The 57,140-nt window shown below is 66.0% G+C and carries 49 protein-coding genes, 1 pseudogene and 1 riboswitch (1 of these 51 running past the window's edge); of the genes and pseudogenes, 38 read left to right on the forward strand and 12 right to left on the reverse strand.

Going from position 1 to position 57,140, the window contains the following annotated elements; translation table 11 throughout:
- Positions 1 to 424 carry the start of a putative bifunctional diguanylate cyclase/phosphodiesterase gene (locus DVS29_RS07680; protein ID WP_118179837.1) on the reverse strand. 1,421 nt of this gene lie to the left of the window's left edge, so only the first 424 of its 1,845 coding nucleotides appear in the window; it begins with the start codon at positions 422 to 424; its stop codon lies beyond the left edge, outside the window.
- A 364-nt stretch (positions 425 to 788) separates the two neighbouring features.
- Between DVS29_RS07680 and DVS29_RS07685 the strand changes: the two genes are divergently transcribed.
- From DVS29_RS07685 to DVS29_RS07695, 3 genes are all read left to right on the forward strand, one after another.
- Positions 789 to 2,141, forward strand: a complete 1,353-nt coding sequence (locus tag DVS29_RS07685; protein ID WP_118179838.1) for an EAL and HDOD domain-containing protein — start codon at positions 789 to 791, stop codon at positions 2,139 to 2,141.
- A 182-nt stretch (positions 2,142 to 2,323) separates the two neighbouring features.
- A complete protein-coding gene (locus DVS29_RS07690; RefSeq protein WP_240655511.1) occupies positions 2,324 to 2,830 on the forward strand; it encodes a peroxiredoxin in 507 nt (168 codons plus the stop codon).
- A 115-nt stretch (positions 2,831 to 2,945) separates the two neighbouring features.
- Positions 2,946 to 3,410: a hypothetical protein gene (locus DVS29_RS07695; RefSeq protein ID WP_118179840.1), complete on the forward strand. Its 465-nt coding sequence runs from the start codon at positions 2,946 to 2,948 to the stop codon at positions 3,408 to 3,410.
- Between the two features lie 247 nt (positions 3,411 to 3,657).
- Here the strand turns inward: DVS29_RS07695 and DVS29_RS07700 are convergent, their stop codons facing one another.
- The 4 genes from DVS29_RS07700 to DVS29_RS07715 all read right to left on the reverse strand — a co-directional run bounded on the left by DVS29_RS07700 (position 3,658) and on the right by DVS29_RS07715 (position 12,977).
- Positions 3,658 to 6,978, reverse strand: coding sequence for an efflux RND transporter permease subunit (locus tag DVS29_RS07700; protein WP_118179841.1), 3,321 nt, complete (start codon positions 6,976 to 6,978; stop codon positions 3,658 to 3,660).
- Positions 6,979 to 6,981: 3 nt separating this feature from the next.
- A complete protein-coding gene (locus DVS29_RS07705; RefSeq protein ID WP_118179842.1) occupies positions 6,982 to 10,131 on the reverse strand; it encodes an MdtB/MuxB family multidrug efflux RND transporter permease subunit in 3,150 nt (1,049 codons plus the stop codon).
- A 16-nt stretch (positions 10,132 to 10,147) separates the two neighbouring features.
- Complete coding sequence (locus tag DVS29_RS07710) at positions 10,148 to 11,575, reverse strand: MdtA/MuxA family multidrug efflux RND transporter periplasmic adaptor subunit (RefSeq protein WP_118179843.1); 1,428 nt, start codon at positions 11,573 to 11,575, stop codon at positions 10,148 to 10,150.
- A 544-nt stretch (positions 11,576 to 12,119) separates the two neighbouring features.
- Positions 12,120 to 12,977 carry an IclR family transcriptional regulator gene (locus DVS29_RS07715; protein WP_118179844.1) on the reverse strand — a complete coding sequence of 286 codons (858 nt, stop codon included), beginning with the start codon at positions 12,975 to 12,977 and terminating at the stop codon, positions 12,120 to 12,122.
- Positions 12,978 to 13,864: 887 nt separating this feature from the next.
- Between DVS29_RS07715 and DVS29_RS37785 the strand changes: the two are divergent.
- From DVS29_RS37785 to DVS29_RS07790, 15 genes and pseudogenes are all read left to right on the forward strand, one after another.
- Positions 13,865 to 13,999 (forward strand): annotated as a pseudogene (locus DVS29_RS37785) (DSD1 family PLP-dependent enzyme); the annotation flags it as partial.
- Positions 14,000 to 14,785: 786 nt separating this feature from the next.
- Positions 14,786 to 16,507 carry a methyl-accepting chemotaxis protein gene (locus tag DVS29_RS07725; RefSeq protein WP_420816078.1) on the forward strand — a complete coding sequence of 574 codons (1,722 nt, stop codon included), beginning with the start codon at positions 14,786 to 14,788 and terminating at the stop codon, positions 16,505 to 16,507.
- A gap of 187 nt (positions 16,508 to 16,694) precedes the next feature.
- The gene (locus tag DVS29_RS07730; RefSeq protein WP_118179846.1) at positions 16,695 to 17,609 is read left to right on the forward strand and encodes a LysR substrate-binding domain-containing protein; all 915 of its coding nucleotides are present in this window, start codon (positions 16,695 to 16,697) and stop codon (positions 17,607 to 17,609) included.
- 154 nt (positions 17,610 to 17,763) lie between these two features.
- The gene (locus tag DVS29_RS07735) at positions 17,764 to 19,041 is read left to right on the forward strand and encodes a dicarboxylate/amino acid:cation symporter (protein ID WP_118179847.1); all 1,278 of its coding nucleotides are present in this window, start codon (positions 17,764 to 17,766) and stop codon (positions 19,039 to 19,041) included.
- The gene (gene cuyB / locus DVS29_RS07740; protein WP_118179848.1) at positions 19,038 to 20,522 is read left to right on the forward strand and encodes a cysteate racemase; all 1,485 of its coding nucleotides are present in this window, start codon (positions 19,038 to 19,040) and stop codon (positions 20,520 to 20,522) included. The genes DVS29_RS07735 and cuyB overlap by 4 nt, the downstream gene beginning before the upstream one ends.
- An 849-nt stretch (positions 20,523 to 21,371) precedes the next feature.
- A complete protein-coding gene (atzF, locus tag DVS29_RS07745) occupies positions 21,372 to 23,228 on the forward strand; it encodes an allophanate hydrolase (protein ID WP_118179849.1) in 1,857 nt (618 codons plus the stop codon).
- 32 nt (positions 23,229 to 23,260) lie between these two features.
- Positions 23,261 to 24,358, forward strand: a complete 1,098-nt coding sequence (locus DVS29_RS07750; RefSeq protein ID WP_118179850.1) for a BMP family ABC transporter substrate-binding protein — start codon at positions 23,261 to 23,263, stop codon at positions 24,356 to 24,358.
- Positions 24,359 to 24,413: 55 nt separating this feature from the next.
- Positions 24,414 to 25,553 carry an ABC transporter permease gene (locus DVS29_RS07755; RefSeq protein ID WP_118179851.1) on the forward strand — a complete coding sequence of 380 codons (1,140 nt, stop codon included), beginning with the start codon at positions 24,414 to 24,416 and terminating at the stop codon, positions 25,551 to 25,553.
- Positions 25,546 to 26,472 (forward strand): ABC transporter permease, encoded by a 927-nt coding sequence (locus DVS29_RS07760; RefSeq protein WP_118179852.1) that lies wholly within the window; start codon positions 25,546 to 25,548, stop codon positions 26,470 to 26,472. The genes DVS29_RS07755 and DVS29_RS07760 overlap by 8 nt, the downstream gene beginning before the upstream one ends.
- 74 nt (positions 26,473 to 26,546) lie before the next feature.
- On the forward strand, positions 26,547 to 27,239 hold the full coding sequence (gene biuH, locus DVS29_RS07765) for a biuret amidohydrolase (RefSeq protein WP_118179853.1): 693 nt from the start codon (positions 26,547 to 26,549) through the stop codon (positions 27,237 to 27,239).
- 2 nt (positions 27,240 to 27,241) lie between these two features.
- Positions 27,242 to 28,852, forward strand: coding sequence for an ABC transporter ATP-binding protein (locus DVS29_RS07770; protein WP_118179854.1), 1,611 nt, complete (start codon positions 27,242 to 27,244; stop codon positions 28,850 to 28,852).
- Between the two features lie 71 nt (positions 28,853 to 28,923).
- Complete coding sequence (locus DVS29_RS07775) at positions 28,924 to 29,595, forward strand: cysteine hydrolase family protein (RefSeq protein ID WP_118179855.1); 672 nt, start codon at positions 28,924 to 28,926, stop codon at positions 29,593 to 29,595.
- A gap of 2 nt (positions 29,596 to 29,597) precedes the next feature.
- Positions 29,598 to 29,993: an oxalurate catabolism protein HpxZ gene (hpxZ, locus tag DVS29_RS07780; protein ID WP_118179917.1), complete on the forward strand. Its 396-nt coding sequence runs from the start codon at positions 29,598 to 29,600 to the stop codon at positions 29,991 to 29,993.
- 61 nt (positions 29,994 to 30,054) lie between these two features.
- The gene (locus tag DVS29_RS07785; protein WP_118179856.1) at positions 30,055 to 30,777 is read left to right on the forward strand and encodes a GntR family transcriptional regulator; all 723 of its coding nucleotides are present in this window, start codon (positions 30,055 to 30,057) and stop codon (positions 30,775 to 30,777) included.
- A gap of 173 nt (positions 30,778 to 30,950) precedes the next feature.
- Positions 30,951 to 31,301: an RcnB family protein gene (locus DVS29_RS07790; RefSeq protein WP_118179857.1), complete on the forward strand. Its 351-nt coding sequence runs from the start codon at positions 30,951 to 30,953 to the stop codon at positions 31,299 to 31,301.
- Between the two features lie 77 nt (positions 31,302 to 31,378).
- On the opposite strand, the gene DVS29_RS07795 is transcribed toward DVS29_RS07790, so the two are convergent.
- Positions 31,379 to 31,699 carry a DUF1634 domain-containing protein gene (locus DVS29_RS07795; RefSeq protein ID WP_118179858.1) on the reverse strand — a complete coding sequence of 107 codons (321 nt, stop codon included), beginning with the start codon at positions 31,697 to 31,699 and terminating at the stop codon, positions 31,379 to 31,381.
- Complete coding sequence (locus DVS29_RS07800) at positions 31,696 to 32,574, reverse strand: sulfite exporter TauE/SafE family protein (RefSeq protein WP_118179859.1); 879 nt, start codon at positions 32,572 to 32,574, stop codon at positions 31,696 to 31,698. Before DVS29_RS07800 ends, DVS29_RS07795 begins: the two co-directional genes overlap by 4 nt.
- Before the next feature lie 254 nt (positions 32,575 to 32,828).
- Here DVS29_RS07800 and DVS29_RS07805 point away from each other — a divergent pair, with 254 nt between their 5' ends.
- The 13 genes from DVS29_RS07805 to DVS29_RS07865 all read left to right on the forward strand — a co-directional run bounded on the left by DVS29_RS07805 (position 32,829) and on the right by DVS29_RS07865 (position 44,218).
- Positions 32,829 to 33,590 (forward strand): GntR family transcriptional regulator, encoded by a 762-nt coding sequence (locus DVS29_RS07805; RefSeq protein ID WP_240655503.1) that lies wholly within the window; start codon positions 32,829 to 32,831, stop codon positions 33,588 to 33,590.
- A gap of 276 nt (positions 33,591 to 33,866) precedes the next feature.
- The gene (locus DVS29_RS07810; protein WP_118179860.1) at positions 33,867 to 34,655 is read left to right on the forward strand and encodes a ferredoxin--NADP reductase; all 789 of its coding nucleotides are present in this window, start codon (positions 33,867 to 33,869) and stop codon (positions 34,653 to 34,655) included.
- 211 nt (positions 34,656 to 34,866) lie between these two features.
- Entirely contained in the window at positions 34,867 to 36,597 is a 1,731-nt protein-coding gene (locus DVS29_RS07815) for a fumarate reductase/succinate dehydrogenase flavoprotein subunit (RefSeq protein WP_118179861.1), read from the forward strand.
- A gap of 29 nt (positions 36,598 to 36,626) precedes the next feature.
- Positions 36,627 to 36,860 carry a 4Fe-4S dicluster domain-containing protein gene (locus tag DVS29_RS07820; protein ID WP_118179862.1) on the forward strand — a complete coding sequence of 78 codons (234 nt, stop codon included), beginning with the start codon at positions 36,627 to 36,629 and terminating at the stop codon, positions 36,858 to 36,860.
- A gap of 13 nt (positions 36,861 to 36,873) precedes the next feature.
- Entirely contained in the window at positions 36,874 to 37,827 is a 954-nt protein-coding gene (locus tag DVS29_RS07825) for a HEAT repeat domain-containing protein (RefSeq protein WP_118179863.1), read from the forward strand.
- On the forward strand, positions 37,824 to 38,153 hold the full coding sequence (gene fdxA / locus DVS29_RS07830) for a ferredoxin FdxA (protein ID WP_118179864.1): 330 nt from the start codon (positions 37,824 to 37,826) through the stop codon (positions 38,151 to 38,153). Before DVS29_RS07825 ends, fdxA begins: the two co-directional genes overlap by 4 nt.
- A gap of 144 nt (positions 38,154 to 38,297) precedes the next feature.
- The gene (locus DVS29_RS07835) at positions 38,298 to 39,785 is read left to right on the forward strand and encodes an ABC transporter substrate-binding protein (protein WP_240655504.1); all 1,488 of its coding nucleotides are present in this window, start codon (positions 38,298 to 38,300) and stop codon (positions 39,783 to 39,785) included.
- Position 39,786: 1 nt separating this feature from the next.
- A complete protein-coding gene (locus tag DVS29_RS07840; protein WP_118179865.1) occupies positions 39,787 to 40,740 on the forward strand; it encodes an ABC transporter permease in 954 nt (317 codons plus the stop codon).
- Entirely contained in the window at positions 40,707 to 41,603 is an 897-nt protein-coding gene (locus DVS29_RS07845) for an ABC transporter ATP-binding protein (RefSeq protein WP_240655505.1), read from the forward strand. The genes DVS29_RS07840 and DVS29_RS07845 overlap by 34 nt, the downstream gene beginning before the upstream one ends.
- Complete coding sequence (locus DVS29_RS07850) at positions 41,603 to 41,962, forward strand: DUF971 domain-containing protein (RefSeq protein WP_118179866.1); 360 nt, start codon at positions 41,603 to 41,605, stop codon at positions 41,960 to 41,962. Before DVS29_RS07845 ends, DVS29_RS07850 begins: the two co-directional genes overlap by 1 nt.
- Positions 41,963 to 41,972: 10 nt before the next feature.
- Positions 41,973 to 42,722, forward strand: coding sequence for an electron transfer flavoprotein subunit beta/FixA family protein (locus tag DVS29_RS07855; protein WP_118179867.1), 750 nt, complete (start codon positions 41,973 to 41,975; stop codon positions 42,720 to 42,722).
- A gap of 14 nt (positions 42,723 to 42,736) precedes the next feature.
- Positions 42,737 to 43,672 carry an electron transfer flavoprotein subunit alpha/FixB family protein gene (locus tag DVS29_RS07860; RefSeq protein ID WP_118179868.1) on the forward strand — a complete coding sequence of 312 codons (936 nt, stop codon included), beginning with the start codon at positions 42,737 to 42,739 and terminating at the stop codon, positions 43,670 to 43,672.
- A gap of 228 nt (positions 43,673 to 43,900) precedes the next feature.
- The gene (locus tag DVS29_RS07865) at positions 43,901 to 44,218 is read left to right on the forward strand and encodes a hypothetical protein (RefSeq protein ID WP_124800614.1); all 318 of its coding nucleotides are present in this window, start codon (positions 43,901 to 43,903) and stop codon (positions 44,216 to 44,218) included.
- Positions 44,219 to 44,436: 218 nt separating this feature from the next.
- Here the strand turns inward: DVS29_RS07865 and crcB are convergent, their stop codons facing one another.
- On the reverse strand, positions 44,437 to 44,817 hold the full coding sequence (crcB, locus tag DVS29_RS07870; RefSeq protein WP_118179870.1) for a fluoride efflux transporter CrcB: 381 nt from the start codon (positions 44,815 to 44,817) through the stop codon (positions 44,437 to 44,439).
- Positions 44,818 to 44,895: 78 nt separating this feature from the next.
- A riboswitch (Fluoride riboswitch) is annotated at positions 44,896 to 44,957 on the reverse strand.
- A gap of 201 nt (positions 44,958 to 45,158) precedes the next feature.
- Between crcB and DVS29_RS07875 the strand changes: the two genes are divergently transcribed.
- Complete coding sequence (locus DVS29_RS07875) at positions 45,159 to 46,829, forward strand: sensor histidine kinase (protein ID WP_118179871.1); 1,671 nt, start codon at positions 45,159 to 45,161, stop codon at positions 46,827 to 46,829.
- 131 nt (positions 46,830 to 46,960) lie between these two features.
- On the opposite strand, the gene DVS29_RS07880 is transcribed toward DVS29_RS07875, so the two are convergent.
- Positions 46,961 to 47,281: a hypothetical protein gene (locus DVS29_RS07880; protein WP_118179872.1), complete on the reverse strand. Its 321-nt coding sequence runs from the start codon at positions 47,279 to 47,281 to the stop codon at positions 46,961 to 46,963.
- Between the two features lie 128 nt (positions 47,282 to 47,409).
- Positions 47,410 to 47,991, reverse strand: a complete 582-nt coding sequence (locus DVS29_RS07885; protein ID WP_118179873.1) for a DJ-1/PfpI family protein — start codon at positions 47,989 to 47,991, stop codon at positions 47,410 to 47,412.
- A gap of 257 nt (positions 47,992 to 48,248) precedes the next feature.
- Here DVS29_RS07885 and DVS29_RS07890 point away from each other — a divergent pair, with 257 nt between their 5' ends.
- From DVS29_RS07890 to DVS29_RS07905, 4 genes are all read left to right on the forward strand, one after another.
- Positions 48,249 to 48,722, forward strand: coding sequence for a BCAL1086 family glycoprotein (locus DVS29_RS07890; RefSeq protein WP_205962414.1), 474 nt, complete (start codon positions 48,249 to 48,251; stop codon positions 48,720 to 48,722).
- Positions 48,723 to 48,857: 135 nt separating this feature from the next.
- Positions 48,858 to 49,319 (forward strand): Rrf2 family transcriptional regulator, encoded by a 462-nt coding sequence (locus tag DVS29_RS07895; protein ID WP_118179874.1) that lies wholly within the window; start codon positions 48,858 to 48,860, stop codon positions 49,317 to 49,319.
- A gap of 116 nt (positions 49,320 to 49,435) precedes the next feature.
- On the forward strand, positions 49,436 to 50,083 hold the full coding sequence (locus DVS29_RS07900; protein WP_118179875.1) for an NAD(P)-dependent oxidoreductase: 648 nt from the start codon (positions 49,436 to 49,438) through the stop codon (positions 50,081 to 50,083).
- 196 nt (positions 50,084 to 50,279) lie between these two features.
- Positions 50,280 to 52,769: a mechanosensitive ion channel family protein gene (locus tag DVS29_RS07905; protein ID WP_118179876.1), complete on the forward strand. Its 2,490-nt coding sequence runs from the start codon at positions 50,280 to 50,282 to the stop codon at positions 52,767 to 52,769.
- A gap of 31 nt (positions 52,770 to 52,800) precedes the next feature.
- On the opposite strand, the gene DVS29_RS07910 is transcribed toward DVS29_RS07905, so the two are convergent.
- Entirely contained in the window at positions 52,801 to 53,496 is a 696-nt protein-coding gene (locus tag DVS29_RS07910; protein ID WP_118179877.1) for a cysteine dioxygenase family protein, read from the reverse strand.
- A gap of 125 nt (positions 53,497 to 53,621) precedes the next feature.
- Between DVS29_RS07910 and DVS29_RS07915 the strand changes: the two genes are divergently transcribed.
- A complete protein-coding gene (locus tag DVS29_RS07915; RefSeq protein WP_118179878.1) occupies positions 53,622 to 54,104 on the forward strand; it encodes an Lrp/AsnC family transcriptional regulator in 483 nt (160 codons plus the stop codon).
- Between the two features lie 161 nt (positions 54,105 to 54,265).
- Positions 54,266 to 54,472: a hypothetical protein gene (locus DVS29_RS07920; protein ID WP_118179879.1), complete on the forward strand. Its 207-nt coding sequence runs from the start codon at positions 54,266 to 54,268 to the stop codon at positions 54,470 to 54,472.
- A 24-nt stretch (positions 54,473 to 54,496) separates the two neighbouring features.
- On the opposite strand, the gene DVS29_RS07925 is transcribed toward DVS29_RS07920, so the two are convergent.
- Complete coding sequence (locus tag DVS29_RS07925) at positions 54,497 to 57,052, reverse strand: FUSC family protein (protein WP_118179880.1); 2,556 nt, start codon at positions 57,050 to 57,052, stop codon at positions 54,497 to 54,499.
- Positions 57,053 to 57,140: the final 88 nt, after the last annotated feature.

Genomic DNA, 57,140 nt, shown 5'->3' on the forward strand with positions numbered 1-57,140 from the left:
GCACCACCCGCAGCTCGACCGCGACCGGATAGGTGAGCGACTTGACGACTTCGAGCGTTGCCTTCTCGACGGTGCCCGTCATCGACGCGCGCGCGAGCAGCGCGTCGAGCCGCGCGACGTCGTGCGGGGCGACGAGTTCGTGCAGCGTCACCGTCTGCAGGTACTCGCGGTGGTAACCGATGAAGCGCAGACTCGAGTCGGACACGTACAGGAAGCGCAGGTTGACGTCGACGTGCGCGAGGAAGTCGACGGCGCCGACCGTTTCCTCGAGCGCCGCGCGCACGGAGCGCGACGGCGCCGCGGCGGCGTCGTCCGGCAGCGCTTCGGGTGTGGCATCGACATCGCGCCGGCTCAAGCCCCACAGGCGGCCGAAGACCGTGCGCAGGGGACTGCGGCGAGGCGCGCTGATCGTATCTGCATCCATGTTCACTGGCATTCCGTATTCGTCTGCTGGCGGCAGCGCTGATCCCCCGGTTCGGCCGTGTCCGGGGGGAAAGAGACCGCCCATCAGAGCGAGATAACGACCCCTGTAACAAAATCTTTAGCCGCTGCCGCAAAAAAGCGACGCATGACGCATGGCATGACTGCAAGCGTTTCCATCGCCGTTCTTTTCCAGTTACAGTGGCGCCAATCAAGGCTTCGGACCGCAACCGGTCCGGTGTCGCGGCACCCGCGGAGAGCCTGTGTAAGGTTTTCGACGCACGCCGTGCCCCGGGCCGTGCCGCTTCGTCCGGTTTTTCCCGGTCCCGCCCGGTCGCTTTCGTCCCGCACCCGTCTCTGGTTCGTTCATGGCAAGGTCGTCCTCCTCGAAGGCCAAGGCTTCGCAAGCCGCCGTCGTCCGCCCGGACGCCGGCGCGCCGCCTGCCGAGGGCGACGGTCTCGCGTATGCGGAGCCGCGCTTCGCGTACCTGGGGCGCCAGCCGATCCTCGATCGCAACGGGGCGCTCGCCGCCTACGAGCTGCTGTTTCGCAGCAACGCGCAGAATTTCGCCAACGTCGAAGACGACTCCCAGGCGACCGCGCACGTGGTAGCCCGCACGATCGGCGGCATCGGCGTGTCGACGGTGCTCGGCGAGCACCGCGGTTACGTGAACATCGGCGGTGCGCTGCTGTTCGACGACATCGTCCATCTGATGGACCCGACGCGCTTCGTGCTCGAGATTCTCGAGACGGTGTCGATGGAAGCGCCGGTGCTCGAACGGCTTGCGGAGCTGCGCCGCTCGGGCTTCCAGATCGCGCTCGACGACGTCTGCGAGCTGACGCCAGGCTTTCTTGCGGCGCTGCCGCACGTCGACTTCGTGAAGATCGATTTCGTGCTGACGCCGCAGGACCGGCTGATGGAGCTCGCGGCGACGGTCAAACAGCACCGCAAGACGCTGATCGCCGAGAAGATCGAGACGCGCGACGAGTTCGAGCTCGCGTGCGACCTCGGCTTCGATCTGTTCCAGGGGTATTTCTTCGCGCGGCCGCAACTGCTGACCTCACCGCGCAACCGCGCGTCGCGCCAGGCGCTGGTGCGTGTGCTCGCGCTGCTGGCGCGCGATGCCGGCATCGTAGAGCTTGAGGCGGAGCTGAAGCACAACCCGAGTCTCGTCGTGCAGCTGCTGCGGCTCGTCAATTCGAGCGCGTTCGGGCTGGGGCGCAACATCGGTTCGCTGCGCGAAGCGATCATCGCGGCCGGCACGCGGCAGATCGCGCGCTGGGCGCAACTGCTGCTCTACGCCGACGGCAATCTGCCGTGGCGATCGGACCCGCTCGTGCAGCTCGCCGGCACCCGCTCGCGCTTCATGGAACTGACGGCACGGTGGTTGCGGCCATGGGACGAGGAGTTGCCCGATGCCGCGTTCATGACCGGTATCTTCTCGCTCGTGCACGTCGTGCTCGGCACGACCCTCGCGGACGTGATCGACCAGCTGAAGCTGGCGCGGCCGATCCGCGAAGCGATCGTCGATGGCGCGGGCCTGCTCGGCGCGCTGTTGCAGGCTGCGCAGGCAGCCGAGCGCGGCGACGCCGTGGCGGCACTCGCGGTGGCGGGCCTCGACGGCAAGCACGCGGATCATCGCGAAGGGCTCACGCCCGAGGTGCTGGCGGAGCTGAGCCTTTCCGCGGCCGCGTGGTTCGGCGCGCACGCGGCGGATTGAGCGGCAGCGCCGCGCCGCCCCGCTCGCGTACGCCTTCGTGCGCGATCGGGCACAATCGATATGCGGCGCTCGCGCGCCATCTCTTCTGCACGCGCTGCGTGCATCAATGATTCGAGGTTGCAATGAAGCCAATGCTCACGCGAACCCTGATTGCGACGTCGCTCGTGGCGGCGACGCTCGTGATGGTGGCGCCGGACGCGTCGGCGACGCTCAAGCCCGGCGATACCGCGCCGGACTTCACGACCCAGGCGTCGCTCGGCGGGAAGACGTACACGTACTCGCTCGCCGACGAGCTGAAGAAAGGTCCGGTCGTGCTGTATTTCTACCCGGCCGCGTTCACGAAGGGCTGCACAATCGAGGCGCATGATTTCGCCGACGCCGTCGATCAGTACAAGCAGTACGGCGCGACCGTGATCGGCGTGTCGCACGACAACATCGACACGCTGACGAAGTTCTCGGTTAGCGAGTGCCGCAGCAAGTTCCCGGTGGCCGCGGACGAGAAGGCGACGATCATCAAGGCGTACGATGCCGCGATGCCGATGCGCGATTCGATGGCGAACCGCGTGTCGTACGTGATCGCGCCGGACGGCAAGATCCTCTACGAATACACGGACATGGCGCCCGACAGGCACGTTGAGAACACGATGAAGGCCGTCAAGGAGTGGGCCGCGACCCACAAGCAGCCTTAAGCTGCACGGAGGAAGCCACACCGAGCGCGGCGTCGACGCACGCCGCGCTGAACAATGGGAGCCGCCGGGCCGCATGAGCGGCGCGGCGGCTTCGTCTTTGTCGACGGAGAAACGGATGCCGATTCTGGTCGGTCTGCTGGTCCTGATCGGGCTTGGGTACGGCGCGGTTGTCGCGTTCGACGCGATCGCCGCGCATTTCGGCCAGGGCGTCGCGATTGCCGTGGCGGTGGTGGTTGCGCTGCTGATCGTCGCGGCGCTCGCGCGCTGGTGGCAGCGGCGCCGCGAAGTTGCGCCGAACGTGCGCGACGGCGACTGGACGCATCGTCTTCACGGACCGTGGGGCGAGCTGAAATTCGCCGCCGACAAACGCCTCTGCGACGTCACCGTGGCGGGCGAACACGGCGCGTACATCTTCGCGGACATCAACGGCGCGACGCCGGAACGTAGCGGCGATGCATGTTCGGTCCGTATGACCGTCAAAGACCCGAAGCATTCGCAGTGGAACATACCGGTCGCGGGCGAGCGCGAGGCGAAACGTTGGGCGCGCATCGTCGCGCTCGCGGTCGCGCAGAAGCTGTAGCGGCCGGATTGAACGTTCCCGTCACCGGAGCAGGTTCGAACGTGACCGCACTGGGCAGGAATGGTCGAAAGTTTGCGATCCGGTTCGATGCGCGACAATCGCGCTGGAACGACCGCCAGACGGGAATATTCACGCTTGCTGCAGCGATCTTTTCTGATGTACGGATCGCGCATAAAGGAAATGCCTGCCCGTCAGGTCAGCGCCCATCGATACAGCCAGTGTTGTGATGCTTCGCGCCTGGCCCGGGTCACTCCGCCACGGCCGTGCCGCGCTTGCCGCGCGGGTGCCGGCGTTCCCACTGCACGCGCAGCCGGTCCATGTACAGATAGACGACCGGCGTCGTGTAGAGCGTGAGCATCTGGCTCACGATCAGGCCGCCGACGATCGAGATGCCGAGCGGCGCGCGCAGCTCCGCGCCTTCCCCATTGCCGAACGCGAGCGGCAGCGCGCCGAGTAGCGCCGCGCAGGTGGTCATCATGATCGGCCGGAAGCGCAGCAGGCAGGCCTGGAAAATCGCGTCATACGAAGACATGCCCTTGCGCGACGCATCGATCGCGACGTCAACCATCATGATCGCGTTCTTCTTCACGATGCCGATCAGCAGGATCACGCCGATCAGCGCGATGATGCTGAACTCCGTCTGGAACAGCAGCAGCGCGAGCAGCGCGCCGACGCCCGCGGACGGCAATGTCGAGAGAATGGTCAGCGGGTGGATGTAGCTCTCGTACAGGATGCCGAGCACGATATAGACGGCGGCGAGCGCCGCGAGGATCAGGATCGGCTGGTCCGACAGCGACTGCTGGAACGCCTGCGCCGTGCCCTGAAAACTGCCGTGGATCGTCGCGGGCATGCCGATCTGCGCCATCGTTTCGTAGATAGCCTGGGTGGCGTCGGAGAGCGACTTGCCCGGCGGCAGGTTGAACGAGATCGTCGACGCGACGAACTGGCTCTGGTGATTGACCGACAGCGGCGTGTTGCCTGGCCCGAAGCTCGCGATCGCGGAGAGCGGGATCATCGTCTCCTTCGCGATGGACACCGCGGATCCCGACGACGCGCTCGACTTGCCGCTCGCCGCGATCGAGTTGATCGCCTGGTTGCGCGCAGAATCCGCCGCGATCGCCGCGGCGCTCGATGCCGACGTGCCGCCGGTGCCGCCCGCTTTGGCGCTCGCGCTGGTTGCGGCGGCGGTGGCGGCCGTCACGGTCCCGGCGGCGGCGTTGGTGGTCTGCGCGCCGCTCGCGGTGCCGCCCGACGTGCTGATCCACACTTCGTTCAGGATGTCCGGGCTCTGCCAGTACTTCGGCGCGACTTCCATCACGACGTGATACTGGTTCAGCGGGTTGTAGATCGTCGACACCTGGCGCTGGCCGAACGCGTCGTACAGCGTATTGTCGATCTGCGATGGCGTGATCGACAGGCGGGCGGCCGTTTGCCGGTCGATCGTGACCATCGATTCGAGGCCACCTTGCTGCTGGTCGGAGTTGACGTCCGCGAGCTCGGGCCGCGACTGCAGCGCTTCGGTCAGCTTCGGCCCCCACTTGTAGAGGTCGGAGGTGGTGTCGGAGAGCAGCGTGAACTGGTATTGCGCATTGCTCTGACGGCCGCCTACACGGATGTCCTGCACCGCCTGCAGGAAGGTGCGCGCGCCCGCGACGTTGGAGAGGGCGGGGCGCAGCTGCGCGATCACTTCGTCGGCGGAGGCCTTGCGTTCCTTCTTCGACTTCAGCGACACGAACATGAAGCCCGAGTTGGTCTGCCGGCCGCCGGTGAAGCCCACCACGCTATCCACTGCCGGATTGCGGCCGACGATCGCCATCATCTCCGAGAACTTGCCCTTCATCGCCTGGAACGACGTGCTCTGGTCCGCCTGGATGCCGCCCACGAGGCGCCCGGTGTCCTGCTGCGGGAAGAAGCCCTTCGGCACGATCACGTAGAGCCACACGTTGAGGCCGACCGTGACGAGGAGGATCAGCATCACGAGGCGCGGATGGCGCAGCGACCAGCCGAGCGTGCGCTCATAGAAGCGCTGCATGCGCGTGAACCCGTGTTCGAGCCATTGTCCGAAACGGCCCTCCTGGCGCCGCTGCTGCGGCTCGAACAGCAGGCGCGAGCACATCATCGGCGTGAGCGTGAGCGACACGACGAGCGACACCGCGATCGCGAGCGACAGCGTCAGCGCGAATTCGCGGAACAGCCGCCCGACGATGCCGCCCATCAACAGGATCGGCAGAAACACGGCGACGAGCGACACGCTGATCGACAGCACCGTGAAGCCGACTTCGCGCGCGCCCTGGAACGCGGCCTGCATGCGCGGCATGCCTTCCTCGATGTGGCGCGTGATGTTTTCGAGCACGACGATCGCGTCGTCGACGACGAAGCCGGTCGCGATGGTGAGCGCCATCAGCGACAGGTTGTCGATCGAGAAGCCCATCAGGTACATCGCCGCGAACGTGCCGATGATCGAGATCGGCACCGCAACGCTCGGAATCAGCGTCGCGCGCCAGTTGCGCAGGAACAGGAACACCACCATCACGACGAGCGCGACCGCGATCATCAGCGTGTGCTCGGTGTCGGAGAGCGACGCCCGGATGGTCGTCGAGCGGTCGGACGTGGGTTCGACGTCGACGTCCGCGGGCAGCGACGCCTTCAGCTGCGGCAGCATCGCGCGCACGCGGTCCACCGTATCGATGATGTTCGCGCCCGGCTGCCGGTAGAGGATCACGAGCACCGCGCGCTTGCCGTTGAAGAGGCCGAGGTTGCGCAGGTCTTCGACCGAATCGACTACCTCGCCGACGTCCGACAGCTTCACCGCCGCGCCGTTGCGGTACGCGATGATCAGGTCCTTGTACTGGCTCGCCTTCGACGCCTGATCGTTGGTGTAGATCTGCACGCGGTTCGCGCCGAACTCGATCGAGCCTTTCGGGCTGTTCGCGTTGGCGGACGCGAGCGCGGCGCGCACGTCCTCGAGGCCGATGCCGTAGTGGAACAGGGCATGCGGCTCCAGCTCGACGCGCACGGCGGGGTTGGTCGAGCCGCTGACGTCGACTTCGCCGACGCCGTCCACCTGCGACAGCGACTGCTGCAGCACGGTCGCTGCGCTGTCGTAGAGCTGCCCGGCGCTGAGCGTGTGCGACGTGAGCGCGAGGATCAGGATCGGCGCATCGGCGGGGTTGACCTTGTGATAGGTCGGATTGGACCTGAGGCTCGCGGGCAGGTCGGCGCGTGCCGCGTTGATCGCGGCCTGCACGTCGCGCGCGGCGCCGTCGATGTCGCGGTTCAGCCCGAACTGCAGCGTGATGCGCGCGGAGCCGACCGAGCTCTGCGAGGTCATCTCGGTCACGTCGGCGATCGAGCCCAGGTGCCGTTCGAGCGGGCTCGCCACGCTCGTCGCGACAGTTTCAGGACTCGCGCCAGGCAGGCTCGCCTGCACCGAGATGGTCGGAAAATCGACCTGCGGCAGGGGCGCGACCGGCAGCTTCGTGAACGCGAAGATGCCGGCGAGCGCGATGCCGATCGCGAGCAGCGTGGTGGCGACGGGACGCGAGATGAACGGACGCGACAGGTTCATCGCTTACGTCCTCGTGTCGGTGGCGGGCGGCGGGTTTGTTCCACCCGTCCCATCCGTGCCCGAATCGCCGTGACCGAAGCGCGCGCGCACGCGGCGCGCGAGCGAATCGAAGCCGAGGTAGATCACGGGCGTCGTGAAGAGCGTGAGCAGCTGGCTCACGATCAGGCCGCCGGCGATCGCGATGCCGAGCGGGCGGCGCAGCTCCGAGCCCGCGCCGGAGCCGAGCATCAGCGGCAGCGCGCCGAGGAGCGCCGCCATCGTCGTCATCAGGATCGGCCGGAAGCGCAAGAGGCACGCCTGGTAGATCGCCTCGCGCGCCGGCTTGCCTTCGTTGCGCTCGGCTTCGAGCGCGAAGTCGATCATCATGATCGCGTTCTTCTTCACGATGCCGATCAGCAGCACGATGCCGATGATGCCGATGATGTCGAGGTCGTGCCCGGTGACGAGCAGCGCGAGCAGCGCGCCGACGCCCGCCGACGGCAGCGTCGACAGGATCGTGATCGGGTGCACGAAGCTCTCGTACAGCACGCCGAGCACGATGTACATCGTGACGATCGCGGCGAGGATCAGGAACAGCTCGTTCGCGAGCGACGCCTGGAACGCGAGCGCCGCGCCCTGGAAGCGCGTCTGGAACGACGCGGGCAGGCCGATGTCCTTCTCCGCCTGGTCGATCGCCTTCACCGCGGCGCCAAGCGACGAGCCCGGCGCGAGATTGAACGACACGGTGGTGGCGGGGAACTGGCTCAGGTGCGTGACGAGCAGCGGCGCGGGGCGTTCCTCGAAGCGCGCGATCGCGGACAGCGGCACCTGGCCGCCGCTGGAGGTGGACGACGGCAGATAGATCGCGTTCAGCGAGTCGGTGTAGTGCTGCAGGCTCTGGTCGGCTTCGAGAATCACGCGGTACTGGTTCGACTGCGTGAAGATCGTCGAGATGATGCGCTGGCCGAACGCGTCGTACAGCGCGTTGTCGACGGTGGCCGGCGTGATGCCGTAGCGCGACGCGGTGGCGCGGTCGATGTTGATGAACACCGACTGGCCGTTGCTTTGCAGGTCGGTGGCGACGTCCGCGAGCTCGGGCGACTGCTGCAGCCGTTCGACGAGCTTCGGCACCCACGTCGAGAATTCCTCGATGTTCGGCGACGTCAGCATGAACTGGTACTGCGTCGGGCTCACGGTGGAGTCGATCGTCAGGTCCTGCACCGGCTGCATGTACAGCGACGCGCCCGCAATGTGCGAGGTGGAGCGCTGCAGCTGGCGGATCACGTCGCTCGCGGTGTCGTCGCGATCGTCTCGCGGCTTCAGGTTGATCAGCATCCGGCCGCTGTTCAGCGTGATATTGGTGCCGTCCACGCCGATGAACGACGTGAGGCTGTCCACGTTCGGGTTCTTCAGGATTTCCGCGGCGAGCGCCTGCTGCCGCTCCGCCATCGACTGGTACGATACCGACTGCGGCATCTGCGTGATCGCCTGGATCACGCCCGTGTCCTGCACCGGGAAGAAGCCCTTCGGGATGAACACGTACAGCACGCCGGTCAGCACGAGCGTCAGCAGCGCGACCACCAGCGTGGAGCGATGGCGGTTCAGCACCCAGGTGAGCGCGACCGCGTAACGCGCGATGATCCAGTCGATCGCCGAGTGTGCGCGCGCCTCGAAGCGGTGGCTCTCCTTCGGCGGTGTATGGCGCAGGAGCTTCGCGCACATCATCGGCACGAGCGTCAGCGACACGACCGCCGAAATCACGATCGTCACCGCGAGCGTGATCGCGAACTCGTGGAACAGCCGGCCGACCACGTCGCCCATGAAGAGCAGCGGAATCAGCACTGCGATCAGCGACACCGTCAGCGAGATGATCGTGAAGCCGATCTGCTTCGATCCCTTCAGCGCGGCTTCGAGCGGCGATTCGCCTTCCTCGACGTAGCGCGCGATGTTCTCGATCATTACGATCGCGTCGTCGACGACGAAGCCGGTCGCGATGGTGAGCGCCATCAACGAGAGATTGTCGAGCGAGAAGCCGCACAGGTACATCACCGCGAGCGTGCCGATCAGCGACAGCGGCACGGAGAGACTCGGGATGATGGTCGCGTAGACATTCGCGAGGAACAGGTACATCACCAGCACCACCAGCACGACCGACATCGCGAGCTCGAACTGCACGTCGCGCACGGACGCGCGGATCGTCGTCGTGCGGTCGGTGACCACCTCGACGTTCAGCGCGGTGGGCAGCGCTTCCTGCAGCTGCGGCAGCAGCTTCTTGATGCTGTCCACGACCTGGATCACGTTCGCGCCCGGCTGCCGCTGCACATTCAGGATGATTGCGGGCGTGCCGTCCACCCACGCGCCGAGCTTGGTGTTCTCGGCACCCTGCACGATCTTCGCGACGTCGGTGAGCATCACCGGCCGGCCGTTCTTGTACGCGACGACGGCGCTCTTGTACGCGTCGGCGTCGGTGAGCTGGTCGTTCGCGTTGATCGTGTACGCGCGCGTCGGGCCGTCGAAATTGCCCTTCGGCGTGTTCACGTTCAGGTTCGAGATCGTGGTGCGCAGGTCGTCGAGATTGAGGCCGTACGAGGCGAGCGCGCGCGGATTCGCCTGGATCCGCACCGCGGGGCGCTCGCCGCCCGACAGGCTGACGAGGCCGACGCCCGCGACCTGCGAGATCTTCTGCGCGAGCCGCGTATCAGCGAGGTCCTGAACCTGGGTCAAGGGCAGCGTCTGCGACGTGATCGCGAGCGTGATGATCGGCGCGTCCGCCGGATTCACCTTCGCGTAGATCGGCGGCGCGGGCAGGTCGGACGGCAGCAGGTTGCCCGCTGCGTTGATCGCGGCCTGCACTTCCTGCTCGGCGATGTCGAGCGACAGGTCGAGGCTGAATTGCAGCGTGATCACCGACGAGCCCGCCGAGCTCTGCGACGACATCTGGTTCAACGATGGCATCTGGCCGAACTGCCGCTCGAGCGGCGCGGTCACCGACGACGTCATCACGTCCGGACTCGCGCCCGGATAGAAGGTCTGCACCTGGATGGTCGGGTAGTCGACTTCCGGCAGCGCGGAGAGCGGCAGGAAGCGCAGCGCGACGAGGCCGACCAGCATGATCGCCGCCATCAGCAGCGCGGTGCCGACGGGGCGAAGAATGAAGGGCTGTGAAGGATTCATGCGTTACCGGTCGCGCTCAGTCTGCCTGCGATGCCGCGTGCTGCCGGCGGTGACCATGCGCGCCCGATGCGCCGTGTGCGTGCGACGCACCCGAAGCTGCAGCGGCACTCGATGCACCCGATGCGCCCTGCGGATGCTCGGCGGGGATCGTGACTTTCGCGCCTTCCTTCAGGCGGTCGGAGCCATCGGTGACGACTTTCTCGCCCGCCGCGAGGCCCGACGCGATGCTGGTGCGCTCACCATCCACCGGCCCGATCCTGATCTGCCTCACGGTGACCGTGTTGTCCGGCTTCACGACGTACACGTACTGGCCCATCGAGCCGTTCAGCACCGCCGAGGTCGGCACGATCACCGCGTTCTTCACGACGCTCACGAGCAGGCGCGTGTTGACGAACTGGTTCGGGAAGAGCGCGAGCTTGCGGTTGTCGAAGAGGCCGCGCAGCTTGACGGTGCCGGTGGTGGTGTCGATCTGGTTATCGACCGTTTCGAGGTAGCCGGCATCGAGCGGCGTGGTGTTCGCGCGGTCGTACGCGGTGACGGACATTTTTTCGCCGGCGGCCAGCTGGCTCATGATCGACGGCAGGTTGTCCTCGGAGGTCGTGAAGATCACGCTCATCGGCTGCAGCTGCGTGATCACGACGACGCCGTTGGTATCGCCCGGCGTCACGTAGTTGCCCGGATCGACCTGGCGCAGGCCGACGCGGCCTGTCACCGGCGCGGTGATGCGCGCGTAGGTGAGGTCGAGCTTGTAGGTGTCGATATTCGCCTGGTCCGACTTCACGGTGCCTTCGTACTGCTTGACGAGCGACGCCTGGGTATCCACCTGCTGGCTCGCGATCGAATCCTGCGCGAGCAGCGCCTGGTAGCGTTTCAGGTCGAGCCGTGCGGTCTGCAGCAGCGCGGTGTCGCGCGCGAGCTGGCCCTGCGCGTTGTCGAGCGAGATCTGGTACGGACGCGGGTCGATCTGCGCGAGCACGTCGCCGGCCTTCACCATCTGGCCTTCCTTGAACGCGACGCTCATTAGCGTGCCGCTCAGCTGCGTGCGAACCGTGACGTTCGCGAGCGGCGTGACCGTGCCGAGCGCAGTCAGCACGACAGGCATCTCGCCTTGCGCGGCAGTGGCGACCTGCACCGGCTGAGGCTGGTTCGCGAATGCGCCGCCGCCCCGGCCGCCGCGCCCGCCGCCCGCATGGGCGCCGCTCGCGCCAGCCGGACGTCCCGCGCCGCTGCCTGCCGCCGCCTCGTGCCGGCGCCACAGCAGGAACGCGACGACGGCGATCAGCACGACGACGATGATCGCGATGAGGCGGCCGTGGCCGTTGCGCGGGCCGGTGGGCGGAGGAGGCGGGTTGCCCGGGGCCGGCGAGCCATTCGGCGTGCCGTGCTTCGGTGTGCCCGGTGCGGGAGTGCGTGCTGGTTCCGAATGCTGTTGTTGTTCGTCCATCGGTTCGGTCGGATGTCTGGCGAGGTGTTGGCGTGTGTGGCCTATGTGGCGTTTGCGCGCCGCGCGGCACTGCGGCGTAGTACGAATTCAGTGCGACAAAGTCAATGCAACGAAGACAACGCAGCGAACTGGGTGCCGCGAAGTCATCGTGCTGTGAGGCACACCGCGCGCATCGCGCGATGCTACGCGAGACGCGCGGCGGCGCTGTGAAACTGGATTGAAGCAGGCTGACGCGCCCGACATCCCGGCGAGGTTTCGAAAGCTCGATGCAAGCAACGTCGGGAGATCGGAAAGCATGATGCTACGTCCCGGTGCACGCGAGCGTCCAGTTGGCGATCTTTTCGACAGATTACGATCGTTACGGTCGGGTTTCGTTTCGCGGCATCCGTAATGCGGATGTTGGCCGGGACGGGCATGCTCTGGCGGCGCGTCCGTACGCGTCTTGCGCTGATCTGTGACGCATCCGTTTGCGGGGAGGCGGTTGCGGTGGATCCGGTTGCGGACGCACCGGTTGCGTGCGCGTGGGTGGTGGTCAACCCGGTCGTCAACCGCCGGGGCGTTCCTGAAGGCGTTGCGCCGGTGTGCCGCCGATCTCGCGAACGATCTTCGCGATGCATTCGAGCAGCGCCGGCGCGGCGTCGCTCACCAGCCAGTCGCGCGGACACTGATGCGCCGCGCCGCCGCAGTTCACGGCGTAGCGCTCGCCCGAAGGACCGGTGAAGCCCGCCGCGATCGCGTTGAGGCCGTCGTACCATTCGCCGGTTGCGATCGCGAAACCCAGCGTGCGCGTTTCGTCGAGCGACTCCTTGACCCGCGCGATGATGTGCCCCCAGTCGTGCCCGGCTGCCGACTGCAGGCCCGCGAGCAACTGCTGGCGCTCGGGCGCCTCGAGCGCGCCCAGGTAGGCGCGGCCGACCGCCGTGCGGCACATGTCCATCCGCGAGCCGACTTCGAGCCGCGACACGAGCACCGCGGAGCGCGGCCGGATCGCGTCGATCACGACCATGTCGAGCCGGTCGCGCACCGCGAGGTGCACCGACAGCGACGTGCGCTCGGCGAGCTCGATCAGGAACGGCCGCGAGCGCGCGCGAATGTCGAAGTTGCGCAGAAAGCCGTTGCTCAGTTCGAGCACGGCGGCGGTCAGCACGAACCGTTCGCTGTCCGGCAGCCGGAACAGAAAGCCGGCGTTGACGAGCGTTGAGGTGATGCGCGAGACGGTGGGTTTCGGAATGCCGGTCAGTTCCGTGATCTCGCGATTGCTGAGCGGCGCGGCGGCGGCAGCGACCCGCCGCAATACCGTCAGACCACGGGCGAGGGCGGTAACTTCGTCGCTTGCGCCGTCTTTTTCCTTCTGCTGCTCTCTCGGGTCGGCCCCGCGAGCGGAACTCGTTGGCTCGTTCATTTCATTTTTCTGAAACGCTATTTCAGTTTCGATGCACGGCGGGCCAGGCCACAGGCGCAAAAGCAGCGCCGGAACCTGTCTCGGAGCCCCGCACGAGCGCTCTTTTTTATCTGGCGTTTCATTGTATCGGAATGTAACGCTGAACTTCTGCCCAGCCGGTTAGATTTTGCTTGACTTAGTCAGCATTACCGTAAAAAATGGAATCTAATTTCGAAACAATGGGTTTCGTCCATCTTTCGAGGCTTTTCAAAGGATATTCGGCAATAATTGCCGAATCGATTATCCCCTATCGAAAGCCACGAATGCCGCGATTTGCGTAGCGGTCAAAGTATTGAAGTCCTGCTCCCGTTATTCGCAACACCACCCGCGGGTTTCGAAATGCCGTCTCTCAGGTTCTAGCACGGCCCTCGGAATGGCTAGAACTTTTTAAGGCGCCACGGAAACGTGGCGCCTTTTTTTCGTGCGCTTACTGGTGCTGATGCAAATGAAGCCCAGCGATCACGGCAGTCCAGGGAGCCGGAACTTGCCAACAGGGCATCAAGCACCTGGATCGGGCGCCTATCCTGCGATTGCGCGGCCGTCGCGTCCGACCCAACCGAATGCATGGACACACGCGACGCGCGAAGAGAACGCCGAGCCGGTGCAGAACGCATCGGGCATCGGCAGATCGATGGACTGCCAGGCACCGTCTGCTGTCAGCTAGGTCGGACAGGCGGGAGCGCTGTCACGCCGCTGTTCAGGGGCGGACACGACGATCTGCCTGGCGGCGGCCTGTTCGATGCAGGTTCGCCGTACCTGAGCACGCGCCAGTTCGAGCGTGTGCTGCTGCTCGTGAAGCGATACCGCCCCGCGGCTACCTGCGCTGACGCGGCGGGATCGGATCTGCGGCGTGGTTTCCGACCGGAACGAAGCTGCGCATCCTGTCCAATCATGCCTGTGCGACGGGAGCGCAATTCCCGGAATATCACGCGTTATCCGCCGATGGTGAAACGACTGTATGGAGCCGCTTTCACGGCTGGTAATGAAGAATTGGGCGTGCGGTCACCGCGCATGGAAACCCAGGCGAATCTTGCAACGCCGGGGTTTCACCATAGTCATGTGGCGATCGCAAACGGGCCGGGTATTCGTGTCCAGCCAGTTGCCGATCGACGCGCGCGATCGTACCGCTCCACTTTGACTTCAGGATCGAGAGCGAAGCGACGGCGATGCTGCGATGCAGTTCAGAACTGACCCACCAGAGCCAGTAGCCTGGGGCGCTCAATGTGAATCGCGTGGTGACGTCGCGGCCGCGTGGGCCTGTCGATATCCGTGAGAGATGGCGACAAACGCTGCCGAAAGCGTCGTCCCCTGCGTAGAAAACGTTCCTGCAAACAGTGGCGTGCGGCAACGCTTTCCAGCGCGTGCACTGGGAGTCCTGCCTACATCATTTAAGGAACTGCTTACCGTGAAATCAGCAGTTACCGACTCCAGAGACTCAGTGAGCGACCGATAAACGGACTGTCTTTCGCTTTCCATACGAATCTGACGATACAGTCGGGTTCGTATGTTTGCGATTACATTTTCGCGATTCCTGCTCGTGCGGCTCGACACCAGGTTTGCCGGTTTGCAAGGCATCGAAGCAGGCAGCTTGGGGGATCGGCCGACGTCGAAGGCTTCTGGACATCCATGGGGTACTCGCTGACGAAGATGCCCACATCAGCGAACCGGACGTGCCCGCACAACCACACTGATCGCGACGCAGGTGCTCGACTCACGACGCGCTGGAGCACGCTCGCCTGAACGCATTCAACGAAAGAAGGAGTTTCATCTTGCAGCCGACTGTCCGCAACAAGCTTCTCGCCGTCATCGTCCTTACGGTGCTGGCCATGATAGGTCTGAGCCTGTTTCTTCTCGCCAAGCTTGGCGAGTCCGATGACCGTTCGGCTGCGCTGTTTCAGCAGGACTTCCACGACTCCACGACCATCGGGGAGATTGACGGCTTGCTGACGCGATCGGACATCAACATTCTTCGCATGATCGCGATCGGCGATCCAGCGTCGATCGCCAATTGGAAGCGCGAAAACGAAGAGCGGTTTGCAGCCGTGAACAAGGCACTTGGCTCGCTCGCGGCGAGTGGCGACAGCTCGCAGGCGGCGACTATTGCGAACCTGCAGAACGCCTATCACCGCATGCAGGCGGGCATGAAACACCAGGTCGAACGGATCGAGGCCGGCGACATCAAAGGCGGAGCAGAGGTCAACCGTCTCGAAGTAAAAGACAACGCCAATCAGGTCTTCGGCATCCTGTCGGACATGAAACGCAATGTGCAGGCAGTGGCGCAGGCGCGCGTGAGCGCTAACGAGGATGCCGCGGTCCGCATCCGCTATCTGTCCATCGCGATCGTCTCGATAGTGGCCGCCGCAGCACTCGGATTCGGCATGTATGTGGTTAGCTCGATCATGGCGGCCCTGCGGGACGCGCTGCGTGTGGCGAATTGCATCGCGGACGGCAAGCTTGGCAACGATGTCGCGAGTGTCGCGCGCGACGAAACCGGACAATTGCTGAACGCGCTTGGGAAGATGGACCGGCAACTCTGCAACACGGTCAGCGCAATCAAGACGGGCACCGAATCGGTCACGGTCGCGTCGCGGGAAATCGCCGCCGGCAACACCGACCTGTCGGCCCGCACGGAGCAGCAGGCGAGTTCGCTCGAAGAGACGGCGGCCAGCATGACTGAGCTCACCGAGACCGTAAAACAGAACGCCGACAATGCGCGGCAGGCCAATGTGCTTGCCACTCGCGCCACCGACCTTGCCGATACCGGCAACGACGCCGTGCAGGGCATGGTCGGCACGATCGAACGGATCAGCGGCAGCTCGAGCAAGATCTCGGAGATCACCGGCGTGATCGAAGGCATCGCGTTCCAGACCAACATTCTTGCGCTCAACGCAGCGGTGGAAGCCGCGCGCGCCGGAGAGCAGGGACGCGGCTTCGCAGTGGTGGCGAGCGAAGTGCGGAGTCTCGCGCAGCGCTCGGCCGCGGCGGCCAAAGAGATCAAGGAACTGATCGGCTCGTCGGTGGCGATCATCGAGGACGGCGCGAAGCAGGCCGGCGACGTCGGTGCGACGATGGGGCAGGTCAAGCAGGCGATCAAGCAGGTCTCGGATATCGTCGGCGAGATTGCCGCTGCTTCGGAAGAGCAGAGCCGCGGCATCGAGCAGGTCAATCAGGCCGTCTCGCAGATGGACGAGGTGACCCAGCAGAACGCCGCGCTCGTCGAAGAAGCTGCCGCCGCCGCGCAATCACTTGAGGAGCAGGCTCACAACCTGAAGGAAGCTGTGTCGGTGTTCAAGGTTCCTGGCGCAGCCGATAAGGAATCCTTCGTTTCTGCTGCCACGACGCGCACGGTCCCGCTTCGGAGCAAGCCGCGCACAGTGACGCTCAAGTTGACGGCGCCGCGAACGCCGACAAAGGTGGCGCCGCAGCGCTCGGGCGTGCCCGTCGCCTCGACTTCCGCGCAACGCAAAGACGAAGCGTGGGAAACGTTTTGAGGAATCGCAGGCGACAGGTATCCCGGGGAGCTTTGTTGCACTCGATCGCCAGCGACTTCGTGGTGGCGCTCAGACAGGATCGATTTCAGATGCTGGAAGGAAGATTACGGACGCTGCGTTCGGTGAGACCTGATCGAGTTTTCGCATGCGTAGAATCAGGTCTTCTCCAAGCGACCTGACATCAGCCATGGAAATCAAGTGGATCGAGGATTTCATCGCCCTCGCGCAGTATCAGAGCTTTTCCCGGGCCGCCGAGTTTCGCAACGTCACGCAGTCCGGCTTCAGCCGCCGGATCCAGTCGCTCGAGCAATGGGTCGGCGCCGAACTGATCGATCGCAGCAGCTTCCCGCCGGTGCTGACCGCAGCGGGTCAGCTGTTCCGCGAAGCGGCGGAAAGCGTGCTGGAGCGGCTGTTCGACACGCGCGCGATCATCCGCACCGAACAGCGGATCGCGGGCAAGAGCCTGCAGATCGCGGCGGGCCACACCATCGCACTCAATTTTCTGCCGGGTTGGCTGAAGGCGCTCTCCGCGCATTTCGGCGAGGTAAGAACCCGCGTGATGCCGACGAACGTGCACGACTCCATTCTGATGCTCGTGAACGGCAACTGCGAGCTGATGTTCGCGTATCACCATCCCGAACTGCCTCTGCATCTCGATCCGGCGCGCTATGAGCACGTGACCGTCGGCATCGACACCTTGATGCCCGCCAGCCGGCCGAACCAGCGCTCGGCGCCGGCTTTCCGGCTGCCCGGTACGAAGAAGCAGCCGTTGCCGCTGATCTCCTACACGGACACGAGCTACTTCGGGCGCTGCCTCGCACTGCTGCTCGGCCGCTCCGCTGATGCGCCCGCGCTGCGGCTTCATTTCGAATCCGACATGGCCGAGGTGCTCAAACGGCTCGTGCTGGAAGGCGAGGGTGTCGCCTGGCTGCCGCGCAGCACGATTGCGACGGAGCTTGCCGCCGGCGAACTCGTGCCGGCCGGCCCCGCAGTGTGGAATCTGCAGGTGGAACTGCGCGTCTATCGGGATTCGTCGAACCGGAGCGACTTCATGGAGACGCTCTGGCAGCACCTGCGCGCCGGCTCCGCGACGCTCGGATAGGGTTTTCACGCGCTATGCGAGATTCGCATAGCCGCATGACATAGCCGCATTGCCAGCTTTTTTGCCGCTTCTACCATCCGTCCTCAAGGTGGTCGCGACGTTCTCCGAATGCCGCGCCCGCTATTTTCCCGAGGCGACCCAAGGACGGATAAACATGAAAAATCGACTCACCCTGAGCATCGCGGCCGGGATGATACTCGGCGTCATCGCTGGTTTCATCTGCCACACGCGCATCGCGGACCCGGCTACGCTCACCGCCACCGCGGGCTATTTTTCCATCGTGACCGACATCTTTCTGCGGCTGATCAAGATGATCATCGCGCCGCTGGTGTTCGCCACGCTCGTATCGGGACTGGCCGGCATGGAGAGCGGGCAGGACGTAGGCCGCATCGGTCTGAGGTCGGTCGGCTGGTTCGTCTGCGCTTCGCTCGTCTCGCTGGGTCTGGGCCTTATGCTGGCCAATGTGCTGCAACCGGGCGCGGGTCTGCATCTGACCGACAGCGCTGCCGAAGTCAGCACGGGGCTCAACACCTCGGCGCTGAACGCGAAGGACGTCATCACGCACGCGTTTCCCACGAGCCTCCTTGACGCGATGGCGCGCAACGACATCCTGCAGATCCTGGTGTTCTCGATCTTCCTCGGCCTCGCGCTCAGTGCGCTGAAACGCGACCCGCGCGTCGCGATCGTGGTCCAGACGATCGACGGCATGGTGCCAGTGATGCTGCGCCTGACCAGCTACGTGATGCGCGCCGCGCCGTTCGGCGTGTTCGGCGCGATCGCTTCGGCAGTCACGCTGCGCGGACTCGCCGTGATCTACACCTACGGCAAGCTGATCGGCTCGTTCTATCTGGGGCTGCTGATTCTGTGGGCGATCCTGATCGGCGTGGGCTACGTGTTCCTTGGGCGGCGCGTCGGATCGCTGCTGAAGGCGGTGCGCGAGCCGGCGCTGATCGCATTTTCGACCGCGAGCAGCGAGGCCGCTTATCCGCGTCTGACCGAGCGGCTCGAACAGTTCGGCGTCGACAGGAAGGTGGTCGGCTTCACGCTGCCGCTCGGTTACGCGTTCAATCTGGACGGCTCGATGATGTATCAGGCGTTCGCCGCGATCTTCATCGCCCAGGCCTTTGGCGTGCAGATGCCGTTATCGCAGCAGATCGCGATGCTGTTGATCCTGATGCTGAGCAGCAAGGGCATGGCGAGCGTGCCGCGCGGGTCGGTGGTGGTTGTCGCCGCGGTGGCGCCGATGTTTCATCTGCCGGCGGCGGGCGTTGCGATGGTGCTCGCAATCGACCAGATTCTCGACATGGGACGCACGATGACCAACGTGATCGGCAACAGTGTCGCCACGGCCGTCGTCGCGAAGTGGGAGGGCGTGCGTGAACCCACGAAGCGCGATGTTGCGTTCGATCAACCGGCTGTCGAAACGCGATGAGCACGGGTCCGGTAGCGGGCGGTCGCAGATATGGCGTTGTCGGCGGGTTGGGGCCGCTCGCGAGCGCCGACGTGTTCTTCAAGCTCATGAAGGCGCTTACCGCAGCGTCGGAAGCCGGAAACGCCGATGTGATTTTCGAGCAGTATCCGTTCAAAGGCTCGGACGCCACCAGCGCTGCGACGACGGAGCGCAAGCTCTACGTGTTCGACATGATCCGCGATTTCGAAAAACGCGGCGTGACGACGGTCGTGCTGCCATGCTTTCTCAGTCACACGTTCATCGACGAACTGAAGGCCAATACCGCGCTGCAGATCGTGGACATCGTCGAGGCGGTGCGCGATTACGTCCAGAGGAGGTTTCCCGACGCGATGCGCATCGGGGTACTCGCATCGGACACCACGCAGGAGAAGGGGCTCTTCGAGCGCTACTTCGCGTCACCGCGGTTCGATGTGGTGCATCCCCGGTTGCAGGACGGCATCGACGTCGTCACGGAGGCGATCTATGGCGTTGATGGCATCAAGCGCGGCAATCTGCGCGGCCGCCCGGTCGAACTGCTGCGCGTGGCGTGTGAGGATCTCGTCGAACAGGGCGTACAGCTGATCGTACCGGGTATGACGGAAATCGCGCTGGTGGCGGATGAAATCGGCCCGATCGATGTGCCGTTCGTCGACTCCAACCTGGCGTACGCGCAGTACGCTGTTTCCGGCCGGTTCGAGTGCCGCTCGCCGGTGTTCAAGGTTGGCGTGGTAGGCGGCGTGGGGCCAGCGGCCACCGTCGACTTCCTGCACAAGATCGTCGCCGGCACGCCGGCCTCGCGCGATCAGGATCACATCAAGCTGCTGGTCGAACAGAATCCGCAGATTCCGGACCGCACGGAGAACCTGATTGGCGATGGCGCGGACCCGACGATTTCGCTCTATGCCACGTGCAGGAAACTGGAAGACGGGGACGCGGACATCATCGCCATCCCCTGCAACACCGCGCACGCATTCGTCGAACGGATCCAGCCGTATCTAAGGATACCGATCGTGAATATGCTGACCGTTACGGCAAGCTATCTGCGCGAGACGTTTCCCAAGGTGCACGACATCGGCGTGCTGGCGACCTCCGGGACGATCGATAGCGGCGTTTACCGTAAAGCGCTTGAGCAGCAGGGCCTGCGCCAGGTGGCGCCCGGGCCTGTGCTGCAGGCGCGGGTCATGGAGGCGATCTATGGCAAATACGGCGTCAAGTCCGGTTTCAGCACGGGGCAGTGCGTGGAGGACATTTCGGCGGCCGTCGAAGGCCTGATGACCGAAGGCGTCGAAGTGATTGTGCTTGGGTGCACTGAATTGCCGATACTGCTGCCGGTCCCGGATTTTACAGATGCAAACGGCAGGCACGTGCACCTGGTCGATCCAACCGACGTGCTGGCGCGCTGCTGCATCGCGCACGCGATGAACGACCGTGGCCAGGCGGACACATCGAGTTCGGGCGGTTGATGAGTGAACCGCCTGGCTCTCCTGGACACGTTGGAGTGTTCGTGCCTTGTCATCACTGATGCGGCGTCAGTGCAACGGATGGACAACCGCGCACGACAGCGGTCTGGCATATACGACGCTGCGCGGTCCTAGCCCGCTCTCGGACCGGCAGCGTGAGCGTTTGTTCAAGTTGCTGCAGGACGATGGGCGATGGGCGGGCTATAACGCTTCCAAGCCTGCGAGGAAAGTAACTTGAGCGTTGCCAGATTCCCGTGTGAGTGGGTGACGGAAAAACGCGAGTAGCGCTACCTATGTCACTACGGAAGCTGCGGGCCCGTCGGGCTCACGCATGACGGTGATCTTATCGTTAGCAAGGTCGAACGACCCAGAAAGCTGATTGTAACGACTGGCCCGCGGCCCGCAATCGCCTGTACGGCGAGCGCTGCGCAGGGGAGCGCGAGCATGGCGAACCGTGCGTGATCCGGTCTGGGCATGTGAAATTCCGGTGAGGAGGCTGTGCTGACGATTGATTTAAGGGCAAGCGGGCCTGGTCGGGATACGAGAATGAAGCGTGGTATCGGTTTAGCGTGAAAAAGGTTTAGCGTGAAAAAACAGACCATACGGTTTGTTTGTGAGCTGCTCATCCTGAAACCGGCGTTAGCAATTTCCGCCGGTTCGGCCATGCACTGAACCCGGGAGCGGCGCACTCGCGCAATGCGATCGGTGGCTCACTTTGGGGCGCGCGGCGATCCTGTCAGCGGCTGCGCGCCGTCCCGCAGCGCCTTGTGCGAGAAGGCTCTCCGCGCGACAGGCAGCGGGCCGGCATGGAACGTGCCTCTTGGATATCAACTTGTATTCAAGATTGAGCGCATGGGCACCGATCTCATCCTGAGGGTTCTTCCGCTGCTGGAACAGTACGCGCGTGGCGCGCTGACTCCGCGCGCAGTCGTCGACGCCATCGTGCAGCGGATCGATGCGAGCGACCGCCCGGAAGCCTGGATCTCACGCGTGCCGGCGGACGCCTTGCTGGCGCGCGCGGCCGAACTTGACGCGCAACGTGAGCGGCACGGTCCGGCATGGCGGCAGCATCTGCCGCTTTACGGTGTGCCGTTCGCGGTCAAGGACAACATCGACGTTGCCGGCATGCCGACGACCGCGGCCTGCCCACCGTTCGCCTATACGCCACGCGAGTCCGCGTTCGCGGTGCAGCGCCTGTTGCGGGCGGGGGCAATCCTCGTTGGCAAAACCAATCTCGATCAGTTTGCGACCGGCCTCGTGGGCACCCGCTCGCCGTATGGAGCGGTGCGCCAGGTCGCGCACGACGCGCTCGTGTCCGGTGGCTCCAGTTCAGGGTCCGCGGTCGCGGTCGCGGCGGGTCTCGTCGCGTTTTCGCTCGGCACTGACACAGCCGGTTCGGGCCGCGTGCCCGCGGGCTTCAACGAACTCGTCGGGCTCAAACCGACGCTCGGTCTCGTCAGCAAGCGAGGCGTAGTGCCGGCGTGCCGGAGCCTGGATTGCATCTCGATCTTCGCACACGACGTGGCCGACGCATGGTGCGTGCTCGAGCAGATGGCCGCGTTCGATGCGGCGGATGGCTATGCGCGGCGTGTGCCGCCGCTGGGCATTCCGCACGGTCCTTTGCGTATTGCGATTCCCGATGAGCTCGAATTCTTCGGCGACGCAACGGCCGCCGCGGCCTTCGCCGCGACGCTCGACACGATGTCGTCACGCCTCGATCTCGTACCGGCGAAGATCGTCTTCGAGCCACTGAAGCGCGTCGCCTCGCTGCTATACGATGGACCGTGGGTCGCGGAACGGCGCGCCGCTCTCGGCGCATTCTTCGACGACCATCGCGGCGACATCGATCCGGTCGTTGCCGCGGTGATCGGCAAGGCGGATGCCTTCAGCGCCGTCGATGCGTTCAACGGCCAGTATGAATTGATGCGGCTCAAGCGCGAGGCCGACAGGCTGTTCGACACGATCGACGTGCTGATCGTGCCGACCACACCAACGCACCCGTCGATCGCCGACGTGCAGGCCGAGCCGATCGCACGCAACAGCCAGCTCGGCGTCTACACGAACTTCGTCAATCTGCTGGATCTGTGCGCGCTCGCGGTACCGTGCCTGCGGCGTGCCGACGGGTTGCCCGCCGGCGTCACGCTGATCGCGCCCGCCGGAGCGGACCACCGGCTCGCGGTGCTGGGTGCGCGCGTTCAGGCGCTGGTCGATGAGCGCGCGGGCGCGCACGCGCAAGACGCCGCGCTGATCGCAGCGCGCCCGCTGCCGTTCGATGAACCGACTGTCACGCTCGCCGTGGTTGGCGCGCATCTGCGCGGCGAACCGCTCAACTGGCAACTGCTCGAAGCGGGCGCGCGTTTCGTCGAAACGACCACGACGACTCCCCACTACCGGCTGTTCGCGCTGGCGGGCACGACGCCACCCAAGCCGGGCCTTGTACACGTACCCGATGTGGACCCAGGCGCCCGCGCGATCGAAATCGAACTGTGGGAACTACCGCTGCGCAGCTTCGGTGCGTTCGTTGCCGCCGTGCCCGTACCCCTCGGCATCGGCACGCTCCAGACTGCGGATGGTCGCAGTGTCAAAGGCTTCATCTGCGAGCCCGCGGCCGTTGCGCTGGCGAGCGGCGCGCTCGACATCACGCCGTTCGGCGGCTGGCGAGGCTATCTGCACAGTCAGGCACCGGCAGCGTCCGGTCCCGGGCACTGAACTCCGTACGCTCAACATAAGGAATCCATATCATGACCAACCGCCGCGATTTCATTAAAGGTGCCGGGGCTTTCGCGCTGGGCAGCCTGTTGCCGTTCGAAAGCGTGTTCGCTGCCGGCAATCTGACTGTCGGGGTGATCTACGTCGGCTCGCGTGGCGACTTCGGTTACAACCAGGCGCAGGCTCAGGCCGCCGCGGTGATCAGGAAGCTGCCGAACGTGAAGGTCGTCGAGGAAGAGAACGTGCCCGAGACGGTCGCCGTGCAGAAGACGATGGAAGCGATGATCGAGCAGGACGGCGCGACGCTCATCTTCGCGACGTCGTTCGGCTACTTCGATCCGCACGTGCTCAAGATGGCCGCGAAATACCCGAAGGTCCGCTTCGCGCATTGCGGCGGCCTGTGGAAGAGTGGCGAACCCGCGAACATCACAAGCTACTTCGGCTACATCGACGAATGCCAGTACCTGAACGGCGTCGTGGCCGGCCACGCAAGCAGGACGAAGAAGCTCGGCTTCGTCGCTGCGAAGCCGATCCCGCAGGTGCTGCGCAACATCAACGCGTTCACGCTCGGCGCGCAGTCGGTCGATCCGTCGATCACGACGCACGTGATCTTTACCGGCGACTGGTCGATGCCCGTGAAAGAAGCCGAGGCGGCGAACAGTCTCGTCGATCAGGGCTGCGACGTGCTCACCTGTCACGTCGATGGACCGAAGGTCGTGATCGAAACCGCCGAGAAGCGCGGCGCGATGAGCTGCGGTTATCACGCGAGCCAGGCGGCGCTCGCGCCGAAGGGCTATCTGACCGGCGCCGAATGGGATTGGGCGACGCCATACAAGGCGCTCGTCGCGTCGGCGCAGACCGGTGCCGCCGCGCCGAACATCCTGCGCGGCGGCCTGAAGGAAGGCTTCGTGAAGATGTCGCCTTACGGCACGAAGGTTACACCGGACGCGAAGACGAATGCCGATGCGATCAAGTCGAAGATGATCGCTGGCGACTACGTGATCTTCAAGGGGCCGATGAAGAACAACCAGGGCGGCGCGGCGATCCCCGCGGGCACCAGCTACGCGCAGACCGACATCACGCTCGAAAGCATGAACTACCTGGTGGCGGGCGTCGTCGGCCAGATCTGACCGGTGCGCCGTGCGCCGCTGGCGCGGGATGAACCCTGACTTGCGAGGAGTTGCGATGCGCACCATTGCTTCGTTGCGCGGCACGCTGCCTGCCGGCATCGCGCGGCTGTTGCTCGCCGTGCTGCCGGCGTTGCCGACGCTGTGCGCGCTGGTCGGCACGCTGCTGCTGTTTTCGCTGTTCCTGCTCGTGCAGGGGCAGCCGGCACTCGATGCGATCGCGCTGATCGCGCAAGGCGCGTTCGGTTCGTCGTTCGCGTGGCAGAGCACGCTGCTGCGCGCGGCGCCGCTGATGCTGACGGCGCTCTGCGTCGCATTGCCCGCGCAGGTCGGCCTGATCGTGATCGGAGGAGAAGGTGCGCTCGCGCTCGGGGGCCTCGCGGCAGCGGTGGTCCCGCAGGCGATTCCGCATGTCACGCCATGGTTCGTCGCGACGCCGCTGATGGCGCTTGCCGGCATGGCCGCGGGTGGTGTGTGGATCGGTGCCGTCGGCGCGATGCGCCAATGGCGCGGCGTCAACGAGACGATCAGCAGCCTGCTGATGTCGTACATCGCGATTGCGCTGTTCAAGCAGCTGGTCGAAGGACCGCTGCGCGACCCCGCGAGCCTCAACAAACCGTCGACGTTGCCGCTGCCCGATGCGATGTCGATCGGTTCGCTGCCGGGTCTCGACGTGCACTGGGGACTGTTCTGGGGGCTCGTCGCGTGCGTGGCCGCGTGGGTTTTCGTCAGGCACAGCACGAAGGGTTTCGCGCTGCGCGTCGCGGGTGGCAACAACCGCGCGGCGCGGCTCGTGGGTCTGCCGGTGAGCTCGCTCGCATTGACCGCATGCGTGCTCGGCGGCGCCGCGGCGGGACTGGCGGGCATGTTCGAAGTGGCCGCAGTACAGGGCAGCGCGAACGCTTCGCTGCTCGCGGGCTATGGCTACGCGGGCATCCTCGTCGCGTTCGCGGCGCGCCAGAACCCGCTTGCAATCGTCGTCTGCGCGCTGATGATCGGCGGCATCGAAGCGAGCGGCAGTCTGCTGCAGCGGCGGCTCGATCTGCCCGACGCGACGACGCTGGTGCTGCAGGGGCTGCTGTTCGCGAATCTGCTCGCGTGGGAGGCGCTCGGCGGCCGCATCGTCGCGTGGCGCGTCGGATTGCAGGCTGCGGCGCTAGCGGATAGCACCGTTCAACTGGAGCGCACTCATGCCTGATCTTCATTCGACGGTCGCTGTACTGCTGCTGTCGCTGTTCGCCGGCGCGATCCGCGTGAGCACGCCGTACCTGTTCGTGAGCCTCGGCGAGTGTCTGACCGAGAAGGGTGGGCGCGTCAATCTCGGGCTCGAAGGTATTCTCGTGTCGGGCGCGATGAGCGGCTACGCGGGCGCGTATCTGTCCGGCTCGGCGTGGGCGGGGGTCGTCGCGGCCGCGGCGGTCGGGCTCGTGCTCGGTTGCCTGCATGGGCTCGTCTGCTCGTTGCCGCGTGTCTCCGACATCGCGTTTGGAATCGCACTGATGCTGTTCGGCACCGGCATCGCGTTCTATCTTGGCAAGCCGTTCATCGAGCCGCAGGCGCCGATGCTGTCGTCGCTCGACCTCGGCGGCTGGGCTGCGTCGCCGCAACTGCACAACGCGCTGCACGTCAACCCGCTGTTCGCGCTCGGCGTCGTGCTCTCCTTTGCGTTGCAGTGGGGCTTGCGTTCGACCCGCTGGGGGATGACGCTGCGCCTCGTCGGCGAGAACGCCGGGAGCGCGCGGGCAATGGGCTATCCGGTCACCAGGGTGCGCGTGATCGCCACCGCCGCGGGGGGCTTGCTGGCCGGCATCGGCGGTGCTTATCTGTCGCTGGTCTATCCGGGCAGCTGGAACGAAGGGCTGTCGAGCGGCCAGGGGCTGATGGCGGTGGCGCTCGTGATCTTCGCGCGCTGGCACCCGCTGCGCTGCCTGTGGGCGGCGCTGCTGTTCGGCGCGGCCGGCGCGCTCGGCCCCGCATTGCAGGCGGTCGGCGTGACGAGCGGCTACTACCTGTTCAACGCCGCGCCGTACGTGCTGACGCTCGCGATCATGATCGTCAACTGCCGGCCGGATCGCACGCTCGCGGGTGCACCTGGCGAGCTCAGCCTGACCCGCTGATGCATGGACCCCTTGACGCGCAGCGCGGCCATGCGCCGGCGCGTTCCGATTCGACACGTTCCGGAGAACCGACCATGACCCGCTTCATCGACGCCCGTCCGTATCCGTGGCCTTATGACGGCGCGCTGCGTCCCGACAATACGGCGCTCGTCATCATCGACATGCAGACGGACTTCTGCGGCATCGGCGGCTACGTCGACAAGATGGGCTACGACCTGTCGCTGACACGCGCGCCGATCGGGCCGATCCGCAGTGTGCTTACGTTGATGCGCGAGCAGGGCTTTACGATCATCCATACGCGCGAAGGCCATCGTCCCGATCTGTCGGACCTGCCCGCGAACAAACGCTGGCGTAGCCGCCAGGCAGGCACCGGCGGCATCGGTATCGGCGACAACGGCCCGTGCGGCAAGATCCTGGTGCGCGGCGAGCCCGGCTGGGAAATCATCGACGAACTCGCGCCGCATCCCGGCGAGATCGTCATCGATAAACCGGGCAAGGGCTCGTTCTGCGCGACCGATCTCGAACTGATCCTGCGCACGCGGGGTATCGCGAATCTCGTGCTGACCGGCATCACGACCGACGTGTGCGTCCACACGACGATGCGCGAGGCGAACGACCGCGGCTTCGAATGCACCGTGCTCGCCGACTGCTGCGGCGCCACCGACAAGGGCAACCACGACGCCGCGTTGAACATGATCCTGATGCAGGGCGGCGTGTTCGGCACCGTGTCGGATTCCGGCGCGCTGCTCGCGGCGCTGGGGCGTTGATCATGCCGAACGCAAACGCACGGCATGCGCTCGGCATCGAAGTGATCGGCGCGCGCAAATCGTTCGGCGCGTTTCGCGCGCTCGACGACGTGTCGCTGAAAGTCGCCGCGGGCACCGTTCACGCGCTTCTCGGCGAGAACGGCGCGGGCAAGAGCACGCTCGTGAAGGGCCTCGTCGGCTATGGCGTGCTCGATAGCGGCGAGATCGTCGCCGATGGCCGGCAGGTGCAGATTGCGTCGCCGCGCGATGCGCAGGCGCTCGGCATTGGCATGGTGTACCAGCACTTCACACTGGCGGCGGGTCTTTCGGTCGAAGAGAACCTGCTGCTCGCGCGCGGCAGTCTGCCGTGGAAGATCGACTGGGCCACCGAGCGTGCGGCGCTGGACGCGTTCATGCGCAGCATGCCGTTCCGGCTGCCGCTCGACGCGCCGGTGTCGGGACTCGCCGCGGGTGAAAAGCAGAAGCTCGAAATCCTGAGGCAGCTCTACCTGCGCCAGCGTTTCCTGATTCTCGACGAACCGACCTCCGTGCTGACGCCGCAGGAAGCGGACGAAGTGCTCTGCCTGATGCGCGAACTCACGTCGCGCGGCGAGCTGACGGTGCTGATGATCACGCACAAGTTTCGCGAGGTGATGGCGTATGCGGACGACGTGACCGTGCTGCGCAAGGGGCGCTTCGTCGGCTCCTGCGCGGTCGCGCAGACCGACCGCGACCGGCTTGCCGCGTGGATGATGGGCAGCGACGCCGCCTTCGATGCGCGCGCGTCGGCCGGCATTGACAACGTGCGGCCCGCGCGCCGGCCGCTCGCCGACGATGCGCCGGTGCGTCTGGAGCTGACGAAGCTGTCGGTCGTCGACGATCGCGGGCATCCGGCCGTGCGCGATGCGTCGCTTGCCGTGCGGGGCGGTGAAATTCTCGGCCTCGCGGGCGTGTCCGGCAATGGGCAGAAGGAGCTGATCGAGGCGCTCGTCGGGCAGCGCCGCGCGCAGTCCGGCGAGATGCGCGTGAAGGGCGAGCCCTACCGCGCAACGCGTGCAGAGATGACCCGGTTACGCCTGTTCGCGTTGCCGGAAGAGCCGCTGCGCAATGCGTGCGTAGCGGGCATGACGGTCGCGGAGAATCTTGCGCTGCGCAACTTTGACCGTGCGCCGGTGCGTCGCGGCGGCTGGCGGCTCGATCGCCGCGCACTGCGCGAGCGCGCGACGCATCTGATCGACGAGTTCAACGTCCGGCCTCCCGTCCCTGAGCGCGCGATCGGCACGCTCTCGGGCGGTAACGTGCAGCGCGCCGTGCTCGCGCGCGAACTCGGTCAGGCCGTGGACGTGCTGATCGTCGCGAATCCGGTGTTCGGCCTCGATTTCGCGTCCGTCGCCGACATCCATACGCGCATTCTCGCCGCGCGCGATGCGGGCGCGGCGGTGCTGCTCGTGAGCGAGGATCTCGACGAGCTGCTCGAACTCGCGGACCGGATCGTCGTGATCGTCGAGGGACGCTTCGTGTTCGAGACGCCTGCGCTATCCGCGGATCGCGTTGTGCTCGGGCGGCATATGGCGGGACATGGCGAGCCGGGCGATCAGCATGCGGTGGTGCCGGCCGCGCTGGCAGGCGCATGATGGATGCCGATGGACGAACGGGGGAACCGGGCGTGGCATTGCCGCGTCCAGACGACTACAAGGACCACGGAATGAGTGTTGCCACCATTGCACGCGCGAAGCCGTCGCCGTTCGCGTTCGATCCGCGCCACACCGCGCTCGTCGTGATCGACATGCAGCGCGACTTCATCGAGCCTGGCGGATTCGGCGAAGCGCTCGGCAACGACGTGTCGCTGCTCGCCGGCATCGTGCCGGATGTCGCGCGCCTGCTCAGCTTTGCGCGCGACCAGCGCTGGCACGTCGTGCATACGCGCGAATCGCACGCGGCCGATCTGTCGGACTGCCCGCCGGCGAAGCGGCTGCGCGGCGAGCCCAATGCCCGCATCGGCGACGCGGGGCCGATGGGGCGCATCCTCGTGCGCGGCGAGCCCGGCAATGCGATCGTCGAAGCGCTTGCGCCCATCGAAGGCGAACTCGTGATCGACAAGCCGGGCAAGGGCGCGTTCTACGCGACGCGCCTCGGCGAGGAGCTGGCGCTGCGCGGGGTCACGCACCTCGTGTTCGCGGGCGTGACGACCGAGGTCTGCGTGCAGACGACGATGCGCGAGGCGAACGACCGAGGCTACGTGTGCCTGCTGGTCGAAGATGCGACCGCGAGCTACATTCCGGCATTCAAGGCCGCGACCGTCGAGATGATCCGCTCGCAGGGCGGCATCGTCGGCTGGACGGCAACGCTGGCCGATCTGCCGGGGGGCCGCGCGTGACGATCGACGTGAACCGGCAGCAGATCGTCGCCGAAGTGGCGGCGGCATTCGACGCGTACGAGCGGGCGCTGGTCGACAACGATACCGCGCTGATGAACGCGCTCTTCTGGAGCGCACCGGAAACCGTGCGCTACGGCATTGCCGAGATCCAGCATGGCGGCGCGGCGATCTGGCAGTGGCGCGATACCTGCGAGCCGGTGCCGAAGAGCCGGCGGCTGCATCGTACGGTCGTCACGACGTTCGGCACCGACTTCGCGACGGTCAGCACGGAATTCACGAGCGACGCGACGCCGCTCACGGGCCGTCAGATGCAGACGTGGGCGCGGCTCGGCGATCCCGCGCTGTTTGGCGGATGGATCGTCGTCGCGGCGCACGTGAGTCTTATCGATACGCGCTGAAGCAGCGATAATGAGGCGGTCATCCGTCTCGCCGGAGACAAGGACTCAACCCACAAGGCCAATGGACGATACGCCCGACGAAGTCGCAACGAAGACGGTCTACAACGCGAATCCGCTTGCGGAACAGGTGTACCAGCTGCTCAAGCAGGACATCTTCAACTTCCGTCTGTTTCCGGGCGACCGATTTTCCGAAACCGACATCGCGCAGTACTACGGCGTGTCGCGCACGCCGATGCGCGATGCGCTGTTCCGTCTGTTGCGCGAGGGGCATCTCGAAGTCGGCTTCCGGCGCGGCTGGAAGGTGTCCGACATCAATTTCGGCCAGCTCGATCAGCTCTACGACCTGCGGATCGTGCTGGAGGTGGCGTCGATCGAGCGCCTCGGCAGTACACCTCCGCCGCATCCGGCGATCGAGGCGCTGAAAGTGGTCTGGTGCGTCGCGCCGGAGCTGCGCGAAAGCGACCCCGTCGTGATGTTCGGCATGGACGAGAATTTCCATCGCGGCCTCGTGGCCGCGACCGGCAACGACGAGATGCTGCGGGTTCACAACGAGGTGACCGAACGCATCCGCATCGTGCGGCGTCTGGATTTTCTGAAGCCGCACCGCACGAGCGCAACCTACGAAGAGCATTCGACCATCCTCAATCTGATCGACCGTGGCAAGCTCGCCGAGGCGATCATTCTGCTACGCGCGCATATCACGCAGAGCAAGCTCGAGGTGCGCAAGATTACGCTGTCGATGCTGGCGGCGGCACGGGATAGCAAGTTGCCGTTCGTGACGTGATGCACAGCGGACGCGGCGGACGGGACATCGCGTGTATCCCGGCCGCATGCTGCGGGATGCGCCGGGCGGTTTGGCAGCTGCGTCGAAGGGCGGGCTGCTATATTGCCGACGGGAACCGGCAAAGCTGTCCAGCCGGGTTCCGCATCCGTTCATTTCCTGTGAGGCCTTCGCACATGAACCTGAAATCGATTACGCCACTTGTTCTGGCTGCCCTGGTTGCCGTGTCGGCACCCGTCCATGCGCAGCAGCAGCCGCGTCCGGATCATCGAGGCGTCGACAGGCGTGGACCGCCGCACGATGCGCCGGTCGATCGTCCGGGCGGTCCGCTTCCCCACGAAGACTGGCACAAAGGCGACCGGTTGCCGACTGAATACCGCGACAGGAATTACGTGGTCGACGACTGGCGCGGTCATGGCTTGTCGGCGCCGCCACATGGTTACCACTGGGTGGGCGTGAATGGCGATTACGTGCTGGCAGCCGTCACCACGGGCGTGATTGCGAGTGTGCTGGCATCCGGCCACTAGCGTGTCATGCAATGACGGGGGGCAGCCGACGCCCTCCGGTCGCGCGGTGCAAAGACGACGTCAGAAGTCCTGAACAGTCAACCTGCGAGCGGACCCAGACGAACGCCAAGCAGCGCGCCCGCGGCAACGATGGACAACACCGCGGCGGCGATTGCGACATAACGGTAGTCGCGCCGCCGCATGAATACCGCGAGCATCAACAGCAGACGCAACACCGGCAGCAGAATGAACAACGCGACACCAGCGGTCAGCATAGTGGCGCCAGACACGGCCGCATGCACGTCGGCGGCCGAAACGATGCCGGCACAGATCATCGCGCACGCGAGCCACGTGCCACACTGAAGAAACATGGCGAGCAGGCGTTCGAGCGGCGCCGGTCCGGATGCGATGGTGGTCATTGGAACGGATGTCCCGATAGATGATCGAGCGGATGGATGCCGAGACCCTGGAACGACATCTGACACGCGACACACACGAGTACGGTGAGGAACAGCAGCCGCAACTGCGCCGCCGGTACCTTCATCAGCACCTGCGCGCCGAGTACCGCCCCCACGACCGAGCCCAGTGCGACCGGTCCCGCGACCGCGGTCACGATCTCTCCGCGCACGAAATACGCGCAGGCGCTCGCTGCGGCCGTCACACCGATCATGAAATTCGACGTCGCGGTCGAGACCTTGATCGGCAGCCGCAGCGCGTTGTCCATCGCGGGAATCTTGAGAATGCCGCTGCCGATGCCGAGCAGCGCCGACACGAGACCGGCGACGTACATCAGCAGCAGGCCGGCCGGCACGCGGTGCACTTCATAGCTGATTTCGCGACGCAGGCGCGCGTCCGGATAGCTCGCGTTCAGCCCAAGCGCGCTGGCGAGGCTCCTCGCGGCGGGAGACGAGCGCGTGTCCACCGGGTCCTCGCGTCGCACGAACATCTGCCATGCGGAGATCAGCAGCACCGCGGCGAACAGGAAGTCGAGCGCGGCGACGGGAATCACGCCGGCCACCAGCACGCCGGTCAGCGCACCGAGCGTCGTGCCCGTCTCCAGCACCACGGCGAGGCGAACATTGGTCAGCCCCCCGCGCAGGAAGCCCGCCGCGCCGCCGCACGAACAGGCAATGACGGAAACGATGCTCGCGCCGATCGCCGTGTGCATGCCGAAGTGAAACAGCGTAGTCAGCGCGGGCACGATGAACAGGCCGCTCGCCATACCCAGCATGCCGCCCACCGCGCTCGCGCCAAGTCCGACGCAGAATAGCCAGAAAGTGATGTCGAAGTTCATTGGATCGGCGGTGGGTGTCCCAGGAGGTTGCACAACGCTGCGGGAAAGCGCGACGCCTCACGTGTCCGGCACGCGGCGGCGTCATTGTCTTGTACGTAATATAACATGTTATAACAGGTTGAGGAGGCGAGATCCGGGGCAGGGACTGCCATGACGCGCTGGCGCACCTTGCGGGCTAGCCCCGCTTTTAGTTGCTATATCATGAGACAAGGTCCGACCTGCGGCACGAGCCCGCCTCGCCATCTTCGATACTCATGAAAGTCAAGAAACTGCCCGCATTGAAGGCCGACTCGTCCGTGCCGCTCTACTCGCAGATCCGTGAGGCGTTGCGCCTCGAGATTGGCCGGCAGGCGCTGAAGCCGGGTGCGCAGTTGCCGCCGGAAAGCGCGTTGATGAAGCGCTTCAGCGTGAGCCGCATCACGGTGCGCCAGGCGCTCGCGCAACTGCAATCCGATGGGCTCGTGTTCAAGGTGCCGGGCAAGGGCACCTTCGTCGGAGCGCCGAACGTGACGCAGGACATCAACCGGCTCGAAGGCTTCGCCGAGGCGATGGAACGGCAGGGGCGCGGCACGACCAACCGGGTGCTGTCGCATACGGTGATCCGCTGCAACGAGGCAGTCGCGCAAAGGCTCGGCGTGGAAACCGGCAGTTACGTAACGGAGATCTGCCGCGTTCGCTATCTCGACGACCGGCCGGTATCGCTCGACATCAGCTATCTGTCGGTCGAGATCGGCGAGTTTCTGCGCGGCACCGAAGCGCTCGCGAGCCGCGACATCTTCTCGATTCTCGAGGACGACCTGAACATCCGGCTGCGCTTCGCCGACCTCGACATCGCCGCGATCGCCCCCGACGAAACGACGCGGCAGATTCTCGAAATGGACGGCGACGATCCGCTGCTCAAGATCGAGCGGCTCACTCACAACGATCAGAACGAGCCGGTCGACTTCGAATATCTGTTCGTCCGCACGGACTATCTGCATTACACGTTGCGTCTCGAGCGGCATCGCACCACGTAGATCTCCTGACGCGCGCGGCTCGCGTGCGCATTCTCCCGCTGCGCTGACTCAACTCCCTCGTGCCGCCTACGCGCCCGCCGATCGGGAACGGATGCGCCGCGCCGGTGCCGCGCGCACCAGCAAGGCGCCGGCCGCATCGCGCCGACCCTTCCAGCGGTCCTCATCAATCCCCCTGCGACAAGGCTTTCCGGCGCATCGTCATGACTGGCACAGAGCGTGCATAGTACAGGTTATAACAGGTACTTCAGTCAGCCCTTTTTGAGGATGAGGACCACGATGCCCGACAGCGACAAGTACACGGTCGAAACCATCACCCATATCCATACTTGGGTGCCCGACAAACTGTTTTCGATCCGCACGACCCGTCCGCCGCAATACCGGTTCGTTGCCGGCCAGTTCGCGCGGCTCGGCGTCGACAAGACCGGGGACAGCTCGGTCCCGGTGGTGTGGCGCGCCTATTCGATTGTCTCCGCGCCGTATGACGAGCATCTGGAATTCTTCTCGATCGTGGTGCCCGGCGGCGAGTTTACGAGCGAGCTGTCGCGGCTCGCAGTAGGCGACCCGCTATATCTCGAGCGTACCAACTACGGCTTCCTGACGACCGACCGCTTCGAATGCGGCAAGGATCTGTGGCTGCTGTCGTCGGGGACCGGGCTCGCGCCGTTCGTGTCGATTCTCTATGACGTCAAGACGTGGGAGGACTATGAACGCGTGGTGCTGGTGCACAGCGTGCGCGAGCCGGGCGAACTGGCTTACCGGCCGCTCATCGAAGCGCTCGGGCAACACGAGTATTTCGGCGAATACGCGGCGCGCAAGCTCACCTACGTACCCGTCGTCACGCGCGTGCCGGTGCGCGGCGCGCTCGGCAAACGGATCACCGAGCTCGTCGATACCGGCGAGCTGGAGCAGTTCGCCGGCACGCGTTTTGACCACGACCGCTCGCGCATCATGCTGTGCGGCAACCCCGACATGGTCGAGGACCTGCGCAGGCAGTTCACGGTCAAGGGCTTCACCGTCAGCAAGCGCGGCAAGCCCGGACACCTCGCGGTCGAGAACTACTGGTAGTGCGACTTCGAGGTGCCGGCGCTGCGCAAGGTTGGCGCGGCGACGCACCGGATCGCGGCAAGCCGGACCCGGCATCAGTGGCTGCAGTCCGCGCCAGCGAGCTTCGGTGCGATTGGCACATGAATTGCAGCACATGTAAATACATGTACTAGAAACGTTGGCCGCAGCGAAGGCAGCGCGTGCAAAGCGGAAACACGACAGGACAAAAACCATGCAGACCCACGAACTCGAATATGACCTCATCGTCGTCGGCGGCGGAACCGGCGGTCCGATGGCTGCCGTCAAGGCGAAAGAGGCGAACCCCGCATTGCGCGTGCTCGTGATCGACAAGGCCAACGTGAAGCGCAGTGGCGCGATCTCGATGGGCATGGACGGGCTGAACAACGCGGTGATTCCGGGCCACGCCACCCCCGAGCAGTACACCAAGGAAATCACCGTCGCGAACGACGGCATCGTCGATCAGCGCGCGATCCTCAAGTACGCGCAGATGAGCTTCGACATGATCCAGGAACTCGACCGCTGGGGCGTCAAGTTCGAGAAGGACGAGACCGGCGACTTCGCGGTTCGCAAGGTCCACCACATGGGCGCGTATGTGCTGCCGATGCCCGAAGGGCATCACATGAAGCGCGTGCTGTACCGGCAGATGAAGCGCGCGCGCGTCGAGATCACCAATCGCGTGGTGGTCACGCGCGTGTTGACGGGACCGGACGGCGCGGTGGCGGGCATCATGGGCTTCGATTGCCGCACGGCGGATCTCTACGTGATCCGCGCGAAGGCGGTGGTGCTGTGCACGGGCGCGGCGGGGCGGCTCGGGCTGCCCGCCTCGGGCTATCTGTTCGGCACCTACGAGAACCCGACCAACTGCGGCGACGGCCACGCGATGGCGCTGCATGCGGGCGCCGAGCTCGCGAATCTCGAATGCTTCCAGATCAATCCGTTGATCAAGGACTACAACGGGCCGGCATGCGCGTATGTCACGGGCCCGTTCGGCGGGTACACGTCGAACGCGCGAGGCGAGCGCTTCATCGAGTGCGACTACTGGAGCGGACAGATGATGCTCGAGTTCTTCAACGAGCTCGAAGGCGGCCGCGGCCCGGTGTTCCTGAAGCTCGATCACCTCGCCGAAGAAACCATCGCGGAAATCGAGACCATCCTGCACACGAACGAGCGGCCGAGCCGCGGACGCTTTCACGAGCGGCGCAACACCGACTACCGGCGCGACATGGTGGAGATGCACATCTCCGAAATCGGTTTCTGCAGCGGCCACAGCGCATCGGGCATCTACATCGACGAACACGGCGCGACCACCGTGCCGGGACTCTTCGCGGCCGGCGACTGCGCGAGCGTGCCGCACAACTACATGCTGGGCGCGTTCGTGTACGGCAAGGTCTGCGGCGCCAACGCGGCTGAATATTGCACGGATCACGCGTTGCCCGCCGTCGATCGCGATTTCGTCGCGCGGGAGGGCGCGCGCATTCACGCGCCGCTCGCGCGCAGCGAAGGGCTCACGCCGTGGCAGGTCGAATACAAGACGCGCCGCATCGTCAACGACTACCTGCAGCCGCCGAAGATCACCCGCAAGATGGAGATCGGCCTGCAGCGGCTGGATGAAATCCGCGAGGATCTGGAGCACATGTCCGCCGCGGACCCGCACGAGCTGATGCGCGCGATGGAGGCGTTCACGATTCGCGACTGCGGCGAGATGGCGGCGCGTGCATCGCTGTTTCGCACCGAGAGCCGCTGGGGCCTCTATCACCTGCGCGCCGACTACCCCGAACGCAACGACGCGGACTGGTTCTGCCACTCGATGCTGCGGCTCGATGCGCAGTCGGGCATCACGGTGCGCAAGCGTCCGGTCGATCCGTTCGTGATTCCGATCGAAGCCGAAGAGCGCGAAGCCTATCAACGCCTGCGCGTCAGCCTGCCGGCCGAAGCCGCCTGAAGACCGCCGCATTCCCCTGGAGTCAATCCATGACCATCGCGCTGAACCGTACCCAGGCCCCCGTCGTCGTCGACGAGAGCAAATGCATCGCAGACAAGGGCTGCACCGTGTGTGTCGACGTGTGCCCGCTCGACGTGCTCGCGATCGACCTGTCGAAGAACAAGGCCTTCATGAAGTTCGACGAATGCTGGTACTGCATGCCCTGCGAGCAGGACTGCCCGACCGGCGCCGTGCACGTCAACATTCCGTACCTCGTCCGCTAGGAGGCGCGCCACGATGAACGCTCCGAGCGGAATCGTTTCCCGGCTCGCCGATCCGGACGCCACCGTGCGCCGGCTCGCGGTCCTCGAACTGCCGTACTCCGATGAAGACGACATCGCGCCGCTGCTCGTGCACGCGCTGCGCGACGCCGACGCGTCGGTGCGCGCCGAGGCCGCGCGGGCGCTCGAAGGCTACGAGGACGACGACAGCGTCGCCGCGCTGGCCGCCTGTCTCGTCGATGAGGATCCGGCGGTCCGCGCGGCCGCGGGCGACACGCTGGCCGAGCTCAAGTCCGCCGCGTGCGGCGTCCATCTGCTGCCGTATCTCGACGCGCTCGCGGCCGACACCGTGACGCGCGCGTTGCGGGCGCTGCGGGCGCTGCGCGTGCCGGCCGCGCTCGAGCCGGCGCTGCGGCTGCTCGGTCACGACGATGCCGGCGTGCGCAAGGAGGCTGCGGGCGTGCTCGGCTATTTGAAGCACGCGGCGGCGGTGGCCGAACTCGCGCGCGCCGCGATGTTCGATGCGGACGGCGAAGTGCGCCGCACGGCGATCGGCGCGCTCGGCTACGCGGAGCAGGTGAGCGTGCTGCCGGCGCTGATGCGGGCGCTGAAGGACGACGCGTGGATGGTGCGCGAAGAGGCCGCGCAGACGATCGGCAAGCTGCAGGGGCGGCCCGCCGTCGACGACCTGATCGCGCTGCTCGACGATCCGTTCTGGCAGGTCCGTCTGAAAGCGGTGCGCAGCCTCGGTCTCCTGAAGGCCAGCCGCGCGGTCGCGCCGATCACCGCGCAGTTGCTGCACGACGTGGGCAACCTGCGCAAGGAGGCGGTCATCGCGCTCGGCGAGATCGGCGACCCGGCGGCCATTCCCGCTCTGGAGGCGGCGGGCGGCGATCCAGACCCCGACGTGCGCAAGCTTTCGAAGCTGGCGCTGACCTCCATCCATCTGCATTCGCGGGAGCAGGCATGACTTACGTCGTCACCGAAAACTGCATTCGCTGCAAGTACACCGACTGCGTCGACGTCTGTCCGGTTGACTGCTTCCATGAGGGCGATCGCTTTCTCGTCATCGACCCGGACGTGTGCATCGACTGTGGCGTGTGCGTGCCGGAATGTCCGGTCGAGGCGATCGTCGATGCGGACAACCTGCGTCCGGACCAGCAGCCGTTCCTCGCGATCAACGCGCGCTACGCACGCGAATGGCCCGTGATTTCAGGCGCGCAGGATGCGCTGCCGGACGCGGACAAGTGGGCGGATCGCCCTGACAAGCTGAGCCTGATCGGCGACATCGGCTGAGGGCTGGCGCGATCACAGCCGCGACAGACGGCTGCCCGTCAGTGGTACGGCATGGCATGGAGCGAGACGAACCGGAGCCGGGGACGTGACACACGCCTCGGGCGCAAGAGGCTGGTCCCCATCTTTCAAAGCGGGAGAATCTGGATGACGCTACGCTTTCGTCGCCTCGCGCGACTCTGGACAGGTGCGCGATTGTCGGGCCGCGGACTTGCCGGCCCATGCGCAGCCATCGCGGCGGGCCTCGTGCTCGCGGCGGCGTGCATGCCGGCGCAGGCGAACACGACGCTCGTGATCGGCATCGGCACGCAGGATACGACGACCAACACCGTGACCGGCGGCGCGGTGATCCGGCAGCTGAAGCTGCTTGAGAAATACCTGCCGCACGACGGCAAATACAAGGACATCGACTACCGGATCGACTGGGAGAATTTCACGTCCGGGCCGCCGGTCACGAACGGCATGATGGCCGGCAAGCTGCAGATCGGCATGATGGGCGACTATCCGCTGCTCGTGAACGGCGCGACCGGCGCGCAGTTGCAGGGCAACGAGACCGAGCTCGTTGCGGTGCTTGGGTACAACGCGTATGGCGCGGGCAACGGGGTGGTGGTGAACAGCGCGTCGCCGTATTACTCGCTCGCGGACCTGAAGGGCAAGCTGGTGTCCGTGCCGTTTGGCTCGGCGGCGCACGGCATGCTGCTCAAGGCCATGCGCATGCATGGCTGGAGCGACGACTATTTTTCGCTCGCGAACCAGAGTCCCGAAGTCGGCACCACCAATCTGCAGGAAAAGAAGATCGATGCGCATGCGGACTTCGTTCCGTTCGCCGAACTGTTGCCGTACCGCGGCTTCGCGCGCAAGGTCTTCGACGGCGTGGAAACAAAATCGCCCACCTTTCATGGTGTCGTGGTCAGAAAGGATTTCGCGCAGCAGTATCCGGAAGTGGTGGTGGCCTATCTTCGCGCGCTGCTCGACGCGAACGCGTGGGTGAGGGCGAACCCGCAGCAGGCGAGCACGATGGTCGAGCAATGGACGCACGTGAACAAGGAGGTCGCCTATATCTTCCTTGGCCCGGACGGCATTCACACGCTCGATCCGACGATCAAGCCGGTCGAAATGGAGGCGCTGAAGAGCGCGCTCGACACGCTGAAGTCGCTGAACCGGGTGAAGGACTTCAATATCGCGGGCTGGATCGACGACCGTTATCTGCGCACCGCGTTCAAGGACGCGAACCTCGATTACGACGCGCAGCAGAAGTCGCTCGCGAACTACAGCTTGACCGGCACCGATCCGTACTGCCACAGGCCGGTGACGGACCCGGCCAGCTCCGCGCAGGTCTGGATCGAAGGCGGCGCGATCGTGCCGTTCAGCTCCGCGGGTTGCGCGCTGGCGGCCGTGGTCGACATGACGAAGAAGAACCAGAAGATCGACGTCGCCTACGTGATGGATCACAGCCTGGGCATCAAGCTCTTTGCCGACAAGGCTTTCTACGTCGTCAAGCCAGGCGCGTCCGACGGCGTGCCGGACGTGACGCCCTTCCTGCTCAAGGCCGACGCCGAGCGCTATGCGTCCGCGCATGGCGCCCAGGTCGAGGCGTACGAGCAGATTCTTGCAACGTTGCGCGCGGGAAAGTGACATGAAAGCCGATATGCCTGTTCAGACGGATGAAGGCCTGCAAGCATTTGCAGGCAGCGCGGCGGAGGCCAGCCGGCGCACGGTGCCGCGAAGTGGCCGCGCCGATGATGGTGTTGCGCCCGGTACCGCGGTCGCCGCGCAGGCGCCGCGAGCACGCTGGCTGCGTGTGCTGAGGCGCAGGAAGACCGAGGGCGCGCTTTCGCTCGTGTCGCTGTCGACCGTACTCGTCGTGTGGTTCCTGCTCACTCACTACCGGGTGAACCTGTACGTGCGGTTCGCGAATATCCCGTCGCCCGTCGACGCGTTGCAGGCGTTCATCCAGATGAACCGCACGTCGGCTTACGCGGACAACGTGCTGATCAGCCTGCGCCGCATCCTGGCTGGCTTCGGGGTGGCGGCGCTGCTGGGCGTCTCGGGCGGGCTGCTGATCGGCCGCTACCGGCTGGTCCGCGCGCTGTGCTTTCCCGCGCTCGAAGCGCTGCGGCCGATCCCCGCCATCGCATGGGTGCCGATCTCGGTGATGCTGTGGCCGTCGAACGAAAGCAGCATCGTGTTCATCACGTTCATTGGCGCGTTCTTTCCGATCCTGCTTAATACCGTCGAAGGCGTGCAGGCGATCGACGAGGTGCTGGTGCGCGCGGCAAGCACGCTCGGCGCATCGGAGGGCGCGCTGTTCCGGCACGTCGTGCTGCCGGGCGCGCTGCCGCATATCTTCACCGGGCTCGCGCTCGGCATGGGTGTGGCATGGGTGTCGCTGATCGCGGCCGAGATGATCTCGGGGCAGTTCGGCATCGGCTACGCGACCTGGGAAGCCTACTCGCTGATCAGCTATCCCGACATCGTGGTCGGGATGGTGACGATCGGCCTGCTCGGCTGGATCTGCAGCGGACTGATCCGCTTCACGGGCGCGATGGTGATGCCATGGCGCGCATTCTCGACCCGCAGGGGACGCTGATGGACACGCTCGTTCAATCCGGACGCATCGAACTGCGGCGCGCGCGCCTGCAGTTTGAGCAGGCAGACGGCACGCCGTTCACCGCGATCGACGGCGTCGATCTGACCATCGAGCCGGGCGAGTTCGTGTCCGTGATCGGCCCGTCGGGCTGTGGCAAATCGACGGTGCTCAACGTGCTGGCCGGTTTTTCGAAACTCGATGAAGGTACCGCGACGCTCGACGGCGCCGCGATCGAAAAGCCCGGCCCGGAACGCGGTGTCGTGTTCCAGCAATACTCGCTGTTTCCATGGATGACGGTACGGCGCAACGTCGAGTTCGGTCTCAGGATGAAGCGGATGCCGGTGTCGAAACGCGAGACGATCGCGCGCGGTCTGCTCGGCATCGCGGGTCTGCTCGCGTTCGAGAATCACTATCCGGATCAGCTTTCGGGCGGCATGAAGCAGCGTGTGGGCATCGTGCGCGCGCTCGCCGCGAGTCCACGCGTGCTGCTGATGGACGAGCCGTTCGGCGCGCTCGATGCGCAGACGCGCGCGGTCATGCAGGAGGTGCTGACCAACATGTGGCAACGGTTGCGGACCTCGGTGCTCTTCATCACGCACGACATCGACGAAGCCGTGTTCCTGTCGGACCGCATCTACGTGATGACCGCGCGGCCGGGGCGTATCAAGTGTGTCGTGCCGGTAAACCTGCCGCGGCCGCGCACGCCTGAAATCACCGCATCGCCTGAATACGTCGCGCTGGTTCAGCGGCTGCGTAGCCTGATTCGCGCCGAAAGCCTGCAGGCGATGGGCGGCGAACTCGCCGCGGGTCTCGCGGGCATCGGGATGGATGTCGGTCCCGCCGGCGTCGAGGAGCTGTTCTGATGCCGGGCGCGACGGTGGATTCCGCGGTGGGCCTGTGGCCTGCGGGTGTCGTGCTGCACGCGGCGAGCCAGCGGCTGGAGATCCGCTGGCGCGACGGCGTCACGCAGCAGCTGTCGGCGGCCGGGTTGCGCGAGCACTGTCCGTGCAGCGGCTGCGAAGCGGCGCGGCGCGCGCAACGTCGCCCGCCCGGCGACGCGACGCTGCAAGCCGTGCACGCGGCGGGCGAATACGGTCTCCAGCTGGCGTTTTCCGATGGCCACGACCGCGGCATCTATCCATGGGCCTATCTGCGCGGTCTGCATGATGCGTGCGTGCCCGGGCCGCCCGCGCACGACACGCACTGCGACTCAACTTCCTGACGAGCAGACGATGAAAATCCTGGTGGCAGTGAAGCGGGTCGTCGACCCGAACGTGCAGGTGCGGGCGAAGGCGGACGAGAGCGGCGTCGACACCGCGAACGTCAAGATGTCCATGAACCCGTTCGACGAGATCGCCGTCGAGGAGGCGGTGCGTCTCAAGGAAGCGGGGCACGCGGACGAGGTGGTGGCGGTGACCTGTGGCGGCCGAGCAAGCGAGGAGACGCTGCGCGCGGCGATGGCGATCGGCGCCGATCGCGGCCTGCTGATCCAGTGCGCGGCGCCGCCCGAACCGCTCGCGGTGGCGAAGTTGCTGCGGGCGGTGTGCGAACGCGAAGCGCCGCAACTCGTGCTGCTCGGCAAGCAGGCGATCGATGACGACGCGAACCAGACCGGGCAGATGCTCGCGGCGCTGTCAGGCTGGCCGCAGGCGACCTTTGCGGCGAAGCTCGCACTGACCGGCGGGCGCGCGACGGTCAGCCGCGAGGTGGATGGCGGCACGGAAACGGTGTCGGTCGCGTTGCCCGCCGTCGTGACCGCCGATCTGCGTCTGAACGAGCCGCGCTACGTGACGCTGCCGGGCATCATGAAGGCGAAGAAAAAACCCATCGCGACGCTCGATGCGAGCGAACTCGGCGTCGACGTGTCGCCCCGTCTGAAGCTGCTGCGGGTGAGCGAGCTGCCCGCGCGCGCGCCGGGCATCCGCGTGCCGGATGTCGATACGCTGATCGAGCGCCTGAAGCACGAAGCGAAAGTCATCTGAACGAGGCCAGCATCATGTCCATTCTCGTCGTCGCCGAGCACGACAACGCGTCGCTGAAGACGTCGACCCGCACCACGATCACGGCCGCGCTGCAACTCGGCGACGACGTCCAGGTGCTGGTCGCGGGCTGGCAGGCCGAAGCCGTCGCGGCGGAGGCGGCCGCGATCGTCGGCGTGCGCAAGGTGCTCGTTGCCGAGGCTCCGCATCTGGCCGCGCCGACGGCGGAAAGCCTCGAGCCGTTGCTCTGCGGGATCGCGCGAACCTGTTCGCACATGTTGTTTCCGGCGACGAGTTTCGGCAAGAACGTGGCGCCGCGTGTCGCCGCGCGTCTGGACGTCGCGCAGGTGAGTGACGTCGTCGCCGTGCATGGACCCGCTACGTTCGACAGGCTCATGTACGCCGGCAGCATCGTCGCGACTGTGCAATGCGACGAGCCGGTCAGGATCGTCACGGTGCGCACCACCACCTTCGAGGCGACGCGAAACGGCGACGGCCGCGCGCCGGTCGAGCGCATCGACGCATCCGCGGAGAATCCGGACGCTACCGTGATCGCGCGCGAATCCGCGTCGCACGAACATCCCGATCTGCTGAGCGCGCGTGTGGTGGTGGCCGGCGGGCGCGGGCTCGCCAGCAAGGACCAGTTCGCCGCACTGCTGGCGCCGCTCGCGGAACGGCTCGACGCGGCGTTGGGCGCTTCGCGCGCAGCGGTCGACGAGGGCTATGCGCCCGGCGACTGCCAGGTCGGGCAGACCGGCAAGATCGTCGCGCCGGAGCTGTATATCGCCGTCGGCGTTTCCGGCGCGGTCCAACATCTGGCGGGGATGAAGGGTTCGAAGGTCATCGTCGCGATCAACAAGGATCCGGAGGCGCCGATTTTCTCGGTCGCTGACTACGGGCTCGTGGGGGATCTGTTCGCCGTTGTGCCTGAGTTGAGCGGCAAGCTGGCGTGAGCCGGTCTTCGTAGTCGTGCAATGCAGCAGTCTGGATCTCATCCGGCGGCCGAACCGGTGTTGCGAACGCGCCGCGTCCCGGCAGTTCCGTCCTTTGATCGCACCCGCGGGTGGCATATAACTCCGGTACGGAGGAGGTGCCGACGGCGCGGCACAAGCGTCGCGGCACGGAAATAGGTCAGGCGGGCCGGCTGCCAGACATCGCGTCCGGCTCGAAGGAGTGCGGCAATGAATGCGAATTTAATGCTGCGCGCGGCATGTGTCGCGGCGGCAGTAGCGGCAGGGTTCGTGGGGTCGGGTGCGCAGGCGCAAGGCTTCCAGCCCCCGGGGCACGCGAAGATGATGCAGAACGCGGATGAATCGGCACAGGCAGGCGCCGATTTCCCGTTTCAGATCGTCCCCGCGAAGGCCGGGATCGCGGCGCCCGGTGCGGGCGCGGCCGTCGAATCGTACGGCGGCCAGCCGGCGACGCAGTCGCAGGAAGGGCGGCGCGCACTGAGCCCGTGCGGCGACCTGCGGACCTGCGGCGGCGCAACAGGCCACTGAGAGGGCATTGAGAGGGCGCTGAGGGAGCATTTGAGCGCCCGGGCTGCGCCGGCCGCGAGCGGGTACGAAGGCAGCGGTCCGTACCGTGCCGCTGCGGTTGCGGCGCGGCACATTTAGTTATCCAGACGACATCCGGAGCGCACGGCCGTGCGGGCCACGGCGCTTGCCTGGCGCACCACGCCGTGGCACGCCGTACGCCGCGCGAGCGCCCTCCACCGTCAGCGCGACAGCATCGCCACCGTGCCGAGTCCGAGGATCGTCATCACAACCGACGCGGACACGTGGATCGCGATTTCACCCGCCGCCCAGCCGAGCCGGCCTTCCTGCAGATGGTTGACGACTTCGGCGGAGAAGGTCGAGAAGGTCGACAACCCGCCCATCAGCCCCGTGATCACGAAGAGCCGCCACTCGGGCGCGACGTTCGGCTGGCGCGCGAAGTAGCCGATCGCGACACCGATGATGTAGCCGGCGATCACGTTGGCCGCGAACGTGCCGAGGGGCAGCGAGGGGAACAGGCTGTTGAGGCGGATGCCGAGCACCCAGCGCAAGAGCGAGCCGAGTGCGCCGCCGATGCCGACGGCGAGAATCGAGGGAAACATGATGGTAGGCCTGACGGTTTGTTGTTCAGTGTGGGCAGGCCGGTCTGCAGACGAGCGACGCCGCTCCCGCAGAAAGCCGGGCGAGCAGGCATCATCAGCCACGAGGGCGGTTAATGGAGAATGCCATCTCCGGCGCGCAGTCTACCATTGCTCGCGCCCGGAAGGTCGGGCCGGCGGCGGCGCGATGTTTTCGATTGGCTTTCGTCGAATCGCGCGGCGTCGGATCTGCCGCGCATAAGTCTCGGGCGCGGTGCGTGTCCAATGCTGGGGATCTGGACGCGGCGCTTTGTCATTGGCGGTAAAGCCGACATAATTGGCGGGACACTCACTCTCGAACGCGCATGAGACTGACCACCAAAGGTTTGCTGCTGATTGCGATTCCCGCCGTGTTCGAGATCGCGTTGCTCACGGGGCTCGTCAAGGCGCAAGCCGACGTCGAGGAAGCGGGGCGCTGGGCATTGCACAGTGAAGACATGCAGCGCCAGACCGCGGGCATCCTCGAGCCGGTGCTGCGGGAGTCGGTGCGTCTGCGCGGCGCGGTGATCGCGAACGACACCGGTTTCTCCACGCCCGTCACGCTGTGGATGGACACCGACCGGCGCATCGACTCGCTCGCCGAACTCGTGTCGGACAACCCGGCGCAGGTCGAGCGCGCGGTGCAGATCCGTCAGGCGGTGCAGGTGTACCGCCAGTGGTCCGACCGGGTGGAAGACCTGCTGCGCTCCGGGCGCAGACAGGACGTGATCGACCGCTTCCGCGACCTGCAGAAGATCGACGTACTCGATCGCTTCCGGATGCAGGTCGCCGCGTTCCAGACCGAGGAGCAGCGGCTCGCCACCCTTCGCGCGAACGACGCCGCCGCGGCGCAGGAGCGCCAGCAGTGGCTCGCGGTCGCGGCGGCGCTCGGCTCGATCGCGCTCGTCGCGATTGCGGTCGGCATGGTCACGCGCGGACTGCGCGGCCGGCTCGCGCTGCTCTCCGACAACGCGGGCCGGCTCGCGAGCAACGAACCGCTCGCCCCGATCGTCGCCGGCGACGACGAAATCGCGCAACTCGACCTGATGCTGCACGACACGAGCCGGCGCCTCCTCGAGGCGGAGCGCCTGCAGGTACGGTTTCGCGCCGATCTCGCGCGCCGCGCCGACGAACTCGCGCGCACGAACGAGACGCTGCGGCAGCAGACTCAGGAAAACGAAACCTTCATCTACAGCGTGTCGCATGACCTGCGCTCGCCGCTCGTCAATCTGCAGGGCTTCTCGAAAGAGCTGATTCACGCGTGCGACGACCTGCGCGAGGCGGTGCGCGAATCCTCGCTACCGGGCGACGAACGCGAGCACATCGACCGGCTGATCGACGAGGACATCGGCGAGGCGCTCCACTATCTGCAGACCGCCGTGCTGCGCGCGTCGCACATCATCGACGCGTTGCTGCGTCTGTCGCGCGTCGGCCGCGTCGAATACCGGCACCAGGAAGTCGATGTGCGCGACATCGTGCAGCGCGTGGTCGATGCGATGCAGGTGTCGATCCGCGCGCGCGGCGCGCAGGTGGTGCAGGGCGAACTGCCGGCGGTATGGGGCGACCCGACCGCGCTCGAACAGATCTTCGCAAACCTGATCGGCAACGCGGTCAACTATCTGAACCCGGCGCGCGAAGGACGGATCGAGATCGGCACCACGCCGCCGCCGCCCGGCGTGCATTCGCTGCGGATCTTCTACATCCGGGACAACGGTCTCGGCATTCCGGCGATGGCGCTGCCGCGGCTCTTCAGCGCGTTCCAGCGGCTGCACGGCAACGTCGCGGCGGGCGAAGGGGTCGGGCTCGCGCTGGTGCGGCGGATGGTCGAGCGGCATGGCGGCCGCGTGTGGGCCGAATCGACCGAAGGGGTCGGGACGACGTTCTATCTGTCGCTGCCGGAAGCGTCCGTTTCGCGTGAGCGGGCGGCGCGGGAAAGCGTGGCCGAGATCAACCTGGGCGCGCGGCAGATGCAGGAAGTGGGCGTGGGCGGCGCGTAAATGGCCGCGGGTGACGGGGCCTTGGGGCGGACGTTTCAGCGGACGTTTCAGCGGACGTTTCAGCGGACGTTTCAGCGGACCTTTCGCGGCGGACAGGTCGCTTGCGGCTCGTAACGAACCGGCGTCTCGCGTTACCCGAAAATGCGCCGCGGTTTCATCAGGCGGCTTGCGCGAAACGTCCACCACACGCCGCACAGCATCAGCGCGAATGCCGCGATGATGAGCGTGTGCGGGGTGAGGTGCGCCGCCAGAAAGCCTTGTGCGTACAACGGATCGCGACCGACGATGATCAGGCTTGCCCAGACCGCGACGACGGCCTGCACGAGCATGCGTACACCGGCGACGCGGCGTGCGCGGTTCACGGGCGAGCAGTGGAGGGGAGAACGGGTAGTGAAGGATGCGATCGACAACTGGGTGATCGCGAGAACGACGATCCAGTCGGTCAGGCTCATGGCGTTGCTTCTTGCGGGAAACAGCGCACTGCAGGAAAACAGGGAACGACTGGGGATCGGACAATTCCTGATTCCCGGCAACATGGCCGGGGCGCGGCGGCCGCCCGCAGACGGCCGCCGCAGACCGGCTAGAGCTCGATCCGCGTGCCAAGCAGCACGAGGAACTGCCGTAGCCATTCGGGATGCGCAGGCCACGCGGGCGCGGTGACGAAGTTCGCGTCGGTGATCGCGGCATCGACGGGGATGTCCGCATATTCGCCGCCCGCGAGCTTCACTTCGGGCGCGCATGCCGGGTAAGCCGAAATGCGCCGGCCGCGGATCACATCGGCGGCGGCGAGCAGCTGCGCCGCATGGCAGATCGCAGCAATCGGCTTCTGCGCCGCGGCGAACGCACGCACGATGTCGATCACTTTCGGATTGAGCCGCAGATACTCGGGCGCGCGGCCGCCGGCGATCGCGAGCGCGTCGTACTGCCCGGGCACCACGTCGTCGAACGACGCGTTCAGTGTGAACTGGTGGCCCGGCTTCTCCGTATAGGTCTGATCCCCTTCGAAGTCGTGGATCGCGGTCTTGATGCGCTCGCCGGCATGCTTGCCGGGGCAGACGGCGTCGACGACGTGGCCGACTGCCTGTAGCGCCTGAAACGGCACCATCGTTTCGTAATCCTCGGCGAAATCGCCGGTCAGAAACAGGATCTTGCGTGCTGACATCGCGTGCCTCCAGTCGAGAGAGTGGACTACAACGGACGGCCGTCCAGTCTACCCCAGCGCATTTGACAGAACCGCGACCCCGGCCGCATCAAGATGGCTGCGCGGCCGGGGTGGCGTGATCCCGCGCGAGACGGCGGACCGCGCCGCCACGCCATGTCGTGTCACACGGCCGGCAAACCGGCGCCGCGCCGGCCCGGCGGCGTATGATGACGCCGTTATCGCAAGCGAAAGCCGTCCACGGGCGGCTTCATCCCGTCATGAATTCCGTTTTCCTCCGTCCCGCGCTGCGCCGCAGCGCCTATGCGCTGGCGCTGCTGGGCGCGCTCGCCGCGTGCCAGAAGCACGACGCATCGGCGGGACAGTTCGCCAGCAAGGTCGACGACGCCGCGCAGCAGGTGCAGCAGAAGGCCGATGAGGCGGCGAGCTACGTCGGCGCGCAGGTCGATACCGAGCGCGACACCGCGCAGCAGAACCTCGACGCCGCGTCGAAGCCGTCCGTCACGATAAATCCCGCTTCGCTCGCGTCCGAGGCGCAGGCCAACCTGCAGACGGCGGCGAGCGCGACCCAGGCGGCGCTCGGCCGGGCGGCGTCGGATGCGGGCGCGGGCCTGCAGACGGCGGGGCAGAAGCTGCAGCAATGGGGCGTCGACCAGACCGCGTCGGCCTCCGGATCGGCTTCGTCGTCGTCGGCGAGCGGCGAGAGCGACGCCGAAAAGCAGATGGACAAGTGAGCGTATCCCCAGCGAGCCGATGCCGACCGATGCAGGTGCGCGCGCCCGCCGTGCGCGCTGAGTGGAACGACGGCGTTTGACAGCGTCGATAAATGTTACTACCATGATTACACTTAACCGGAAGGCGGGCAGGGCGTGAACACCAGTAGCCGGTTTTCGTTCGCGGTGCACGTGCTTGCGTTGCTGTCGATGCAGGAGGGCGTGCCGCTGTCGTCCGAGATCATCGCGGGCAGCGTGAACACGAATCCGGCGCTCGTGCGGCGGCTGTTGACGATGCTCGCGGCGGCGGGCCTGACCAGCTCGCAGCTCGGCGCGGGTGGTGGCGCGTTGCTGGCGCGCGAGCCGCAGGACATCACGCTGCTCGACGTGTACCGCGCGGTGGACGATCCGCAGCTGTTTGCGATGCACCGCGAGGAGCCGAATCCGGCGTGTACGGTTGGGCGCCATATCCAGGGCGTGCTGCGCGGCATCATCGACGATGCGCAGCGCGCGATGGAAGCGTCGCTCGCGAGCCGCACGCTCGCCGATGCGACCGCCGAAGTGCTGCAGGCGGAGCGCGCGCTGGAACGCGGCAAACGGCGCTCGCGCAGCGGTTAGCGTGGTATGTGAGCAGTCTCTGAGTGGTACGCGACGGTCCATCCGGGGCAGTCGCTTTTTTTTCATGTATTTATGTAACTATGGTAGTTACATAATCAATCTCAAGGAGCCACACAATGAGCAAGTCCCTCAAGATCGCACTGTTCGGCGCGACCGGCATGATCGGTTCGCGCATTGCTGCCGAAGCCGCGCGCCGCGGCCATCAGGTCACCGCGCTGTCGCGCCATCCGGAGCGCGCCGAAGCGGGCCACGCGAACGTGCATGCCGCGCGCGGCGATCTGCACGACGCAGCCGGCGTCGCCGCCGCGGTGCGCGGTCATGACGTGGTCGCGAGTGCCTACGGGCCGGGTTCGGGCGACGTCGCCGCGGTCGAAGCCGTGACGAAGGCACTCGTCGAAGGCACACAGGCAGCCGGCGTGAAGCGGCTCGTCGTGGTGGGCGGCGCGGGTTCGCTGGAGGTCGCGCCGGGCAGGCAGCTCGTCGACACCGAAGGATTCCCGGATGCGTACAAGGCCGTCGCGCTCGCGCACCGCGCGGCGTTCAGCTACTACCGCACCGTCGCCGATCTCGACTGGACCTTTTTCTCGCCCGCCGCGCTGATCGCGCCGGGCGAGCGCACTGGCACGTTCCGTACTGGCGCGAATACGCTGATCGCGGATGCGGAAGGCAACAGCCGGATTTCGGCGGAAGACTACGCGGTCGCATTCGTTGACGAGATCGAGCAGGGCCGCTTCGTGCGCCAGATCGCGACGGTCGCGTACTGACCGGAGACGTTGATCGCGCGCCGGGGCGGATGTGCGGCGTGCAGGCGCCGCGGCTGCCCATGACTGGTGATGGCGCCCTGCCGCCAGCGCTTTTGCGCGCGCCGTCCTAACATTCGGTTACGCTCCCGCGCCCGCCGCGATCCCGACTGCGGCTAAACTGGCGTGTTGCCGGATGTAAGGATTGCCACAGATCACCATGAAGTCATGCCGAGGACGCCGTATCCCTGATTTTGGCGCGAGACTTCGCGCCCAGCTGTGCGCGCTGTTCGTCGGCGCGTTGCTCGCAATGGTGTTCGGCACGCCCGCCGCGCGCGCCGCGGGCCCCGCTGCCACGCCCGTGCTGCCGGCGTTGCAGAGCCTCATCAACAGCGCGACCGTGAACACGGCGCCGGCGTCCGGCGCGTCCGCGGCGGATGCGGCGTCCGCGCCGTCGCCCGCAAGCCAGGCCGAGCTCACGCGCTCGCTCGACAACGTCATCACCACGCTCGACAACGAACGCCAGCGCACCGCGCTCGTCACCCAGCTGAAGAAGCTGCGCGATGCGACGAAGACCGTCGGTCCCGCGCCGCCGCCCGCGCCGAACCCGGGTCTCCTCGGCGCGATCGCGGCCGGCATCGCTTCGATGGAAACCGACGTCAGCACCAGCCGCTCGCCGACGCATTACTGGGCGGGTCGCTTCAACGCCGCCGGCAACGAGCTGTACACGATCGTCGCGAGTCAGGGCCCGGAATCGCTCGGCAAGATCGCACTCGACATGTTCGCGATGCTGGCCGGCTGGGGCGCGTGCTCGTGGGTGCTGATCTACGTGCAGCACCGGCTTCATCGGCGCTACGGCATCGTCGAACGGCTCACGCCGAATCCCACCACGCCGGATCTGCTGGTGTTCGCGCTGCGCCGTGTTGGTCCGTGGATCGTCGCGTTCGTCGCGGCATTGCTGTTCGCGCGCTCGATGCCCGAGTCGCTCGGCCGCACGCTCGCGATGGTGATCGCCTACGCGATCGTCGCGGGCGCGGTGTTTTCGTCGATCTGCCTGATCATGTTCTCGTTGTTCGGCGCCGGCCACCGTCGCGTCGCGGTGCACCTGCTGCTGATGCACGCGCGCCGCCTGCTGTGGGTGATCGGCATCTGCAGCGCGCTTGGCGATGCAGCCGTGAACTACGACGTCGCGCATCAGATCGGCACCAATCTCGCGGCGCTGATCTCGACGGTCGCGAACATGACGGCCGCGGTACTGACCGGCTATTTCGCGCTGGGGTTTCGCCGGCCGGTCGCGCACCTGATCCGCGATCGATCGTACGACAAGCGCACTAGCCACCGGGTCGCGACCGAAGCGTTCGACGTGCTCGCGTCGCTGTGGCATCTGCCGATTCTGCTGCTCGCGGCGGCATCGGTGATCGCGACGGTGGCGGGTCTGAGCACCAGCGAAAACGTGCTGCAGATTTCCGTCGTCACCGCGTTGATGCTCGTGCTGGCGTTTTTTCTGAGCGCGGTCGTGCTGCGCGTGACGCGGCCGCGCGCGGGCCGCCGCTGGCTGCGCCGCTCGCCGTATCTGTCGCGGCTGCTGCAGTTCGCCGGCACCTTGCTGACGCTGTTCATCTGGCTCGCGTTCTTCGAGTTCTCGTCTCGCCTGTGGAATGTGTCGCTCGCGGCGATCGTCGAGGAAAGCGTGACCGCGCGCGGCATTGCGCACGCGATGTCGGCGATCGTCGCAACGGTGTTCCTGTGCTGGCTGCTGTGGATCCTGATCGACACCGCGATCCTCGAGGCGATGAATCCGAGCGGGCCGCGCAGCAAGGCGCCGAGCACGCGCGCGCGCACCATGCTGCCGCTCGTGCGCAACGCGATGCTGGTGTCGATCCTGACGGTGGGCGGCATCGTCACGGCGGCGAATCTCGGCATCAACGTGACGCCGCTGCTGGCCGGCGCGGGCGTGATCGGTCTCGCGATCGGCTTCGGCGCGCAGTCGCTCGTCACCGACCTGATCACCGGGCTCTTCATCATCATCGAAGACACGATTTCGGTCGGCGACTGGATCGACATCGACGGCGGCCATGCGGGCACCGTCGAACATCTGTCGATCCGCACAGTGCGGCTGCGCGACGGGCAGGGCGCGATTCACGCGATCCCGTTCTCGCAGATCAAGATCGTGAAGAACCTGTCGCGCGATTTCGCGTACGCGGTGTTCGAGGTGCGGATGCCGTTCTCAGCGGAAGTGGACGAGGTGACGCAGCTGATCCGCGAAGTCGGCGCGGAACTGATGGCGGACTTCCGCTACCGCCGCGAGATGCTGGGGCCGGTCGAAGTGTGGGGTCTCGACCGTTTCGATCCGAACTGGATGGTCGTGAAAGGGCAGATCAAGACGCGGCCTCTCAAGCAGTGGAGCGTTGCGCGCGCATTCAATCTGCAGTTGAAGCGCAAGATGGACGAGGCGGGCATCGAGATTCCGGTGCCGCAGATGCGCGTGTACACGTCGAGAAAGGACGAGCACGACGAAGCAGAGGAGGCAGGCCTGATCGTCGAGCCGCAGGCGGCGATGTCGGGTTCGGCGGGGCCGGCGAGAGGCGCGTCGCATGAGGCGAGGGTGGCGCCGGCGCGCGATGTGTCGCACGAATCTCGGCCGGCGCCGCCGTCGACCGGACCCGCTCCGATCGCGCCGCAGATTCCAACCGCCGGCGAGGGAGGCTAGTGTTTTTTAGGGCGAACGCTCAGTTGGCCGCTCAAGCAGCGGCGAGCGTCGCATCGGCCGGCGCCGCGACCACGTTGACGAGGTCGTTCACGTGCGTCGAGATGTGTTCGCCAGCCACGCCGTAAAGATGGATCGACACCGCAGGCGCGCCTGACGTGTTCAACAGGCGATGAATGCCCGCATGCCCGGCGCGCGTGAACGACACCGCGCCGGCCGCGCGAGGGTGCTGACGCGTTTCGCTCGCGCAGCCTTCCGCGTCATTCCACTGATAGACAGATTCGGTCAGCGTGCCGTCGAGCACCGCGTAGCCGCACCACGTGTGGTGCGCGTGCACGGGGCTCGCGTGGCCCGGCATCCAGACGAGGGCCGCGATCGCGTAGCGGCCTTGCGGGTCCGCCGCGAGCAGATGGCGCCGGTAGGTGGTGGGCGCGCCTTCGCGCTGCGCCGGAGTCAGCAGATCGGGCGTGGCGGCCGCCTCGGCGAGTGCCGCGCGCACGCGACGCGCGAAGTCCGCGTGGCGCGACGGATCGTCGCAGTCCGGGCAGACATCGAAGGCGGCATCCAGCGCGGCGCACAGCGATGCGACCGCGGCCCCCGTCGCCGTGAAGACGGGCGCCGGGGCCGGTTCGTTCGCGGAACCGGAGTCCACCGGAGGGACGAGACGGACGGCGTGTTCGACGCTGAAGCTGGACGGGCTGGAGGCAAGCTGGAAGGCGGTTTGGCTCATGTTGTTCTCATTGCAGTGACGCGATTTCGATCTGGATATTTATACCGGTTTGCGCGGAGAAAGAGTTTTCATATAATTCCCCGAGGTCACGCATAAGTAGAATAATTTTCTATACAGGTGCGACGATGGGAATGGACATCATCGATCGGAAGTTGCTGGAGCTGCTTCAGGCGGATGCGACGATGCCGGTCGCGGAACTCGCGCAACGCGTCAATCTTTCGCAGACGCCATGCTGGAAGCGGGTGCAACGGCTCAAGGAAACGGGCGTGATCCGCGCGCAGGTTGCGCTATGCGATCCGCGCAAGCTTGGCGTGGGCACCACGGTGTTCGTCGCGGTGCGCACGAACCAGCACACCGAGGCGTGGGCCGCCACGTTTACGCGCGCGGTGCAGGATATTCCGGAGGTGGTCGAGGTGTACCGGATGAGCGGCGAGACCGACTATCTGCTGCGCGTGGTGGTGTCCGATATCGACGACTACGATCGCGTCTACAAGCAACTGATCCGCTCGGTGCCGCTTTACGACGTCAGCTCCAGTTTCGCGATGGAACAGATAAAGTACTCCACCGCGCTGCCGGTGCGGCCTGCGGCGGTTGCATCGAGCGGCTGAACGTGCCGGGGGTGGCGATGTGAAGCAATAGCGTCGGGATGGACCGTTGCATGCTGCGTGGTCGGGGCATGCCCACGAGCGGCAACCGCAAGGCGTCTGCAAGTCGAATCGTCGTAGAATGCCGCTTCTCTTTCCTCGCCACCCGCAGCCGAGCACGTCACATGAACGATCCGCGCAAGAAAAAGAACCCGACTTTCTACGTCGCCGTGATGATCGTGGTCGTCGTGCTGCTCGTGATCTTCACGCTGTTCTACAACGCGATCACCGAGAAGCGCGAATATGATCGCGAGAATCCGCCGTCCAGCGCGGCGTCGGCGGCTGCGGCGGCCGTCACCGCGGCCAGCTCCGCGACGGCAGCCTCGCAATAGCGATACCGGGCGCCACAGCTCCAGCTACAGATACGCCTGCGCTTCCGGCAGCCTGATCACGCTTGCGTCCTTGCGGATCTGGAACGACGCCGCGAGCATCTGCTTGCCTTGATGCGCGAGCAGCTTCAGGTCGTGCACGGCTTCGGGCGTCTGCGCTTCGTCGCCTTCGGCATCGATCACCATGCTGTCGAGCTCCCGCACCATGTTCTTCGTGATCTCGCTCTGATCGGCAGGCGGGGCCGTGCCGCGCGCGGCTTCGGTGAGGTTGTCGCGCACCAGCGCGAGCGCGCGCTGCAGCGGCTGCGGCGAAGCGCCATCCTGATGCGCGGTGCTGCGCAATAGCGGCGCGACCGCGGTGATCTGCGACGCGAGCACGTGGCTGCGCACGAGCAGATCGTTCAGCTCCGGCACGAACTTCTGCACCGACTTCGGCTCGACCATCATCCGCTGGAACGCCTGGCCCAGATTGGCGAATGCAACGTGCACGTTCTTGCGCGCAAGGCGATAGCGGTAGTCGCGTTCCAGCGCGTTCGCGGCGGCCGCCGCGGCGGGCGTGGCGGACGATGCCGTTCGCGCGGGCGCGGTGGGGATGGCGTTGCCGCCGGACGTCGACGCGATCTGGGCGGCGCCTGGCGATGCGCGTTCATTCGGGTATTGCGGCGCGCCGGGTGCCGCATCTCCGGTGGTTCGCGATGGCCCTGACGTCATAGCCGCGATACCCGGGTCGGCCGCCGCGGCGCCCGCGAGCGCGGGCTCTTTCGCAGCCGTTGCGTCCGCACCCACGTCCGCATCGGCCATCGCGGAGCCCGCTGCGAACGCGCCGGTCTCCGTGACCGTCTCCGCGGCGATGCCGGCCGTCGCGGGCTTGCCGTGCCACCACCAGCTCGCCTCGAGGAACTGACGCATTGCGCCGATGAGGTTGTTGACGAGCTTGCCCATCAGCCGGTACTCCCAGTACGGGAACAGATGGCTCGCCGCGATCGCGATCGCGCAGCCGACGACCGTGTCGATCGCGCGCTCGCCGATGATCCTGAGGCTGCCCGGCGCGAGCAGATGGAACATCAGCAGCACGTACGACGACGTGAACACGACGCTCGCCGCATAGTTGAAGAGCAGCAGGCTGTAGCTCATCACCATCGACGCGAACATCACGACCATCAGCACATGCGGCTCCTTGATGGTCAGGATCATCGCGATGCTGGCGCCGCAGCCAATCAGCGTACCGATGATCCGCTGCGCGTTGCGCTGCTTCGTCAGCGAATAGCCGGGCTTCAGGATGATGACGCTCGTCATCACGATCCAGTACGCGTTGGTGAGCGGCAGGAGCCGTCCGAGCCAGAAGCCGACCGCGACCGCGATCGTCACGCGCAGCGCGTGACGAAAGCTCGGCGACGCCATCGTGAGGTTCGAGAAGATCTGCCGGAACGGCACCCGCCGGCTCGACACGAAGCGCGACAGCGTCTGGTCGATGCGCAGTTCGACTTCGGTTGCGGCGGTTTCGCTCGACAGGCTTTTGCGCATTCGCTCGATCAGCCGCGTTGCGCTCCAGAGCCGGCGAAACGACGCGGACACCGCCGCATACGCTTCGGGGTTCTTCTTCGGCAGATCGTGCTTGCGCATCAGCTCGATCTCATATTCGATCGCGCGCAGCTCGGCCTTCGTGCTGATGCGCGCGCGCGGCGGCTGGTTCTGCAGCACCGCGAGGCCGATGTCCTCGAGATCCGCCGCGGCCTTGCGGATCAGGTCGCGACAGAACAGCATCAGGTCGGAGCCGCCGAACGCGCTGCGCACGAGCGGATAGTCGACGTGCGCGCCGACGAACAGTTCGTGCAGGTCGACCGTGTTGATGAAGAGGTTGTACAGCATCGTGCGGCGTGGTTCGAGCTTGCCGCTCTTCAGCTTCGGCAGGTTGCGCAGCACGATGTCGCGCGCTGCGTCCTGGCGCTCGACCGCCGCGATCTGCGCGGCCACGAGATTGCGATAGCACTCGTCGAGGTCGGAGTCGATGTCGTAGAACTGCGCGCGCGCGAGCAGATAGTCGGCGCACGCGAACGCGCTTTCCGCGAGCGTCTGCTGCTCGATCCGGTGGATCTGCCAGCGGCTCACGAAGGTGGCCCAGTACGTGTACCAGAGACCGCCCGCGAGGATCCATGCCGCGTTCACGAGCGCCTGCATCGGCGTGAAGCGGTCTTCGAGCGTCATGATCATCATGAACAGCGTCGCGAAGCTGATCTGCGGCCAGCGGTTGCCGTACATGACGATCAGCGACAGCACGAACGTGAGCGGCACGACCGTGCACCACAGCGCAACCGGATTGACCGTGGCGAGACCGGTGGCGAGCGCCGACAGGAAGCCGATCACGCTGCACGCCAGCATTTCGTTGTGCTTGTACTTGAGCGGCCCTGGCATGTCGACGACGCATGCGCCGAGCGCGCCGGTTGCGATCGTGAAGCCGAGATCGCGGTCGTGAAACACGACGAGGCACAGGATGGCCGGCAGCGATATGCCCACTGCTATCCGCAGGCCGCCGTAGAAGTACTGGCTGTAAAGGAACTTCTTGATTTCGATCGAATAGCGCATCGACAGTCAGAACGTGACAGCTTGTAAGAACGGCGGAACCGATGAGTCGGCTCGACTCGGTGCCGACGAGTCTAACTGATTTTCCGTG

Source organism: Paraburkholderia phosphatilytica (assembly GCF_003443895.1).
Classification (GTDB): Bacteria; Pseudomonadota; Gammaproteobacteria; order Burkholderiales; family Burkholderiaceae; genus Paraburkholderia; species Paraburkholderia phosphatilytica.

Coding starts and splice junctions, on each gene's coding strand:
- DVS29_RS07705 (WP_118179842.1), bottom strand. CDS start 10,131: ATGAATCCTTCACAGCCCTTCATTCTTCGCCCCGTCGGCACCGCGCTG.
- DVS29_RS07790 (WP_118179857.1), top strand. CDS start 30,951: ATGAACCTGAAATCGATTACGCCACTTGTTCTGGCTGCCCTGGTTGCC.
- DVS29_RS07755 (WP_118179851.1), top strand. CDS start 24,414: ATGCGCACCATTGCTTCGTTGCGCGGCACGCTGCCTGCCGGCATCGCG.
- DVS29_RS07850 (WP_118179866.1), top strand. CDS start 41,603: ATGCCGGGCGCGACGGTGGATTCCGCGGTGGGCCTGTGGCCTGCGGGT.
- DVS29_RS07825 (WP_118179863.1), top strand. CDS start 36,874: ATGAACGCTCCGAGCGGAATCGTTTCCCGGCTCGCCGATCCGGACGCC.
- DVS29_RS07860 (WP_118179868.1), top strand. CDS start 42,737: ATGTCCATTCTCGTCGTCGCCGAGCACGACAACGCGTCGCTGAAGACG.
- DVS29_RS07815 (WP_118179861.1), top strand. CDS start 34,867: ATGCAGACCCACGAACTCGAATATGACCTCATCGTCGTCGGCGGCGGA.
- atzF (WP_118179849.1), top strand. CDS start 21,372: ATGGGCACCGATCTCATCCTGAGGGTTCTTCCGCTGCTGGAACAGTAC.
- crcB (WP_118179870.1), bottom strand. CDS start 44,817: ATGTTTCCCTCGATTCTCGCCGTCGGCATCGGCGGCGCACTCGGCTCG.
- fdxA (WP_118179864.1), top strand. CDS start 37,824: ATGACTTACGTCGTCACCGAAAACTGCATTCGCTGCAAGTACACCGAC.
- DVS29_RS07855 (WP_118179867.1), top strand. CDS start 41,973: ATGAAAATCCTGGTGGCAGTGAAGCGGGTCGTCGACCCGAACGTGCAG.
- DVS29_RS07820 (WP_118179862.1), top strand. CDS start 36,627: ATGACCATCGCGCTGAACCGTACCCAGGCCCCCGTCGTCGTCGACGAG.
- DVS29_RS07910 (WP_118179877.1), bottom strand. CDS start 53,496: ATGAGCCAAACCGCCTTCCAGCTTGCCTCCAGCCCGTCCAGCTTCAGC.
- DVS29_RS07880 (WP_118179872.1), bottom strand. CDS start 47,281: ATGAGCCTGACCGACTGGATCGTCGTTCTCGCGATCACCCAGTTGTCG.
- DVS29_RS07710 (WP_118179843.1), bottom strand. CDS start 11,575: ATGGACGAACAACAACAGCATTCGGAACCAGCACGCACTCCCGCACCG.
- DVS29_RS07775 (WP_118179855.1), top strand. CDS start 28,924: ATGAGTGTTGCCACCATTGCACGCGCGAAGCCGTCGCCGTTCGCGTTC.
- DVS29_RS07760 (WP_118179852.1), top strand. CDS start 25,546: ATGCCTGATCTTCATTCGACGGTCGCTGTACTGCTGCTGTCGCTGTTC.
- DVS29_RS07805 (WP_240655503.1), top strand. CDS start 32,829: ATGAAAGTCAAGAAACTGCCCGCATTGAAGGCCGACTCGTCCGTGCCG.
- DVS29_RS07735 (WP_118179847.1), top strand. CDS start 17,764: ATGAAAAATCGACTCACCCTGAGCATCGCGGCCGGGATGATACTCGGC.
- DVS29_RS07920 (WP_118179879.1), top strand. CDS start 54,266: ATGAACGATCCGCGCAAGAAAAAGAACCCGACTTTCTACGTCGCCGTG.
- DVS29_RS07875 (WP_118179871.1), top strand. CDS start 45,159: ATGAGACTGACCACCAAAGGTTTGCTGCTGATTGCGATTCCCGCCGTG.
- DVS29_RS07835 (WP_240655504.1), top strand. CDS start 38,298: ATGACGCTACGCTTTCGTCGCCTCGCGCGACTCTGGACAGGTGCGCGA.
- DVS29_RS07925 (WP_118179880.1), bottom strand. CDS start 57,052: ATGCGCTATTCGATCGAAATCAAGAAGTTCCTTTACAGCCAGTACTTC.
- DVS29_RS07730 (WP_118179846.1), top strand. CDS start 16,695: ATGGAAATCAAGTGGATCGAGGATTTCATCGCCCTCGCGCAGTATCAG.
- DVS29_RS07915 (WP_118179878.1), top strand. CDS start 53,622: ATGGGAATGGACATCATCGATCGGAAGTTGCTGGAGCTGCTTCAGGCG.
- DVS29_RS07900 (WP_118179875.1), top strand. CDS start 49,436: ATGAGCAAGTCCCTCAAGATCGCACTGTTCGGCGCGACCGGCATGATC.
- DVS29_RS07810 (WP_118179860.1), top strand. CDS start 33,867: ATGCCCGACAGCGACAAGTACACGGTCGAAACCATCACCCATATCCAT.
- DVS29_RS07785 (WP_118179856.1), top strand. CDS start 30,055: ATGGACGATACGCCCGACGAAGTCGCAACGAAGACGGTCTACAACGCG.
- DVS29_RS07715 (WP_118179844.1), bottom strand. CDS start 12,977: ATGAACGAGCCAACGAGTTCCGCTCGCGGGGCCGACCCGAGAGAGCAG.
- DVS29_RS07695 (WP_118179840.1), top strand. CDS start 2,946: ATGCCGATTCTGGTCGGTCTGCTGGTCCTGATCGGGCTTGGGTACGGC.
- DVS29_RS07700 (WP_118179841.1), bottom strand. CDS start 6,978: ATGAACCTGTCGCGTCCGTTCATCTCGCGTCCCGTCGCCACCACGCTG.
- DVS29_RS07750 (WP_118179850.1), top strand. CDS start 23,261: ATGACCAACCGCCGCGATTTCATTAAAGGTGCCGGGGCTTTCGCGCTG.
- DVS29_RS07845 (WP_240655505.1), top strand. CDS start 40,707: ATGGCGCGCATTCTCGACCCGCAGGGGACGCTGATGGACACGCTCGTT.
- DVS29_RS07885 (WP_118179873.1), bottom strand. CDS start 47,991: ATGTCAGCACGCAAGATCCTGTTTCTGACCGGCGATTTCGCCGAGGAT.
- DVS29_RS07685 (WP_118179838.1), top strand. CDS start 789: ATGGCAAGGTCGTCCTCCTCGAAGGCCAAGGCTTCGCAAGCCGCCGTC.
- DVS29_RS07800 (WP_118179859.1), bottom strand. CDS start 32,574: ATGAACTTCGACATCACTTTCTGGCTATTCTGCGTCGGACTTGGCGCG.
- DVS29_RS07905 (WP_118179876.1), top strand. CDS start 50,280: ATGAAGTCATGCCGAGGACGCCGTATCCCTGATTTTGGCGCGAGACTT.
- DVS29_RS07795 (WP_118179858.1), bottom strand. CDS start 31,699: ATGACCACCATCGCATCCGGACCGGCGCCGCTCGAACGCCTGCTCGCC.
- DVS29_RS07690 (WP_240655511.1), top strand. CDS start 2,324: ATGGTGGCGCCGGACGCGTCGGCGACGCTCAAGCCCGGCGATACCGCG.
- DVS29_RS07865 (WP_124800614.1), top strand. CDS start 43,901: ATGAATGCGAATTTAATGCTGCGCGCGGCATGTGTCGCGGCGGCAGTA.
- DVS29_RS07770 (WP_118179854.1), top strand. CDS start 27,242: ATGCCGAACGCAAACGCACGGCATGCGCTCGGCATCGAAGTGATCGGC.
- biuH (WP_118179853.1), top strand. CDS start 26,547: ATGACCCGCTTCATCGACGCCCGTCCGTATCCGTGGCCTTATGACGGC.
- DVS29_RS07840 (WP_118179865.1), top strand. CDS start 39,787: ATGAAAGCCGATATGCCTGTTCAGACGGATGAAGGCCTGCAAGCATTT.
- cuyB (WP_118179848.1), top strand. CDS start 19,038: ATGAGCACGGGTCCGGTAGCGGGCGGTCGCAGATATGGCGTTGTCGGC.
- DVS29_RS07890 (WP_205962414.1), top strand. CDS start 48,249: ATGAATTCCGTTTTCCTCCGTCCCGCGCTGCGCCGCAGCGCCTATGCG.